We start from the raw sequence: 57,545 nt of genomic DNA, 5'->3' as shown, positions 1-57,545 counted from the left end.
AGCGGATGACCATGCCGGCCGCTTCACGGCCTTGGGTCGCGCGGTACGGTCCTGGGCACTGCGGGAGCCGGCAAGCTATGCGCTCTTGTTCGGCAGCCCGGTCCCCGGCTACAACGCGCCCGCCGAGCGGACCACGGTCCCCGGTACCCGGGTGATCGTCGCCCTGATTGGCATCCTGGAGTCTGCTTTCCGGGCCGGGCGGCTGGCCGTGGCGGATGCGGTGCGGGCAGAGGTCCCCGCCGCGCTCCAGGCTGACCTGGAAGCCATCCGGGCACAGTTCGGCCTTACCGTCCCCGAGGACCTCGTGGCCCGGGGAGTCCTGGTGTGGAGCGCATTGTTTGGCGCCGTAAGCTTCGAGGCCTTCAACCAGTACGGGCCGGACACCTTCAGCGTCCCGGCGGAACTTTTCGACCACCACCTTGCCGTCCTGGCCGGCGTGGCGGGGCTGCAGCTGCGCGCGCCCCGCGATGACGGGTAGGCCTGGCCCTGTTGGCGGCCAGGGGGCCTCGGTAGACTGCCAGTGCGCCCGCACGGACGCGGAGCCTCGAAGGAGAGATGCACCATGACTGAGAACCCTGAAGTTGCAGCCGAGGAACCACGCAAGGGCAGCAGCGCCCCGGGCCTGGAAGGGGAAGGCGGTCAGTACGTGGACGGGGACTACGGCGCCGCGGGCACCCTCAACGAGCCGGAACGCGAAGCCGACGGCGAATACGAGGAAGGCAACTACGGCGACGCCGGAACCACGGGAGGCGCGCGCACGGAGGAAGCAATCCGCGACGGCCTGACCGACGGCCAGGTCCAGTCGACCGCGGACGAGCGGGGCCCGTTGCACGGCCGCCCGGACTCCGACCGGTAAGGACTCCTCCCAAGCCGTTTCCGCGCGGCCCGCGTCGCCCATTTATCGGAACGGCAGGGCTAGCGGCCCGCGGATTCCGGAGCCGCTGCGTGGATGCCTTCCGTGTTGCCCGCGTGGATCCCGGCGTCCGGTGCCGCCACCGTGGCGTCCCCCGCCGGTTCGGCGTCCTTGCTGCGGGCGCGGCTGATCGCAGCCACCGCGGCCAGCACCGTCACCACGCCGCCATACGCGTAGGTGGTGACCGGGAGGGACAGTACGGGAGCCAGCAGGCCGGCCAGCACTGCCGGAACGCCGAATGCCGTATACGCCACCACGAAGAGCGAGGCGAAGGTGCCTGCGCGTTCGTGGTCCTCCACCAAGGGGCTGATGGACCGGATCACGCCCATGAAAGCCGTGCCAAAACCTGCTCCGGCCACCACAACGGCCGCCAGGAACAGGCCGAACGAGCCCAGGCCGATACCCAGCAGGGACAGCGCAGTTCCCAGGGCCAAGGCCGTGGTGCCGAAAATGGTGATGGTGCGGGCTCCGAACCGGTGCAGGACTGCAGCTGTGGCGGCTCCGGTGCCCGCCAGGATGGTGATCACCATTCCTTGCCACAGGTGCTCGCGGATGCCGAAGGTGGTGTGGACGATCGCGGCGCCGAGCGACAGGTACAGCCCGCCCGTGGCCCAACCGGCAAAGACGGCCGGGGCGCCGGTGATGAATCCGCGGCGGGCGGCGGCCGGCAGGGTCAGGCGCGGCTTGAGCGAGGCCACCACCCCGGGGGTCCGGGGCGAGGTTTCGGGGGCGGCCCACACCAGCGCGGCGAACACCACGTACAGGCCGGTCAGCGAAACGAACACCAGGGTGCGCGGCTCAGCCAGCAGGTCCAGCAGCAGTCCGGATGCCAGGGCGCCCAGTGCCAGGCCGCCCAGCGGCGCCACGGTGTTCCAGGCTGCGCTCGAGCCCGGGTCGTCCTCCGCTTCCAGGTCCGCGATCGCGGCCGAGAGCGTGGTCAGCAGGATGCCGCTGGCGATGCCCTGCAGCACGCGGGCCACCAGGAGCATGGCCAGTGAATCGGCCACCAGGAAGGCCGTGACGCTGGAGGCGAGCAGGATGAAGGCTGCGCTGATCACCGGCCTGCGGCCCAGGTGGTCCGAAATGGAGCCGAAAACCAGCAGGGCCGCCAGCAGCGCCACGGCGTACACGGCGAAGATCCCGGTGGTTGCCACGGGCAGCAGGTGCAGCTGCTCCTGCAGTGTGGGGTAGAAAGGCGACGGAGCGCTGGCCCCGGCCATCATCGCTGCCGTGGCAGCCGCGATCAGGGCAAAGCCCAGCCGCCGGCGTGCCTCTTGGGGCCGGACTGCGGGGGAGTGCGTCAAAACGTGCCGCCTTCTGCGTAGGGTGGGGTTGGTTCGAAAATAATCGAAACCTCAGCCTACTGGCAGTGCGCCAATGGTTCAACTAAAGTCGAACTGTGGCTACACCGGCGAACCTCCCCCATCCCGAACGCGCGGACCTATATTTGCCAAGTGTGCTCTTTGCCCTGAGCGACCCTGACCGGCTGGAGATCGCGCGCCAGCTGCGCGCCGGCCCCCTTGACATGGCCGAGTGTGCCCTGAGCAACCCGGACATGCCCAAGTCCACCAAGTCCCACCTAATGAAGGTGCTGCGCGAGGCCGGCGTGATCCGGAACGAGGCCAACGGCCGCGGCCGCCGCCTGACCCTCCGCGCGGAGGACCTCGAGGTGCGTTTCCCCGGGCTGCTCGCGGCCGTGCTGGACGCGCCCGCCCCGGACTGAAGCCTCCGCGCCGAGCGCGACGGGCCGCCGTCGTGCACCCTTGTTTGTACGCCGTGAGCAAAGTTGAGCGTAGTTCGCTCAAGTTGTGTTGACATCTGGTGGTGCCTGAGTAAAGTTGAGCCCAGAACGCTCAATCATTGGGCGCCACCCAGTTTCCAAGGAAAGAAGGAAGCAACACATGTCACGTGCAGTAGGTATCGACCTCGGAACCACCAACTCCGTCGTCTCCGTTCTCGAAGGTGGCGAGCCCACCGTTATTGCCAACGCCGAGGGTGGCCGCACCACGCCGTCGGTCGTTGCATTCTCCAAGTCCGGCGAAGTCCTGGTCGGCGAGATCGCCAAGCGCCAGGCCGTCAACAACATCGACCGCACCATCGCCTCCGTCAAGCGCCACATGGGCACCGACTGGACCGTCGCGATCGACGACAAGAAGTACACCCCGCAGGAAATCTCCGCGCGTATCCTCATGAAGCTGAAGAACGACGCCGAGTCCTACTTGGGTGAAAAGGTCACCGACGCCGTCATCACCGTCCCGGCCTACTTCAACGACGCCGAACGCCAGGCCACCAAGGAAGCCGGCGAGATCGCAGGCCTGAACGTCCTGCGCATCGTTAACGAGCCCACCGCCGCAGCCCTCGCCTACGGACTGGACAAGGGCAAGGAAGACGAACTCATCCTCGTCTTCGACCTCGGCGGCGGCACCTTCGACGTCTCGCTGCTGGAAGTCGGCAAGGACGAAGACAACTTCTCCACCATCCAGGTCCGCGCCACCGCCGGTGACAACCGCCTGGGCGGCGACGACTGGGACCAGCGCGTTGTCGACTACCTGCTGAACCAGCTCAAGGTCAAGGGCATCGACCTGTCCAAGGACAAGATCGCCCTCCAGCGCCTCCGCGAGGCAGCCGAACAGGCCAAGAAGGAGCTCTCCTCCTCCTCCAGCACCAACGTCTCCCTCCAGTACCTCTCCGTCACCCCCGACGGCCCGGTCCACCTGGACGAGCAGCTGACCCGCGCCAAGTTCCAGGACCTCACCAAGGACCTGCTGGAGCGCACCAAGAAGCCGTTCCACGACGTCATCAAGGAAGCCGGCATCAAGCTTTCGGACATCAACCACATCGTGCTGGTCGGTGGCTCCACCCGTATGCCCGCCGTCTCTGAACTGGTCAAGGAACTGGCCGGCGGCAAGGAGCCCAACAAGGGCGTCAACCCGGATGAGGTCGTCGCCGTCGGCGCAGCCCTGCAGGCCGGTGTGCTGAAGGGTGAGCGCAAGGACGTCCTCCTGATCGACGTCACCCCGCTGTCCCTCGGCATCGAGACCAAGGGTGGCGTCATGACGCACCTGATTGAGCGCAACACCGCCATCCCCACCAAGCGGTCCGAGACCTTCACCACAGCGGACGACAACCAGCCGTCCGTGGCCATCCAGGTCTTCCAGGGCGAACGCGAGTTCACCCGCGACAACAAGCCGCTGGGCACGTTCGAACTGACCGGCATCGCGCCGGCTCCGCGCGGCGTCCCCCAGGTTGAGGTCACCTTCGACATCGACGCCAACGGCATCGTCCACGTCTCCGCGAAGGACAAGGGCACCGGCAAGGAACAGTCCATGACCATCACCGGTGGTTCCAGCCTCTCCAAGGAAGACATTGACCGCATGGTCAAGGACGCCGAGGAGCACGCAGCCGAGGACAAGGCCCGCCGCGAGGCAACCGACACCCGCAACACGGCCGAGCAGCTCGCCTACTCCGTGGACAAGCTGATCGCCGACAACGCGGACAAGCTGCCCGAAGAAGTCAAGACCGAGGTCCAGGGCGACGTCGACAGCCTCAAGAAGGCCCTCGAAGGCACCGACGACGCCGCCGTGAAGGCCGCGTTCGAGAAGCTGCAGGCCTCGCAGACCAAGCTGGGCGAAGCCATCTACTCGCAGGCCGGTTCGCCGGACGGTGCCGGCGCTGCCGGTGCCGAGGGTGCCGCCGGTGCCTCTGCGGGCAGCAAGGCCGATGAGGACATCGTCGACGCCGAGATCATCGACGAAGACGAAGCGAAGAAGTAGCCATGCCGCACCACGGTAACGAGGAAGAGCACAACTCATCCGCGAACCATGACGCCAAGCAGGGCAACGGCGAACCGGTCATCCGGGACAACCGCAAGGTTGACCCGGTGACCGGCCAGGCCCGGCACCCCGAAGGCGGCCACACCCCAGGCGCCGGCCACCAGCAGGGCGCTGCCGATTCCGACGGCGACGCACTGGCCCAGGCAGAGGAAATCCTCAACGGGGTGGACGTGCCCGCAGAGGAATCCGTGGCCCAGGGGGCTCCGGCAGCGGCCGGCAACGCCGAGGCCGCCGAACTGCGCAACGACCTGCTCCGCCTCCAGGCTGAGTACGTCAACTACCGCAAGCGGGTGGAACGGGACCGCGCCGTGGCCGGAGAGATGGCCGTCATCGGCGTCCTGAACTCCCTGCTCCCGGTCCTGGACGACGTCGACGCCGCACGGCAGCACGGCGACCTCACCGACGGGCCCTTCGCAGCGATCGCCACCAAGCTGGAGAACGCGCTGAAGACCTACGGCCTGGTCCGGATCAACGAGACCGGCGTGGAGTTCGATCCCACGATCCACGAAGCCCTGATCCAGCAGCCCGGCGAAGACATCGAGGTTGACACCGTCAGCCAGGTCCTCCGCTCCGGCTACAAATCAGGAGACCGCGTGCTCCGCGCCGCCCAGGTCATCGTCGCCGTCCCTGCGTAGCATTACCCCAACGACCCCAACGCCTCCGCGGATGAGGGGGCCCCGCCCCTACGCTGGGTGGCTACGATCTACGATCGTTAGCCACCCAGCTCCGGCAGGCCCGATGCCACTCCCGGGCCCCCTCATCCGCTCCGGCTTAGCGGTAATCTCGCCATACGCTTTTGTACTTTGAAAGGAAACGCCATTGGCTAGCCAGGATTGGGTGGACAAGGACTTTTACAAGATCCTTGGTGTTGCCAAGGACGCTTCCGAAGCCGACATCAAGAAGGCCTACCGGAAGCTCGCGCGGCAGCACCACCCTGATACCAATGCCGGGAACGCTGCTTCCGAGAAGAAGTTCAAGGACATCTCCGAGGCCTACTCGGTGCTCTCAGACCCTGACGAGCGCCAGCAGTATGACGCCATCCGCGCGATGGGCAGTGGAGCCCGCTTTGCCCCAGGCGGCGCCGGCGCCCCCAACGCCGGGTTCGAGGACATGTTCGGTGGCCTCTTCACGGGCAACACCGGGCGCCACTCGGGCGGGTTCAACCCGTCCGCAGGCGGCATCCCGCCCGAGTTCGCAGACCTGTTCGGCGGCTTCGGTGGTTCCCCCGGCTTCCAGCGCACGCCGCAGAAGGGAGCCGACCGCACCGCGTCCACCAGCATCTCGTTCGCCGGTTCCATCCGCGGCACCACCATCGGCCTGCGCGAGCCCAGCGGCGAGGTGATCGACGTCCGTGTACCCGCCGGCATCAAGGACGGCCAGAAAGTCCGCGTCCGCGGCAAGGGCCAGCCGGGTGCTGCCGGCAACGGTGACCTGGTGGTATCCGTCGCGGTCCAGCCGCATGCGTTCTACACGCGAGACGGCGACAACCTCCGCATCCATGTGCCCGTCACCTTCCCCGAGGCTGCCCTGGGCGCGGACATCGAAGTTCCCACCATCGACGGTGACACGGTCAAGGTGCGGGTTCCGGCAGGAACGCCGTCGGGCCGCACGTTGCGGGTCAAGGGCAAAGGCGTGAAGACGTCCAAGGCGACCGGTGACCTGTTGGTGACCATCGACGTCGCCGTTCCCAAGAATCTCAACAAGGACGCCGAAGCTGCGGTCAAGGCGTTCGCCGAGGCGACGTCGTCGGCGGACGTCCGTGAGGGCCTGGCAGCCAAGGCCCGGCTCTAGGAGCGGAGGTGAGCCGTGGACATCAGTGCTGACCAGCCGATCTTCGTGATCTCCGTGGCGGCCGAGCTTGCAGACATGCACCCGCAGACGTTGCGGCAATACGACAGGCTCGGCATCGTCAAGCCAAGCCGTGCCCCCGGGAAGTCCCGGCGCTACTCGCAGCGCGACGTGAACATGCTGCGGGAGGTGCAGCGGCTGTCCCAGGAAGGCGTCTCGCTGGAGGGAATCAAGCGCATCCTGGAACTTGAAAACCAGGTGGCCGCCCTCCAAAGCCGGATCGCCGAACTCACCGAGGAGCTGGGGCGCCGGCCGCGGGCTGTGGACTCGCGCATCTTCGCTGCCGGTGCCGCAGGCGACGTCGTGAGCCTTTCCCGCGGGCAGCGGCCCCGGCCACGGTCGCAGGCTGTCATGCTGTGGCGGCCCCGCGCCATCGGCAAGTAAGTACAGCGGTTGGGCCCTGGCGAAAACTAGAGTACCCACTACTCGTGACCCCAAAGCCCCCCGAACCTTGAATGGAACCATCGCCGGATCAGCGGCGGTGGTTCCGCAAGTTCTGGGGGTTTTCCGTGTTTGGTGTATTCAGCAAAGGCGTCAACCGCAAGGCCCGGCCATGAGCCCGGGCATGGAGTCCGTCGCGGCATTCAGCGGCTCACTGCCGGGCCAGATGCTCCTGGCCCTGGGGCAGACCATTGTGGTGGTCTGCGTCTGCTTCGATATGGTCCGCGAACTGTCCGTCCCGAGGTCGCACCGCCGCTACGTGGCCAGTACCGTGTTCCGGACCCTGGCCATTCCGTCCATCGTCGCCAATGCCTTGACTGTCTTCGTCGCCCTGGTGATGTCGTCCTGGGTGGACGTGGTGACGGGCATGTTCGTCCTGGTGGCCATCGTTTTCCGGTTCCACCACAACCAGGACGAGGACAACTGGTGGAAGGGCAAGGGCAAGAAGCTGGCCCGCTGGGCCCGCCGGCAGTTCGCCGGCCGGACGTCCACCGCCCCGGCCCTGGGGTAGCGCCGCCAAAGCCCCGGGAGCCCGGCATCGGCACCCTGCGTGCCGGGCTCCCGCTTCAAGGTCAGCCGTTGATGACCTGCGGCACCCCGAGTGCTTTGAGCCCTTCCACGCCGAACTCGACGCCATAGCCGGACTGCTTGGCCCCGCCGAAGGGGATGCGGGGATCCACGGCGCCGTGCCGGTTGATCCACACGGTACCGGCCTGGATCCGGCCAGCCACCTCGCGCGCGGCTTCCAGGTCCGGGGACCAGACCGAGGCGCCCAGTCCGACATCGAGGGCGTTGGCCTTCTCTACCGCTTCGTCAATGCTGCTGTAGCGGATGATCGGAAGGGCCGGCCCGAACTGTTCCTCTGCCACCAGCGGATTGTCATTGTCGATGTCCGCCACCAGGGTGGTGGGGTAGAAGTAGCCGGGCCGGCCGGTGTCCGGGTCCCCGCCCAGCAGGATGCGTGCTCCGGAAACCTTCGCCGCCTCCACGAGGTTGGCGACGACGTCGTACTGGGCCTTGTTCTGCAGCGGGCCCAGCACGTTGTTTTCCTCCAGTCCGTTGCCCATCGGCATGGCCTTGGCGACGGCGGTGAGTTCTTCGCAGACGGCGTCGTAGATGTCGCTGTGAACGTAGAGGCGTTTGAGGGCGGCGCAGGTCTGGCCGGTGTTGATGAAGGCACCCCAAAAGATGTCCTGGGCAATGGCCTTGGGGTCGGCGTCGGGGAGGACGATGCCGGCGTCGTTGCCGCCCAGTTCCAGGGTGAGCCGCTTGACGGTGTCCGCGGAGGACTTGATGATGGCGCGGCCGGTGGCGGTGGAGCCGGTGAACATGACCTTGCCGATCGCCGGGTGGCCGGCCAGTCGGGCGCCGACATCCCGGCCGCCGGAGACCACGGTCAGGAGGCCTTCCGGGAGTTCCTCGTTGATGACTTTAGCCAGCGCCAGGACGGAAAGCGGCGTGTACTCGGAGGGCTTTACCACGACGGCGTTGCCCATGCGCAGGGCTGGGGCCAGCTGCCAGACGGTGATCATCATGGGCCAGTTCCAGGGCCCGATCGCGCCCACCACCCCGATGGGCCGGTAATGCAGCTCGGCGCGGGTTTCGCCGTCGTCCACGATGGTTTCGGGCTCCAGCGGCAGGCCGGCCGTGGCACGCAGCCAGGCCACGCAGGCGCCCACCTCGAACCGGGCGTTGGGGCCGTTCAGTGGTTTGCCCTGCTCGCGGGAGAGCAGCCGGGCGAGTTCCTCGGCGGAACGCTCGACGGCGTCTGCTGCCTTCAGGAGCGCAGCGGACCGGGCCCCATGGCCCAGCGCAGCCCAGGCCGGCTGCGCGGCGACGGCCGCGGCCACGGCGCCTTCAAGGTCGTCGAGGCTGTGGATGGGGGCTTCGCCGACCGGCTGGCCCGTGGCCGGATCGAGGATGGTCCGGCCGGCGCCGGCAGCGGCGGCAATGGACGCGAGGAGCGCATCGTAGGTTTCCAAGGGGTACTCCACTTCGAGTAGTCAAGGGCGCCAGCCGGGCGGCATAGCGGGTTGCTCCCAGTCTTGCCGCGCCCGCTCCACGGCTCTTGTGTTGTGGCGCAAGACCGTTGACGCAGAGGGAACAGCGCAATATTCCCCCTTATTGTGAACTAGTCAGATTAAGCCCTAGAATCGGGACCAGGCCGGCGAAGCCCTCAAGGACCGCCGGGTGACTCCTCCCCGGATCCAGGCATACGACCCCGTCAAACCCCAGCAGCGGACAGCACCGCCCCTGCTGCGCCACAGGCGCACAGGTGCTGGGATTCTTGGCGCCGTCGATGCCCCAGACGAGCAGGAGAACATCATGACCTTGAAGTCCGGGCTCACCGAAGCGCCCGCAACAACACCTACCGGCACTGCCCGAGGAGGCAGCTACGTCACGCTGCCACCCGGCTCAGAGGTACCGCCGCAGTCCGAGGGCAGCTACGTCACGTTGCCGGCCGGCCCCGACGTGCCGCGGCAGCCCAAGGGCGGCTACGTGTCCCTGCCCGGAGCTGTTCCCGGACATGGCGTCAGGCCCCAGGGCACATACGTGACCCTGACCGCGGCGCCAGCGGGGGAGGCTGGGGTCAGCAGTACCGACGCCGGCTGATACCACCGCGTCAGTAGCTGGCGGGGGTGGTGCCGCCGGACGTGATGTACGTTGCAGCGAGGGCTTCGGAGCCGCGGGCCAGGAGCGCGACGTCGGCGCCGACCAGGATGAAGTCCGCACCGTTTGCGAGGTAGTGCTGTGCGGTGTCGGGGTTGAAGGCGTTGACGCCGGCGGGTTTGCCGGCTGCCTTGGCGGCTTTGAGGCAGTGTTCGACGGCGGCACGCACCTGGGGGTGTTCCTGCTGCCCCAGCAGGCCCATGGAGGCGGCGAGGTCGGAGGGGCCGACGAAAACAGCATCCACGCCGTCGACTTTGAGGATGTCTTCCACGGCCTCGACGGCGGCGGTGGATTCGATCTGGACGGTGACGCTGATGGTCTCGTTGGCCCGGGCGAGGTAGTCCGGCACCCGGTTCCACCGTGCGGCGCGGGCCAGGGCCGACCCCACTCCGCGGACGCCTTGGGGCGGATACCGGGTGGCAGCCACGGCAGCCTCCGCTTCCGCTACCGAATTGACCATGGGGATCAGGAGGTTCTGCACGCCGAGGTCCAGGTACTGCTTGATCAGCACGGTGTCGTTCACGGGCGGCCTCACCATGGTGTGCACCGGGTAGCCGTGGATGGCCTGGAGCTGGGCGAGGATGGACTCGAGCCCGTTGGGGCTGTGCTCGGCGTCCACCAGGAGCCAGTCCAGGCCGGCCCCGGCGCAGAGTTCGGCCACCAGCGGACTGCCGGAGCACACCCACATTCCGGCCAGTGGGCGCTTGGCATCAGCCAACGCGGAGCGGAAGGTGTCTTCTACTCGAAACGGCATGTCACACTCCCCAGGGGTCCGTAGTCGGCGTGGACGGTGTCGCCCTTGTACACCCAGAGCGGGCGGGTGAACGAGCCAGCCAGGATGATGTCGCCTGCTTTGAGCGAGTCCCCGTGCGCGGCGATCTTGTTGGCCAGCCAGTGGACCCCGTTGGCGGGGTGGTCCAGGACGCCGGCGGCCACGCCGGTTTCCTCCACAGTCTGGTTCTTATAAAGGATGGCGGAGACCCAGCGGAGGTCCACGGCGTCCGGCTTCACCGGGTTCCCGCCGATCACCATGGCTCCCATGGCGGCGTTGTCCGCGATGGTGTCCACGATGGTGCGGCCCTCCATCTCGATCCGGGAATCCAGGATTTCGAGGGCCGGCACCACGTAGTCGGTGGCCTTCAGGACATCGAAGATGGTCACGCCCGGGCCCTTCAGCCCGTCCTTCAACACGAACGCGAGCTCCACTTCCACCCGCGGGTGGGTGTACCGGTCCCATTCGACCGAGCAGCCGGTGTCGAGCACCATGTCATCGAAGATGGCGCCGTAGTCGGGTTCGGTGATGCCCGTGGCGGCCTGCATGGCCTTGGACGTCAGGCCAATCTTCCGGCCCACCAGGGTCCTGCCGGCCTCCTCATTCCGGCGCCGCCACAACTGCTGCACCGCGTAGGAATCCTCCACGGTCATCTCCGGGTACCGGGCGGTCAGGCGGGGGACCGGGGTGCGGGTCCGGCCGGCCTCCACCAGCTCGTCCGCGATGGCTTCGATCGTCTTCGGCTCCAGCATTGCTAGACCTGCGCTCCGAGCTTGAAACCGGTCCGGTCGCCTTCGGGGGAGCCGTCCTTGCGGGTGTAGGAGAAGCCGTCCGCGCCCACGGTGACGGCCATTTCGGACTTTTCCTCCCGGATGATGACCGGCTGCGGGTTTCCGTCAAGGTCCAGGACCAGGGAGGCCTCGGTGTACCAGGACGGGACCACGGGGTTGCCCCACCAGTCGCGGCGCTGGTTGTCGTGGACGTCCCAGGTGATGGTGGGGTTGTCGGGGTCGCCGGTGTAGTAGTCCTGGGTGTAGATCTCGATGCGGTGGCCGTCCGGGTCCAGGATGTAGAGGTAGAACGCGTTGGACACGCCGTGCCGGCCGGGGCCGCGTTCGATCCGGTCGCTGATGCGCAGCGCGCCCATCTTGTCGCAGATCTGGATGATGTTGTGCTTCTCGTGCGTGGCGAACGCGACGTGGTGCATGCGCGGGCCGTTGCCGCCGGTCAGGGCGGTGTCGTGCACGGTCTGCTTGCGGTGCATCCAGGCAGCATAGGTGACGCCGTCGGCATCCTTGATGTCCTCGGAGACGCGGAAGCCGAGGTCCTCCAGGTATGCCCGGCCGCGGGGGACGTCCGGGGTGACCTGGTTGAAGTGGTCCAGGCGGACCAGCTCGTTGGCGGAGTAGAGGTCGTAGCGCTGGGTGAGCCGTTCCACGTGCTCCACGTCGTAGAAGAACTCGTACGGGAAGCCCAGCGGGTCTTCCACGCGGACGGAGTCGCCCACGCCCTTGGTGAAGCCGTCCTTGCGGCGTTCCACCCGGCAGCCGAGCTTCCCGGTAGTAGGCCTCGGCGGCGTCCACCTCGGCGGGGGACTTCACCCGGTACGCGAACGCGGCGACGGCGGCGACGGGGCCTTGGCGGAGCACCAGGTTGTGGTGGATGAACTCCTCCAGGGAGCGCAGGTAGATGGTGTTTTCGTCTTCCTCGGTAACGTGCAGGCCCAGGACGTCCACGTAGAACTCGCGGGACCTGGCGAGGTCGGTGACCACGATTTCCATGTAGGCGCAGCGGACGATGTCCGGGGCCGGGACGGTGGGGGTGGGGACGAAGTTGGTCATGGGAGTCTCTCTTCTTTGAAAGGGGGCTGGCTAGGCGCCGAATTTGGGGGTGTGGACGGTGCCGAGGGTGATGTGCACGGCCTGCTGGTCGGTGTAGAAGTCGATGGAGCGGTAGCCGCCCTCGTGGCCCAGGCCGGAGGCCTTGACGCCGCCGAACGGAGTGCGCAGGTCGCGGACGTTGTGGCTGTTCAGCCACACCATGCCGGCCTCGACGTTCTGGGAGAAGTTGTGGGCGCGGGTCAGGTTCTGGGTCCAGATGTAGGCGGCGAGCCCGTACTTGGTGTTGTTCGCCAGGGCGAGGGCTTCGTCGTCGGTCTCGAACGGGGTGATGGCCACGACGGGTCCGAAGATTTCCTCCTGGAAGATCCGGGCGTCGGGGGCGACGTCGGCAAACACCGTGGGTGCGATGTAGTTGCCTTCGGGCAGGTGGTCGGGGCGGCCGCCGCCGGCCAGGAGCCGGCCCTCGGTTTTGCCGATCTCCACGTAGGAGGCCACCTTCTCGTAGTGCTCCGGGTGGACCAGGGCGCCCACCTGGGTCTTGGGGTCGTGCGGATCGCCCACCACGATGTTCTTGGCCCGGGCGGCATACTTCTCGCAGAATTCGTCGTAGATGGCGCGCTCCACCAGGATGCGGGACCCGGCCGTGCAACGCTCGCCGTTAAGGGAGAAGACCCCGAACAGGGCGGAGTCGATCGCGGCGTCCAGGTCGGCGTCGGCGAAGACGACGCAGGGGGACTTGCCGCCGAGTTCCATGGAAAGCCCCTTGAGGTTTGCGGCGGCGTTCCGGAAGATGGTCTGCCCGGTGGTGGTTTCGCCGGTGAAGGAGATCAGCGGGACGTCCGGGTGCTTGACCAGGGCGTCGCCGGCTTCTTCGCCCAGGCCGTTGACCAGGTTGAACACGCCGTCCGGCAGGCCGGAGTCCTTGAAGATGGTGGCCCACAGGGATGCCGAGAGCGGGGTGAACTCGGCCGGTTTGAGGACCACGGTGTTGCCGGTGGCCAGGGCCGGGGCCAGCTTCCACGATTCGAGCATGAAGGGCGTGTTCCAGGGGGTGATGAGGCCGGCCACGCCGATCGGCTTGCGGTTCACGTAGTTGATCTGCGAGCCCGGAACCTTCATGGCGTCGTCGAACTGGGCCACGATCAGGTCCGCGAAGAACCGGAAGTTCTCCGCGGCACGGAGGGCCTGGCCCTTGGCCTGGGTGATGGGCAGGCCGGTGTCGAACGTTTCCAGTTCGGCGAGCCGGGCTTCCTGGGCCTCGACGGCGTCGGCGATCCGGTTCAGGATGCGGGCGCGTTCGCGCGGCTTCATCTTCGGCCACGGGCCGTTCTTGAATGCTTCGCGGGCGGCGGCGACGGCGAGGTCGATGTCCTCTTTCTGGCCGGCGGCGGCGGTGGCGTAATTCCGGTTGGACACCGGGTCCAGGACATCGAAGGTCGCCCCGCCCACGGAGTCCACGAACTTCCCGTTGATGAAATGCTGGATGTGGGTGGGCAGGTCCTCAGGGACGTAGTGCGTGCTGGTTTCTACCGAGGTCGTCATCGTTGAAGTCCTATCTGGGTGTCAGGGGTTGTTGGCCTGGGCGAGGTAGGCGTCCAGGGTGGCGGAGCGGTGGAGCCGGGCCGCCTTTTCGATCTGTTCTGCGTCGGCGCCTGTTTCGATGAGCTTCAGCAGGTTCTCGTGTTCCTCGACGGAATCGCGGGCGCGGCCGGGGACAAAGCGGAAGGTGGAGGAGCGCAGCGAGGCGAGCCGGTTCCAGCCGCGGTGCACCAGGTCCAGGATGTGCGGGTTGGGGCAGTGCTCGAACAGGACGCTGTGGAAGTCCTGGTTGAGCCGGGTGAACCGCACGGGGTCGAAGTGGTCCAGGCACTCGCGCATTTCCTGGTTCACGGCGCGGGCCCGGGCAATGGCCGCCGGGTCGATCAGCGGGGCGGACATGGCAGTGGCGGCGCCTTCGACGATGCTCAAGGTCTGCATGGTGTAGAGGTATTCGGTGGGGTCGATCCCAGCCACGGTGGCGCCGACGTTGCGTTCGAACGTCACCAGGCCTTCGGCTTCGAGCCGGCGGATGGCTTCGCGGACCGGGACCACGCTGACGCCGAGGTCCTTGGCAATGGAACCCAGGACCAGGCGGTAGCCCGGGGTGTAGGCGCCTTCCACGATGCGGGCCTTGACTGCCTGGTAGGCCTGCTCGGACTTGCTGCCGGGAGTGGCCGCGGGGAGATCGGTGGCCGTGTCAGTCATTGGGTTGCCCTTCCCACGCCCTGTACCTGGTCTGCCATTCAGCATTCATCGGGTAGAGCCCGTCAACGCTGTTGCCCTGCTTGACCATTTCGAAGATGAACGTTTCTTCCTTTTCCTGCTGGATGCAGTCCGCCACGAGTTCTTCGGCGATCGCGGGCGGGATCACCAGAATGCCGTCGGCATCGGCCACGATGATGTCGCCCGGCTGCACGGTGGCGCCGCCGCAGGCGATGGTGATGTCCGTATCCCAGGGAACGTGCCGGCGGCCCAGCACGGCCGGATGCGGGTTGGCGAACCAGGTGGGCATCTCCAGGCCGGCGACCGCGGTGTAGTCGCGGACGCCGCCGTCGGTGATGATCGCCGCGGCGCCGCGGACCTGGGCGCGCAGGGCCAGGATGTCACCCACCGTGCCGGTGCCTTTTTCGCCGCGGGCTTCCATCACCAGGATCTCGCCCTCGTTCACGGAGTCGATGGCGCGCTTTTGGGCGTTGAAGCCGCCACCGTGGGTCTTGAAGAGGTCCTCGCGGTTGGGAACATAGCGCAGGGTCCGGGCCAGGCCCACCACGCGCCGGTCCGGCCGTGTGCCCTGCAGGCCGTCGATGCTGACATTGTCAAGGCCGCGCTTGCGCAGCTGCGAGGAGAGGGTGGCGGTGGCAACGGATTCGAGCTTTGCCTTCAGCTCCGGGGTGAGGGCGCTGGCAGGAGCAGGGAGCCCTGCAGCTTCACGGGACCCGTAGGCCTCCTCCCGCTGCAGGTCGTCCACCTTGGGCTGGGCACCAAAGTCCGCGAACGCCGTCGTGCCTTCCTCTACCGTGGTGACCAGCCGCCCGGTGCTCAGGCTGCCGTCGATCGTCTCCACCTCAACCTCCAGGACGTCGCCGGGCTGCGCCACTGAGGCCCCTGCCGGGGTGCCGGTAAGGATGAGGTCCCCCTCTTCGAGGGTGAGCAGCTGGGACAGGTCCGCCACCAGCCGGGCGAAGGGGAAAAGCAGGTCCGCGGTGGTGTCATCCTGGACCAGTTCACCGTTGTGCCACGTGCGGATGCGAAGTTTGGAAGGGTCGACGGCGTCTGCCGGGATCAGTGCCGGGCCCACGGGGGTGAACCCGTCGCCGCCCTTGGACCGGAGGTTGGAGCCCTTGTCTGCATAGCGGAGGTCGTACACGCCGAGGTCGTTGCTGGCCGTGACGGCGGCAACGTGGCTCCAGGCGTCCTCGATCGCAACCCGCCGGGCCGCCTTGCCGATGACGAGCGCAATTTCGCCTTCGTAGCCGAGCAGTTCGCAACCGGCCGGGCGTTCCACGGGGCTTCCGCTCAGCGCCAGCGAGCTGGAAGGCTTCAGGAAGTAGGACGGCTGGGCCGGTGTCCGGCCCCGCTGGGCAGCGCGGCTGGGGTAGTTGATATGCACCGCGACCACCTTGCGGGCTGCTGCCAGGGTGTCGCCGTTGACCTGCTCCAAAGCCTTCTCCTCATCAGGTACGAAATCGTATACGATCACTATCACGCATGCCGCCGCGTCCGTCAACCCCCGGAATTCCGATGGCACCCCGGCGTCCCCGGCGGTACTTGTCGCCCCCGTCACATCCGGCGTACAGTGGAAACCAAGCTCCTGATTTTCTATTATCGAATCTCCTGTTCTGATATAGAACACATGCGGAGATCATCATCCACAACGAAGTGAGGCATCCCGTGCAGTTCCACCACCACGGATACGTATCCGGCGACCCCCGCGTCCAGCCGGCGGCCGGCGTCGGCCTGAACCGCCCCGAGGAGCTCCCCGATGAAGTGGACGTTCTCATCGTGGGTACCGGCCCGGCGGGAATGCTCGCCGCCGCGCAGCTGTCCATGTTCCCCAACGTGAGCACCCGCATCATCGAACGCCGCCCCGGCAGGCTCGCCATCGGGCAGGCGGACGGAATCCAGGCCCGCAGCGTGGAAACCTTCCAGGCGTTCGGGTTCGCGGAGCGCATCATTGCCGAGGCGTACCGGATCACCGAGATGGCCTTCTGGAAGCCGGACCCCGCCAACCATGCCAACATCATCCGCACCGCCCGGGCCGTGGATGACGAAATGGGCATCAGTGAGTTCCCGCACCTGATCGTGAACCAGGCGCGTGTGCTGGACTACTTCGCCGAATACATGGCCAACGCGCCCACCCGGATGAAGCCCGATTACGGCTACGACTTCCAGGGACTCGAGGTCACCGGCGAAGGTGACTACCCCGTCACCGTGAGGCTGGTCCACACCTCCGGGCCCAATGAGGGCCAGGAACGGGTAGTCCGCGCCAAGTACGTCGTGGGTGCCGACGGCGCCCGCAGCAAGGTCCGCCAGGCGATCGGCTGCACGCTCGCTGGCGACCAGGCCAACCACGCCTGGGGCGTCATGGACACCCTCGCCGTCACCGACTTCCCCGATATCCGGACCAAATGCGCCATCCAGGGCGCCGAGGGCAGCATCCTGCTCATTCCGCGCGAAGGCGGCCACCTCTTCCGCATGTACGTGGACCTGGGAGAGGTGGACCCGAACAGCCACCACTCCGTCCGGAACACCACCATCGAGGAGATCATCGCCAAGGCAAACGCCATCCTGCACCCGTACACGCTGGACGTGCGGAACGTTGCGTGGCACAGCGTGTACGAGGTGGGGCACCGCCTCACGGACCGGTTCGACGACGTCCTGCCGGCCGACCGCGGCATGCGAACCCCGCGCGTATTCATCACCGGCGACGCCTGCCACACCCACAGCGCCAAGGCCGGCCAGGGCATGAACGTCTCCATGCAGGACGGCTTCAACATCGCCTGGAAGCTGGGGCACGTCCTGGAGGGCCGCAGCCCGGAAAGCCTGCTGTCCACCTACTCGGCGGAGCGCCAGGTGGTGGCCAAGAACCTCATCGACTTCGATAAGGAATGGTCCACCATGATGGCCAAGAAGCCGGAGGAGTTCGAGCACCCCTCCGACCTCGAGGACTTCTACGTCCAGACCGCCGAGTTCCCGGCCGGGTTCATGACCCAGTACGCGCCGTCGCTGATTGTTGGCGGTACCGACCACCAGGACTTGGCCACAGGGTTCCCCGTGGGCAAGCGCTTCAAGTCGGCACCGGTGGTCCGCGTGGGGGACACGAACCCCATCCACCTGGGCCACCACGCCACAGCGGACGGACGGTGGCGCATCTACGTTTTCGCCGATCCCGCGCTGCCCGGCACCGGCTCCGCCACGGACACGCTCGCCGAGTGGTTCGCGAACTCGCCCGAGTCCCCGCTGGCCGCCACGCCCGCCGGCGCCGACCTGGATGCGTGGTTCGACCTGAAGGTCGTCTACCAGCAGCCGCACACCGCCGTCGACATCAATGCCGTGCCCGCCGTGTTCAAGCCGCTGGTGGGCCCCTTCAAGCTGACCGACTACGAGAAGGTGTACGCTACGGATCCCAAGGCGGACATCTTCGAGGCCCGCGGCATCGACCGTGCCGGCGCCGTAGTGGTGGTCCGTCCCGACCAGTACGTGGCGAACGTCCTGCCGCTCACCGCAACGGCCGAGCTGGGTGCGTTCTTCGGACCCTTGCTAAACCGCCCGGCGCCCGTGCAGGAACCGCGTCAGGCCGTGGCGGCCGCCGCCCGGTAGTCCGCGGCCGGGTACACGCCGAGGATCCGAACCTCGGTGGTGAAGAAGTCCAGTTCCTCGAGGGCCAGCTTCAGCGGCAGGTCCTCGGGGTGGCCTTCGACGTCGGCCATGAACATGGTGGCCGCGAATTCGTTGCCCACCATGTAGCTTTCCAGGCGGGTCATGTTCACGCCGTTGGTGGCGAACCCGCCGAGCGCCTTGTACAGCGCGGACGGGACGTTGCGGACGCGGAACACGAAGCTGGTCACCGCCGGTCCGGGAAGCTCGTCCTTGGCCGGAAGCGCCGTTTCCCGGGCCAGGACAACGAAGCGGGTGGTGTTGGAGGGGTCGTCCTCCACGCGCGAGGCCAGGACTTCAAGGCCGTAGATCTGCGCCGCCAGCGGGGGAGCCAGGGAGAGCTTGCGGGGATCGTTCCACTCGGCCACTTCGCGGGCGGACCCGGCCGTGTCGCCGGCGATGACGGGCTTGAGGCCGTGCTCGCGGATCAGCTTCCGGCACTGGCCCAGGGCATGGATGTGGCTGTGGACTTCCGTAGCCGCTTCGATAGTGCTGCCCGGGATGCCCAGCAGGTCGAAGTGGATGGGCAGGAAGTATTCGCCCACGATCTGCAGGCTGGACTGCGGCAGCAGGATGTGGATGTCCGCCACCCGGCCAGCGATGGAGTTCTCGATGGGGATCATGGCCAGGTCGGTGTCGCCGGTGGTCACCAGTTCGAACGCGTCCTCGAAGCTGGCGCACGGCACGCTTTCGAAATCGGGAAACATCTGCTGACACGCGATATTGGAGTTGGCGCCGGGCTCACCCTGGTACGCAATCTTGGAGGCCATGATCCGTATGGTTTCACGCCCCGGCGCCAGCTCCCAATTACTGCGGCGTAACGCGCAACCAAAGGTATTGCCGGGGGAGGAGCGTGACGCCGTCGTGCAGGTGCAGGGCGGCTTCGGAGAGGAGGTCGACGGCGGCAGGGGAGAACCCGCCGAAGGTTTCCCCGGGCAGCGCCTGGGGTGAGTCGCTGAAGTTGGCGAGCGCCAGGATGGTGGCCTGGCCCTCGCCGTCACCGGGCCGCTGGTATGCCAGCACGGAGCGGTTGTTCGTGGCGAAATCCACCAGCGTGGTCCCAGCCAGTTCGGGAGTGCGGGCGCGGACCTCGATCATCCGCCTGAGGCCTGCGTAGATTGCCCCTTCCGGTGTGGCGGGGTCAAGGCGGCGGGCGTATTGCTCCGCCGGGAAGTGCGGGCGGTGCACCCAGCGGCTGTCTTCGCCGTGGCCCGGTTCGGAGGCGTAGGCGTAGTCGTTGAGCTGCCCCACCTCGTCGCCCAGGTACAGCAGCGGCACGCCGCCGGTGCTGAACGGCACCGAGTGGGCCAGGAGGATCCGTTCCACCGCCTCGGCCGGGTCAACCTCCATCCCGCACAGGGACGCCGTCGTGCCGGAAATCCTGCAGTCCCCGGTCTTGGGGTTGTCCTGGAACGGGACGCCGCGGGCGAAGCTGCCGGGGAACCGGTTGACGTAGAAGGAGTTCAGGAAGCGGCGGTGGTCGAAGCCGTTGATGCCCAGCTCGGCGGCGTCCTCGTCGGCGAAGGTCCAGCCGATGTCGTCATGGCTGCGGACATAGTTCACCCAGGCGGTGCCGTCCGGGATGTTGTGCCTGCGTTCCAGGGCCTGGGCCAGGAGCGAGGCGTCCCGGGTGGCCAGGGACTCCCAGATCAGGGCCATTTGCAGCGGGTTGTAGGACAGCTGGCACTCTGCGGGGTCGATGTACAGCGCCACCTCGTCCGGGTGCACGATCGCCTCGGACTTGAACAGCAGCGACGGCGCTGCCAGCCGGCACACCGCGTTGAAGGCCCGCAGCAGCGTGTGCGCCTGGGCAGGTTCTCGCATGGGGTGCCCAGCTGCTTCCAGATGAAAGCCACGGCGTCCATGCGCAGGATGTCCACGCCCTGGTTGGCCAGGAACAGCATCTCGCCCGCCATGGCCCGGAATACCTCGGGATTGGAGTAGTTCAGGTCCCACTGGTACGTGTGGAACGTGGCCCAGACCCAGCGGCCGTCATCCATCCGGATAAAGGACCCCGGGTGGTTCTCGGGGAAGATCTCGCGCACATTCGCCTCGAAGGCGTCAGGCATGGTCCGGTCGGGGAAGATCCAGTAGTAGTCGCTGAACTCCGGATCCCCCGCCGCGGCTTTGCGCGCCCACTCGTGCTCGTCCGAGGTGTGGTTGAAGATGAAGTCCACCACCAGGCTGATCCCGTTGGCCTTCAGTTCTGCCGCGAGGCCGCGCAGCTGCTCCATGGTGCCCAGCTTCGGGTTGACCTGGCGGTAGCTCGACACCGCGTAGCCGCCATCCGAGTGCGGTTCGGGTGCCAGGAACAAGGGCATGAGGTGCAGGTAGGTGAGGCCCAACTCCTTGAAATACGGAATACGGGCGCGGACCCCTTCCAGGCTTTCCGCATAGCGGTCCACGTAGCACACTCCGCCCAGCATGCGGTTGGACTGGAACCAGTCCGGCTCTTGTTCGCGGCCGGCGTCCAGGGCCTTCAGTTCCGGGGAGCGCTCCTGCCAGGACCGGGCACTCTGGACCACCAGGGCGGCCAGCTGGTCCAGCCAGTCCCGGCGCGCACCGTAGAGGGAGCGGAACAGGCTGCGGAGGGTGGGGAAGTGTTCATCGAGCCGCCGGTCGAAGTCCGGGTCCGGGCGCAGTCCAAGCTCCCGTTCCCGTGCCACCGCGGACAGCACCTGCCGGCGCGCTTCTTCGTCCTCGTTGACGTGTTCCTGCATGTGACCGGCCCCTTCCGCAACTCCGCCGGACGTCCCGGCCGCGCACCTGTACGGAAGTATTCCACGTCACACGGGACCGGGCACGGACTGTCTTGGTGCGCCGCTTCCGTAGTACGGGGCCGGTGCCCCGATCCCGTCCTCCTTCAGGCCTACCGCTTGCAGGACGGGGTGGCGGCACCAAGCCTCGAGCGCGGGTGGGTCTTCATCGGCACAGGCGGTCGTAATCCGGAACGTGTGGCTCTCGCCGGGCAGCAACGACACACACTGATCCGACACACTTGCAGCAGGGTCAAGCCGGTCTGCTTGAAGGACGAGGTCACGGACGACGGTAAGGGCCGTGACCGTCACGTCTATGCCGTCCGGAACCCGAATTGACCGGGCGGTGACCCGGGCCGGCGTCGTGATCCGGTCCTTGTCTTCGCCGAAGAAATACAGCAGTCGCCCCGAACCGCTGATGTCCGGGCCCCGGATCGCCAGCACCGCCGTGGAGGGCAGGCCTGTTTCCTGCATCTCCAGCGGCACCGGAACCTCAACCGTCTCCCGCGGTGGGACACGTAAATCGAATTGACCCGACGCCTCGACGGGCAGGGCCCGGCCGTCGGCCGCCGCCGGCGGGCAAGCAGAGAGCAGCTCCAGGCCGACGGTCCCTTCCCACGCCCGCGCAGAATCGTTGACCAGTACCAGGGCAAGCGAGCCACCCCGGGGCTGGACCGTCGCAAGACGCGGCCGGTAGGCCTCCCGGATCGCAAACCACAGCGGTTTTGGCCGTCCGTCGCCATCGACGGCGGCCCAGGAGACCACCGGCCAGCAGTCGTTGAGCTGCCAGACGATGGAGCCGGCACACCGGGGCCATCCGGCGCGGAAGTGCTCGATGCCGAATTTGATGGCGCGGGCCTGGTTGACCTGGGTGAGGAAGTGCCATTCCTGGAAATCGCTCGGCATGGGCAGATGCGCTGACAGCCCACGCTGGAGCTTGGCCCCGCCGTCCTCGGCCTTTTGATGCTGTTGGAAGGCGGGGGCGTCGAGGTCCAGCTCGGCCGGTTCCAGAGCCCGGGTCAGGGTGGACCAGTTGGGCGGACCCTGATAGCCGAATTCGGAGACGAACCGCGGGTTCCAGTCGGCGTAGTGCGCGTAGTCGTCCTCGTTCCAGACGTCCCAGATGTGCACATTTCCGTGCCGCGGGTCGTTGGGGTGCCGCTCCGGATCGCCGGAATATGGGCTGCCGGCCCAGTAGGGCCGCGCTGGGTCCAGCTCGGCGACAACAGCAGGCAAAAGGTCCGTGTAATAACGCCGGCCCCATCCCCGGCCGTCCAGTTCCTGTTTCCAATTCCAGTCCCAGAAGCCCCAGAAGCACTCATTGTTCCCGTTCCAGAGCACCAGGCTTGGGTGGTGCATGAGGCGTACCACGTTGTCCTGCGCCTCCCTGGCCACCTCGTCGTAGAGCGGGCCTTCCTCGGGATATCCGGCGCAGGCGAAGAGGAAGTCCTGCCACACGAGGAGCCCCAGGCTGTCGCAGAGCTCATAGAAGGCATCCGACTCGTAGACGCCGCCACCCCAGACCCTGAGCAGGTTCATGTTCGCGGCCGTTGCCTGGGTGAGGCGTTGGCGCAGCCGGTCCTCGGTGATGCGGGAGGGGAAGCAGTCGTCGGGGATCCAGTTGGCACCCTTGACGAAGATGTCGATGCCGTTGATGGCGAAGACAAAGCTGCTTCCGGCCTCGTCCGGTTCGGTTTTCAGCTCGAACTGGCGGAATCCGATCTTCTTGGACCACGCGTCCAGGCGGCGTCCGTCAGCCTGCAACGTCACCGTGAGTTGGAACAGCGGCTGCTCGCCCATGTCATGCGGCCACCACAAGTCCACGTCGGAGAGTTCGACGACGGCGCGGGCCGTCGTCGACCCGGGGTGCAGGAGAACCGATGCGGACCGCCCGCCGCACTCAATCGTGAGCGTTAGTTCGCGGGCCGCCGCCCCGGCGGCCCGCGCAACCTCGACGTCGACCTCGATGCGGGCTTCGCCTCGGGCCGGCAGGCCGCCGTCGGGCTCTTGCGCTGCCGTGGTTGTGATGGACGGGCGAACCGTGTTGAGGCGTGCCGTACCGTACCGCCTGATGCTCACCGGCCGCCAAGGCCCGGCGGTGACCAGGTTCGGTCCCCAGTCCCAGCCGAAGTTGCAGGCTGATTTGCGCACGTACTGGAACGGCTCCGGGTTCCCGTTCGGCTGTACCCCGGACGCCGCCCGGATGCCCTCCGCGTAGTCGCGCACGTTCAAGAAGGTGATGGTGAGATCATTGGCGCCGGCCCGGATCCGGTCCGTCACGTCGACGACGTAGCTGCGGTGCTGGTTGAAAGTCCGAGCCACTTCCTGTCCATTCACCCGCACGACGGCGACCGTGTCCAGTCCGTCGAACACGAGCTCGGTCCGCCGGGAATCGGCAGGGTCATGCGTGAAGGTGGTGGCGTACTCCCATTCGCTGCGTCCCACCCAGTGCTGGAGCTCCTCGTTCTGGCCCACGTAGGGGTCGGCTATCCGCCCGTGCTCCAGCAGAACCGTGTGCACGACCGAGGGGACGGTTGCCGGCAGCTTCCACTTCTTGGCTCCGGCCGGGGCGCCGGGTGCCGGGGACGCCGGCCGAACCGTCCATCCGCTGGTGAGCTCGGTGGATTCGATCATGGGGGTGGCCTATTCAGTCGACGTCCGGTAAAAGTACATCTCCCGGGACCCGGACGGGGCGTCCCAGCCTTGGGCGAACATCCATGTTCCGGCGTACTGGGTGAGGCCGCCCCAGGCCAACGATCCACCCCGGTGCACCTCTTTTTGGGTGAATGGCGCGTCCAGGTCGTACAACGCCTGCGCGGCGGAAAATTGACCGTCGACATCGCCGTAGAAGAAGTCCAGGACCAGCCTGGGTCCGGCGCCGTCGTCCTCCACCACGATTGCGCACGCCACTTCGTGCAGTGATCCGCCAAGCGGGCCCAGGTCGAGGTATTCCTGCGGCTCGAAGGCCCAGTTCACCAGGTCGTCGGAGCGTCCGACGTGGGTCTTGCCCCCGCACCCCTCGGACAGGTACATCAGGTAGGACCCGTCAATCTTCACGGCTTCGCCGCGGGCGTTCCGGGGGATCACGGCGCCCTTGGCCCAGTACCGGGATACCTCGTGCGGTACGGCCAGGCCAAGCTTCTCCCAGTGGAGCAGATCGTCGGATACCGCCACGTTGATATCGCACCCGACCTCCCCGAGCGGGTAGGCCGCGGGGTCCTGGCCGTCGATCTGATCGGTGCTGTCGATGGTCCAGATCCCGTTGTAGAACATGTAGTATCGGCCGTTGGCCTGGTACACCTTCGGGTCCTCGCAGCCGAGGATTTCGTTGTCCTGGGTGGGGTAGATGACGGGGTTGGACGGGTTGTCCTGCCACCCGGCCTCCGGATCGTAGACCGCCACGCCGATGCGGCTGGAGACCGACTCCTTGCGGGGGGAGGCCCGGTAGAACAGGTAGAGCTTGCCGTCCCGCTCGATGACGGAGGGGTTGAAGATGGAGTCCGCGGTCCAGCCGATGCCGGTGGGGTCCTCCCAATCGTTGACCTGCCGGAAGGTCAGGGCATCGTCTTTGCGGAACGGACCCACGGCCCAGGCGGGATGTTCAGGGTAGGCGGCGGAAAACTGGTCGGTGGAGATGGTGTCCGTCAGGGGGTTGCTGAAGGTGAGCGCCCCCTGGTAGCTGTCGGCCAGAGCCTGCGTGGTGATTTTCTGCATTGCTTTCTTCCTGTATTTCAGTGCTGGACTAGTTGCGGACCAGGGTCACCCAGGTGAAGCCGCCCGGAGCGACAGTCACACGGCCGGAGTGGTCCTGGCCGTTGTAGTTGGGGTCCCGGGGAACGGGCCGGCCCTCGGCGTCAAACGCCTGCTGGCTTAAGTGGAAGCCTTGGGGCAGGTCCACTTTTCGTTCCACGGTGTTCGGTGCCGCGCTGACGTACAGCGTCGACGCACCTCCTTGGCCGGATACGGACACCGAGGAAATTTGGGGCTGGAGCAGGACACCGTCGATCGCAACGTCGCCGTCGGTCTTCCCCGAGATGCTGCCGGCGCCCGCAGGAAGAACCCGGTCCAGGGAGAACGGAAAGAGGATGCCGGGCGCCGCGGTAATGCCCTGTGCGCCGGCGCCGCCGTTCGGTGTGCTGCCGAGCGGTGCGCGCCCGGAGGTCCAGGATGTGGTGCCGGCAGCTTCGGGCCGTTGGTTGACGATGGGGTAAACGTTCCTGTCCTGGTCCGCTGCCGGGACGGGAATCGTGAGGGTTCCTCCGGCTTTGAGGGCTACGTAAGCCCCGCCGGACCAGTTCGCCTCCCCTGTCCACGCGGACGCAGGTTTGACGACGCCGCCGTTGGTGAACGATCCCGCCTCGGCTTCGGCCACCGTGAGCCCGTCGGTGCCCACGGTGTGGCTGATACCAAGGGCCTTGGCCTTGAGCGCAGGATCGGCGTCCAGGGCAAGCATCGAGAGCAGGGTGTGAATGGTGGATTCGGCCCCGGAATTGGGGTTGATGCGGCCGTCGGTTTCGATGCCGTCGATGGCGGTTCCGGTCGCGGGGTTGTAGGCGGGTTTGCCGCTGCGGTTTGCACCGAAGTACCAACCGGCTGCCACCGCTGCAACGTCGAGCAGCCCCGGGGCGTCCGCGGCTTCCGCCGTCGCCACGAGCCCCTCGATCCGGGAATCCACTCCGTAGGCGATCTGCGCTTCGCCGGGCACCGGGCTCCATGCATTGCTGGGTCCGCCTGCCGCGAGCAGCTGGGGGTGAACTGGGCGGAGTCCTTCACCGCCGCGTCCAGGAGATCCGGCCGCTGCAGTTGGGCCGACGCCGTGGCGACGGCGGCCGGGGCCATGCCGCCCCAGGCGTGCCACAGGGTCCTGGACTGGCTCCAAGGAAGGATCGCGCCATAGGGCCACTGCCGGGCAGCTCCCGAGGACATGGCGGCGATGCCCTCGGTGAGCTCCCGCAGCGCCGCGGTGGCGGCCCCGTCGGCGGGTGCGGCCTTGGCGTATGCCGCAAGTCCCAGTACGGCCTCGGCCGAAGCGTCTGCTCCGCCGGTGATGAGCCAGGCCGGGACCTTGGCGCCTTCGGCGACGTCGTACTGTCCGTATTTGGCCAGGGACTGCCGGTTCAGGGACGCGACGGCGAGGTCCAGCCGGGACTGCAGGAACGCGGCAAACTGCGGGTCTGCGGATTTGAAGGCGGCGTACCCTTCGCCGAGCGCCCACACTGTCCGCGCCAGCCAGTATGACTCGGCCGAATCACTGGGGTCCGGGAGTTCCACCGGTTTGGCGCTCGGGGTGAGCGAGCCGTCCGGCTGCTGCCAGAGCACCACGTTGCCCGCGTTCGGGCCGCTTGACGTCTGCAGGAACGTCAGCTCGCGCAGCACATCAAAGGCCCGGTCCTTGCTCGAGGTGTCTCCGGTCTGCTGCCAATGCCGTAGATAGACCACCGCCGTCCGCGCGATGTCGTCTGCGTTGAAGGCGCCCTGGCTCCAGTACCCGCTCCCCGGGTCCAGCGTCCCGCCCCCGACGCGGCTGTAACTTCCGTCCGCGTTCTTGTTGGCGTAGGTCCACGGCGCCTTGGCGGCGGGCCGCTCACCGATCTGGTAGGTGGTGTGGCCCTCCACCGGATTCAGCGGAACGGTGTCCAGCAGGAAGTCCAGATGGGCCAGATTGGTCAGCGGCGCCGGGGAGGCCGCGGCCGGGGCCGGCGCGGGGGCTGGCTCAGTGGCAGAGGCAACCCCTGCCCCGGCCAGGAGCACGGACAGGGCCGCGACGACGGCCACGGGAGCGGTTTTGAGGCGGGCGTTAACAGCGTGACGGGTCATGTCTAACTCCTGTAGCCGGGGTGGACGGGATTGCCTGGGGGCGCGGTGGTGGTTAGACCCGGTCCAGCCTGGCGACGCCGATCTTCGAGTCAGCCATGCCGTAGAAGACGAACAACTGGTCGCCAATTTTCTCGATGGCGGTGGGAAACACAACGTTGGGCACGATGCCTGACGTTTCTTCCTGGGTTTCCGGAGCCAGGAGCGGCTTGTCGCTGCGGGCGATGACTTTGGAGGGGTCATCGGCGTCGAGGATCATGGCAGCGGCGGTGTAGTTGACGTTTTGCTGGTGGTCGAAGGCCGACTTTTCCATTTTCCCGGAGACGCCGTGGTGGATCAGCAGCCAGCCTTCATCGACGCGGATGGGCGCCGGACCGCCGCCGATTTTGAGTTCCTCAAACGGGAACTCGCTGTACGCTACGGGCCGGTGCTTGGCCATGTGCACGAGGTTTCGGATGTCCTTTTCGACGTCCTCCACGGGAACGTAGGAGATCCAGATGCCGGGTCGGTTGTCCGTGATGCCGGCCGGAAGGTGTTCCCCTTCCCCTTGCCGGATCCAGCCCAGGTCCCACATGGGGCGGTGCAGCATCGCATAGGAAAGGACGCCGTCCGGATCCTTGATCGGTTCCGGGAAGAAGACGGCATCCTTGTTCGCGAAAAGGTTCAGGTCCATGGAGAGATCGGCTTGGTACTCGAAGTGGCACGGCCCCAGGCGTGTCCAGTCGCGCAGGTCCCCGGAGCAGGCGAAGGCCAGGCGCGGGCCCAGCGGGCCATAGGCTACGTAGGTCATGAGGTGCTTGCCCAGCGAGGGTACCCACGTGGTCCGGGGATCCTCCGTGCCGGCGTTGTTCGTGCCGCGTTCCCAGCCTTCGTCGGGAGCCAGGACCACGCCTTCGCGTTCCACGCCGGTGGGTACGCCGTCCTCGATGATGATCCGGGCAATTCCGACCCGGGAGACGTTGCCCTTCGCGACGAGCCGCGGCAACAGGTAGAGCTCACCGTCGGGTCCCCGGCCGGAAGCCGGGTTGAGCACGCCCTCGGCTTCGAATGCGTTGCCCGCCTCGGGGGTCATGATGACGCCGGCACGGGTGAGGGTGAACGGAACGGAGGGCAGTGTGGGGGAAGAGGAAGTCATAGGTGATTAGCCCTTTACGCTTGATCCGATATTGGTGGAAATGAATTGGCGTTGGAAGAAAATGAAGAGCGCCACGGCGGGTGCCGCGAGGACGCACGCGCCGGCGAGAATGGCGCCGAACGGGTTTGCAGCCGTGGAGGCGATATTGGAGATGTAGTTCGCGAGTGAGACCGCCAGCGGCTGCAACGCCTGGTCTTTGGTGACCAGGAACGGCCAGAGGAACTCGTTCCAGGGGCCAATGAAGGTCAGCAGGACCGCGGTGACGATCGCGGGCCGGACCAGGGGGATGGCGATCTGCCAGAGGATCCGCAGTTCGCTGGCCCCGTCGATCCGCGCCGCCTCGAACAAGGTGGAAGGCAGCTGCATGAAGTACTGCCGGAAGACGAAGACAGCCGTCGAGTTGATGGCGAACGGCAGGATCATCCCCAGGTAGTTGTCGCCCAGGCCGTAGTCGCGGACGATCATCACGTACAGCGGGATCAGCAGGAGCTGGAACGGAACCATCTGCACCAGCAGCATCATTCCGAAGACGACGCCGCGGCCGCGGAACTGCATCTGTGCCAGTGCGTAACCCACCAGCAGGCCAAAGATGACGGTGAAGAGGATGACCCCGCCGGTGAAGATGCCTGAGTTGGCCAGCCCCTGCAACAGGTTGATGGAGCCGTTGATGTTGGTGTAATTTTCCCCGGTCAGGTTGCCCGGATTGGGGAATGCGCCGCCCACCGAGGTGTCCGGGTTGGTCTGCAGCGAGCCGATGAACATGTAGTAGAAGGGGAACAGGAAGACGAACGCGCCGACGGCGAGGAGCAGGAAGCTGCCCATGCCAAGGTGCCGCCGCGTTTCCACGGCCCCCGCGCCGGTCTTCCTGACCCGCACGGGCCGCACCCCGCCGTCGTCCGGGGTCTTCAGTGGCTTTGCCAGGGACATCTCAGTCCTCCTTTCCGCCGACGAGGCGCTTCTGGATCAGGGCAATCAGCAGGACGCCGATCACCAGCACGACGCCCAGGGCGGCGGCGACGTCCGGGCTTCCCTGCAGGATCCCCTTCTGGTACATCAGGAACACCGGGGACGCGGAGGCCCCGTCCGGTCCGCCGCCGCCGGTCAGCAGGTAGGGCTCGGTGAAGAGGTTCGCGCCCGTGATGGTGGCGAGCAGGGTGACCAGCACGGAGGCCGAGCGGACACCCGGCACGGTGATGTTCCAGAACTGGACCCACTTGTTCCCGCCGTCCACCGAGGCTGATTCGTACAGCTCATCGGGGATGTTTTGCAGCGCCGCAAGGTAGAGCAGGATGAAGAATCCCAGCTGCTTCCATGTCACATACAGGGCCACCGTTGGCATGGCCAGCCAGTTGTTGACCAGCCACGACGGGTTGGGTGCCAGTGGCCCCAAGAGGGAGTTGACCAGGCCGCCTTGCTGGAACAGGAACAGCCAAACGCCGACGACGGCGACGCTGGCGGTCACGTACGGGACGTAGTAGCTGACCCGGAAGAAGGTCCGCAATTTCTGCACCCGGTTCAGTGCGTTCGCGAGAACCAGGGACAAGCCCACGGTGAGCGGGACGTTGATGACCAGGAAGATGCCGATATTGACGAACGAGCGCTGGACCGCAGGGTCCGAAAGGACGGTGATGTAGTTGTCCAGCCCGACGAACGGCCGGTCCACTTGCACGCCGGGGGCGGTGAAGAAGTACTGGTGGAAGGAGATCCAGACGGCGTAGCCCAGGGGGAAGGCCAGGACGCCGAGGACGTACACCACGTAGGGTGCGCTGAACAGCAGGCCCAGCGGCTGGCGGCCCAGGAAGTTCTTGCGCTTCCCGGCACCGCCCGCCGGCCGGACCGCCGTCGTGTCCCGCTGCGCAGCCGGGCTGCCTTTGATGGAGCGGAGTGACATGGGACAGTCCGTTACTTGGTGGCAGCCAGTTGGTTGATCTTGTCCGAGGCGGACTTGAACGCGTCATCGATGCTCTGGTTGCCGAAGATGACCGACTTGTTCCACGCGTCGCGGAAGGTCTGCCAGATCTGCACGGAGTTGGTGACGTTGGGGACCTCCACCGTGCGGCCGGCCTGGTCGGCGAAGTTCTTGTAGAGCGGGTTCTTGGTGAAGAAGTCTGCGTAGGCGGTCGTCAGGTCCTTCCGCATCGGCATTTGGCCGGTCTCCGAGAGGAGCTTGCCGTCCTCGTCCTTGCTGGTGGCGAACTTCAGTACCTCCCAGGCAGTGCCCTGGTTCTTGCAGGCCGAATAGATCGAGACGTTCTTCGCGTCGGAGAAGGTGTACGACTTGTCCTGCTGCTGGGCACCCGGAATCGGCACCGCTCCCCAGTTCACCTTGTCCTTGTAGGAGGCGATGGCCCACGGACCGGCCAGTGCCATGGCGGACTTGCCCTCGGCGAAGGAGTCTCCCTGGTAGGTCTCCTTGGAGGCCAGGTCTTCCTTATAAAGGCTCTGGAACATGCCGGCCACTTGCTTGCCCTGGTCGCTGTCGAACGTGGACTTGCCGTCCTTGATCAGCTGCGAGCCCTGCGTGTTGGCCGCGTAGAACGGGTAGAAGTCGAACCAGGACTGGAAGTAGTCGCTGGCCGGGGACGGCCAGATGGCTTTCTGTGCGGCGCCGGATTTCACGAGCGTACGGGAGGCGTCCAGCAACTCCTGTTGCGTGCCCAGCTTCGGGTTCTCCGGGTCCAGGCCCGCCTTCTTGAACAGGTCCTTGTTGTAGAAGAGCACCACGGGGTTGGACTTCCACGGCAACTGGTAGGTCTTGCCGTCAGAAGACTTGTACTGGTCGGCCAGGTCGCCCGTGCGGTCCTTGATGTACTGGGCGCCGTCCGGGAAGGAGTCCAGCGGCACCAGGCCGCCTTGCTTCTGGAACTGCGGTACCGCTACAGGGGCCGTGTTGAACACCAGGCAGGGAGCGTTTCCGGCCGTGATGGCCGCCCCAATGGTTTCCTCTGAGCTCTTGCCGGCCGGGATTTCCTGGGCATCCACCTGCTGGTCCGGATGCGCCGCGTTCCACGCAGCCACCATTTCCTTGCCCCACTTCACCTCGAACTCGTTGTTGGAGTACCAGATCTTGATGGGGCCTTTGGCCGTCGTGGCCGACGACGCGTCCGAGCTTCCGCCGGCCTGGCTGCCGCAGCCGGCCAGGCCGGCGCCCATGATGGTGAGGGCGGCCACGGACAGTAGGCGCGTGGCAGTATTGATGCGCTTCATTGCGACTCCTTGGGGAGGGATTAATGGGGTTCGGGGTAGTGGGATGTTGTGGTGTCAGGAACTGCGGAGCGGTTCCGTGGGGGTGGCAGGGACCGGCCCGGTGGAAGCCCTGACGATCAGCCGTGGCGAAGGAAGCGTGATGTCCTCCACGCCGCGCGGGGCGGCAAGCTGATTCAGCATGAGCTGGGCGGAAGCCCGGCCCCACAGCATTGGATCTGTTGCAAGCGTGGTCAGCGGCGGATTCAGGTACTTCGTGAATTCCGCATTGTCGTAGCCGGTGATGGAAAGATCGCCCGGGACGCTGAGGCCCATGGACTGCGCATAGGATTGCCCGGCTGTGGCCATGAGGTCATTGGCGTACACGATGGCCGTGGGCCGGTCGGGCCTCCGCAGCAGGTCAGCGGTGGCCGCGACGCCGCCTGCAGCGGTGAAGTCCGCAGCGGCAAAGAGGTCCGGCCGGAGGCCGGCGCCCCTCAGGGCATCCTCCCAAGCTTGGCGGCGGCTCCGGCCGTGGATATATTCCTGGGCCCCGCCCACATGGGCTATGCGGCTGTGGCCAAGTTCCATCAAGTGCTCGACGGCGGCCACGATCCCTTCCGACTCTTCGACAGATACCGCCGGGAACGGCGATGCCGCGTCCGGCCGGTTCAGCGTGACGGCGGGAAGTTTGAGTTCGAGCATCAGCGCGATCCGGGAGTCGTCGTGGCGGACGTCCGTAAGGATGAAGCCGTCAACCCTGCCGTTATCGACCAGTTTCCGGTAGCAGCGTTCCTCCGCGCCGGGTGCCGTGGCGACACTGAGGACGAGCGCATACTCGTGCTCGGCCAGGGCCGTTTCGATGCCCGCTATGAAGGCCGGAAAGGGGTCCGTTCCCAGCAGCAACGGATCCCTGGCGACAACGAGGCCCAGCGCGTACGCCTTCGACGACGACAAGCCTTTGGCCCGGAGGTTTGGCGTCCACCCAAGTTCCTTTGCCACCCTGAGGATCCGGTCACGGGTCTCCTGGCTGACTCCCGGCTGGCCGTTCAAGGCATACGAGACGGCTCCCTTGCTGACGCCGGCGGCCTGCGCAACGTCGTTGATGGTTACTGTCATGTTTGCCTCAAAATGCCTGGTGATATGAATCACTGAACCGGTTTTGTTGTATTCACTAAACCGGTTCAGCTCCTATCTGTCAAGGGGCGGGGCGGAGAAAGCTCGCGGGCGGCGCTGCAATGAGGGTTTTGTTTGGTGGCGCCGAGGAAAGGTGGCCCGTCGCTGGTGCGGGATGGGGCCTGCGAAGCGGGTGGGCTACAGCACGTTGCGGATGGCCTGCTCGAAGCTGGTGACGTGCTCCAAGGCGAGCTTGCCCGCCCGGTCGGAATCGCCGTCGGCCACTGCCTCAAGGAGTTCCACGTGCTCGGCGATGTGCTCCGCCACGGACGGGACCTTTTCCAGCACCATGCACCAAATGCGGGTGGCCAGGTTGTCGTAGCGGATCAGGACGTCTTCGAGGTGGGTGTTGGCGGCCGCGCGGTAGATCAGGCGGTGCACCTTGATGTCATAGCGCATGAGGTCATAGGGGTCCTCGGCGCCGCCCATGGTGGCGATGGCGGCGGCGGTGTCGCGGATTTCCTTGCGCAGTGCGGGGGAGGCCAGCTTGGCGGCGCGGCGCGCGGCCAGTGGCTCCAAGGACTCGCGGAGCTCTCGAGACGTCGGCAAGTTCGGTGATGTCGACGACGGTGGCGAACGTTCCGCGGCGGGGGTACGAGACCACCAGGTGGTCGCCTTCCAGGCGCTTGAGCGCTTCGCGCACCGGCGTGCGGCCGATCCCGAGTTCGGCGGCGAGCTTGCCGTCGTTGATAGCCTCCCCGGGCCGGATGTCGAGCATGATGAGCCGGTCCCGAAGGTGCCGGTAGGCCTGCTCCGCAAGCGAGAGGTCGCCTTCGCCGGCCAGCTGGTTCTCTGTCATTACGCTCATTGCGAGCTTCTCCCAAGGTAGCTATTGACTGCCGCGTGATCTACAACATACTATTACGTCAGTTCTAATATATCAGTTACAGATCAGTTATGGATCAGTAACTCCGAAGGGCTTTGAAGGAGAACAATGCAGGACGTACTGAACGCCTCGCTCGCCACGGTGGACGCCGACGTCGCCGCCGCCGTTGCGAAGGAACTGCACCGCCAGCAGTCCACCTTGGAAATGATTGCGTCGGAGAACTTTGCTCCGGCCTCAGTGATGGAAGCCCAGGGCTCGGTCCTGACCAACAAGTACGCCGAGGGCTACCCGGGCAAGCGCTACTACGGCGGCTGCGAGCACGTGGACGTCATCGAACAGCTCGCCATCGACCGCGTCAAAGCCCTGTTCGGCGCCGAATTCGCCAACGTCCAGCCGCACTCCGGCGCGCAGGCCAACGCCGCCGCCATGTTCGCCCTGCTCAACCCCGGCGACACCATCCTGGGCCTGTCCCTGGCCCACGGAGGCCACCTCACCCACGGCATGAAGATCAACTTCTCCGGCAAGCTGTACAACGTGGTGCCCTACCACGTTCGCGAATCGGACCTCCGCATTGATATGGCAGAGGTGGAAGCACTGGCGCTGGAACACCAGCCCAAGCTGATCGTGGCCGGCTGGTCCGCCTACTCCCGCCAGCTGGACTTCGCCGAGTTCCGCCGCATCGCAGACCTCGTGGGCGCGTACCTGATGGTGGACATGGCCCACTTCGCCGGGCTGGTGGCCGCGGGCCTGCACCCCAACCCCGTCCCCTACGCCGACCTGGTCACCACCACCACCCACAAGACCCTAGGCGGACCCCGCGGCGGCGTCATTCTGGCCAAGGAGGAATACGCCAAGAAGATCAACAGCGCCGTGTTCCCCGGCCAGCAGGGCGGACCCCTGGAGCACGTCGTCGCCGCCAAGGCCGTGGCCTTCAAACTCGCCGCCGCCCCCGAATTCAAGGAACGCCAGGAACGCGTCCTGCAGGGCGCCAAGCTGCTGGCTGAACGGCTCCTCCAGCCCGACGTCCAGGCCGCAGGCATCTCCGTGGTCAACGGCGGCACCGACGTCCACCTGGTCCTGGTGGACCTCCGCCACTCCGAACTGGACGGCCAGCAGGGTGAGGACGCCCTCCACACGATCGGCATCACCGTCAACCGCAACGCCGTCCCGTTCGATCCCCGCCCGCCGATGGTGTCCTCCGGCCTCCGGATCGGCACCCCGGCCCTGGCCGCCCGCGGCTTCGGCGCCGCCGAGTTCACCGAGGTGGCCGACATCATCGCCTCCGCACTCATCGCCTCCGCAGGCACGGGCACCCTCCCCGGGGACACCGCCGTCGAACTCCGCGAACGGGTGACGGCCCTTGCCAACGCCTTCCCCCTCTACCCGCACCTCACCGCCGATGCCGGCCTGGCCGACGCTGAAGCAGACCTGATTGGAGCCGCCCAGTGAGCACCCAGCACCTTCCGGAACACCCGGACTTCCTCTGGCGGAACCCCGAACCCAAGTCCTCCTACGACGCCGTGATCGTTGGCGGCGGCGGGCACGGCCTGGCCACCGCCTACTTCCTGGCCAAGAACCACGGGATGACCAACATCGCCGTCCTGGAAAAGGGCTGGCTGGCCGGCGGCAACATGGCACGGAACACCACCATCATCCGCTCCAACTACCTCTGGGACGAGAGTGCCGCCATCTACGAGCACGCCCTCAAGCTGTGGGAAATCCTGCCCGAGGAGCTCGAATACGACTTCCTCTTCAGCCAGCGCGGCGTGATGAACCTGGCCCACACCCTGGGCGACGTGCGCGAAAGCATCCGCCGGGTGGGCGCCAACAAGCTCAACGGCGTGGACGCCGAATGGCTGGACCCGCAGCAGGTCAAGGAACTCTGCCCCATCCTCAACATCCGGGACAACATCCGCTACCCCGTCATGGGCGCCACGTACCAGCCGCGGGCCGGCATCGCCAAGCACGACCACGTTGCCTGGGCCTTCGCCCGCAAGTGCGACGAAATGGGCGTGGACATCATCCAGAACTGCGAAGTCACCGGCTTCCTCAAGGACGGCGACCGGGTGGTGGGCGTCAAGACCAACCGCGGCACCATCAACACTGAAAAGGTGGGCCTCTGCGCCGCCGGCCACAGCTCGGTCCTGGCGGAGATGGCCGGTTTCCAGCTGCCCATCCAGTCCCACCCGCTGCAGGCACTGGTCTCGGAACTGCACGAACCGGTGCACCCCACGGTGGTCATGTCCAACCACGTCCACGTCTACGTCTCCCAGGCCCACAAGGGCGAACTGGTCATGGGCGCCGGCGTCGACTCCTACAACGGCTACGGCCAGCGCGGCTCCTTCCACGTGATCGAGCAGCAGATGGCGGCCGCCGTGGAGCTCTTCCCGATCTTTGCCCGGGCCCATGTGCTCCGGACCTGGGGCGGCATCGTGGACACCACCCTGGACGCTTCCCCGATCGTGGGCCTGACCCCGGTGGAGAACATGTTCGTGAACTGCGGCTGGGGGACCGGCGGGTTCAAGGGAACCCCCGCCGCCGGCATGACCTTCGCGCACACCATCGCCACCGGCACCCCGCACCGGCTGAACAAGCCGTTCTCGCTGGAACGCTTCGAAACCGGCGCGCTCATCGACGAACACGGCGCCGCCGCCGTGGCCCACTAGCCGCCGCCACCAGAAAAGGACTTACGCACATGCTGCTGATCCCATGCCCCAACTGCGGCCCGCGGGACGAAACCGAATTCCACTACGGGGGACAGGCCCACGTACCCTACCCGGAGAACCCGAACGAGCTGACCGACACCGAGTGGTCCCGCTACCTCTTCTACCGGGAGAACCCGAAAGGCATCTTCGCCGAACGCTGGGTCCACAGCACGGGCTGCCGCCAGTGGTTCAACATGCTCCGCGACACCGTCAGCTATGACATCCAGGCGGTCTACCCGATGGGTACCCGCCGGCCGGACCGTGCCGCTGATCCGGCCGTCGAGGCAGGCACCGCCAGCACAGCCGCCGACAGCACCACCACCGGTACCGCGGCACCCAGCCTCTCAGCCACCAGCACCACCCGCACCGCCCCGGAAGGAGCCACCAAGTGACCTCGCAGAACGCCCGCCTGGCAACCGGCGGCCGCATCGACCGCACCATCTCCTGGCGCTTCACCGTGGACGGCGAGGAATTCACCGGGCACCCCGGCGACACGCTCGCCTCCGCCCTGCTCGCCAACGGCCGCGTCGCCGCCGGCAATTCGCTCTATGAGGACCGGCCCCGCGGCATCATGTCCGCCGGAGTGGAAGAGGCCAACGCCCTGGTCCGCATCGAGGCCCGCTTCCCCGGCCACGTGGCCGAATCCATGCTGCCAGCCACCACCGTTTCCTTGGTGGACGGGCTCCAGGCCACCCTGCTCAACGGCCTGGGCAAGCTGGACCCGGAAGATGACCGCGCCGAATACGACAAGAAGTACGTCCACGCCGACATCCTGGTCATCGGTGGCGGCCCCGCCGGACTTGCCGCAGCCCGCGAGGCCGTCCGCAGCGGCGCCCGCGTCATGCTCCTGGATGACCAGCCCGAACTTGGCGGCTCCCTGCTCTCCGGCTCCACCGCGCCCGGCCTGGCCGAGACCATCGAAGGCAAGCCCGCCCTGGAGTGGGTGGCCGACGTTGAAGCCGAGCTGGTGTCCGGCGTCGAATCCACCGTCCTGAACCGCACTACCGCGTTCGGCGCCTACGACGCCAACTACGTCATCGCCGTCCAGAACCGCACCGACCACCTCTCCAGCCCAGCCGCCCCCGGCGTGTCCCGGCAGCGGATTTGGCACATCCGTGCCAACCAGGTGGTCCTGGCCCCCGGCGCCCACGAACGGCCCCTGGTGTTCGAGAACAACGACCGCCCGGGAATCATGCTGGCATCGGCCGTGCGCACCTACCTCAACCGGTACGGCGTGGCCGCCGGAAAGCGTGTGGTCATCAGCACCACGAACGACAGTGCCTACACCGCCGCAGCTGATCTTGCCGCCGCAGGGGTCAAGGTTGCCGCAGTCGTGGACGCCCGCCCCGCGCTGACCGCCGCCGCAACCGCCGCCGTCGAATCCGGAATCCGGGTCCTGATCGGCAGCGCCGTGGCCAACACCTCCGCCGACGCCACCGGCCGGCTGGACGGCGTCACCGTTCGCAGCATCAACGACGACGGCGAGCTCACCTCCGGCATCGAGCAGCTCGCCTGCGACCTGCTGGCCGTGTCCGGCGGCTGGAGCCCGCTGGTCCACCTGCACTCCCAGCGCCAGGGCAAGCTGCGCTGGGACGACGAGCTCGCAGCCTTCGTCCCCAGCACTGAAGTGCCCAACCAGCAGACCATCGGCTCCGGCCGCGGCTCCTTCGCCACCGCCGACTGCCTCGCCGAGGGCGTCTCCGCCGGCGCGCGGGCCGCCATCGCCGCGGGCTTCGAATCCGCCGTCGAACCGTCCACGTTCGGTGAGCCCAAGGCCGCCGCGCCCACCCGCCAGCTCTGGCTGGTGCCGGGCGAGAACGGCACCCCCGACGACTGGCACCACCACTTCGTGGACTTCCAGCGCGACCAGTCCGTGGCTGATGTGCTGCGCTCCACCGGGGCCGGCATGCGTTCCGTCGAGCACATCAAGCGGTACACCTCCATCAGCACCGCCAACGACCAGGGCAAGACCTCCGGCGTCAACGCCATCGGCGTGATCGCCGCGGCCCTCCGCACGGCCGGCGAAGCCTCCCGCGGCATCGGCGACATCGGCACCACCACCTACCGCGCACCCTTCACCCCGGTGGCCTTCGCGGCACTGGCCGGACGCCAGCGCGGCGAACTCTTCGACCCCGCCCGCATCACCTCCATCCACCCCTGGCATGTGGCCAAAGGTGCGCTCTTCGAGGACGTCGGGCAGTGGAAGCGCCCCTGGTACTACCCGCAGGACGGGGAGGACATGGACGCAGCCGTGCTGCGCGAATGTGCCGCCGTCCGCGAGTCCGTGGGCTTCATGGACGCCACCACGCTGGGCAAGATCGAGATCCGCGGCAAGGACGCGGGGGAGTTCCTGAACCGGGTCTACACCAACGCGTTCAAGAAGCTCGTCCCGGGCTCGGCCCGCTACGGCGTGATGTGCACGCCGGACGGGATGATCTTCGACGACGGCGTGACCCTCCGCGTGGACGACGACACCTACTTCATGACCACCACCACCGGCGGTGCCGCGAAGGTCCTGGACTGGCTGGAAGAATGGCTTCAGACCGAATGGCCGGAACTGGACGTCAAGTGCACCTCGGTGACGGAACAGTGGAGCACCATCGCCGTCGTCGGCCCCAAGTCCCGTGAAGTCATCGCCAAGGTCGCACCGGAACTGGCTGCCAACGGCGGCCTGGACGCCGAGGCGTTCCCGTTCATGACCTTCCGCGAAACCACCCTGGCCTCCGGCGTCCGCGCCCGGATCTGCCGGATCTCGTTCTCCGGCGAACTGGCCTACGAGATCAACATTCCGGCCTGGTACGGGCTGAACACCTGGGAAGCCGTGGCCGCCGCCGGAGCCGAGTTCAACATCACCCCCTACGGCACCGAAACCATGCACGTGCTCCGCGCCGAAAAGGGCTACCCGATCGTGGGGCAGGACACCGACGGCACCGTCACTCCGCAGGACGCCGGCATGGAGTGGATCGTTTCCAAGGCCAAGGACTTCATTGGCAAGCGGTCGTACTCCCGCGCCGATTCCAGCCGCGAGGACCGCAAGCACCTGGTCAGCGTCCTTCCCGTCGACGGAACGCTCCGGCTGCCCGAAGGCACCCAGTTGGTGGAAAAGGGACGCTCCACCAACCCGGCCTACGGGCCGGTTCCGATGGAAGGCTTCGTCACCTCCAGCTACCACAGCGCAGCGCTGGGCAGGTCCTTCGGCCTGGCCCTGATCAAGAACGGCCGCAACCGCATCGGCGAAATCCTGGTGGCCGCCGCCGGCGACCAGCTGGTGGACGTGGTTGTTGCGGAAACAGTGCTTTTTGACCCAGAAGGGACCCGTAAAGATGGCTGAAACAGCAGCATCCCCCACCCAGAGCTCCGCAGAGCAGAACCTCTCGGCACGCGTCAGCCCGGCCCGCCAGCTGGCGGAAGCCTTCACCGCAGGCTCCCTGGCCGGCACCGTCGAGCTTCTCCGCTTCCCCTTCCTGACCATGGTGGGGCTGCGGGCAGACGCCGGCTCGGAAACGGCGCAGCGGCTGGCCGCCGCCACCGGCGGACTGCCCGCAGGCTCCGGCGCTGTGGCAACCACCGGGGACATTTCGGTCCTGTGGCTGGGGCCCTCCGAGTTCCTGGTGGTGGCACCCACCGAGGCGCACGAATCCCTTGGCGGGGACCTGATCCCGGCCCTCCGCGAAGCGCTGGGCAACGACGCAGGCCAGGTGGTGGACCTGTCCGCCAACCGCACCACCTTCGAGCTGGTTGGCCCCCGGTCCCGCGCCGTCCTCGAAAAAGGCTGCTCGCTGGACCTGCACCCTCGGGTGTTCAAGGCCGGCACCGCCCTCTCGACCGAAATCGCGAACATCCCCACGATCCTCTGGAAGACGGGGAAGACTCCTTCCGGATCTTCCCCCGGGCATCGTTCGCCGAGTTCCTGGGCCGGTGGCTCCTGGACGCCATGCGGGAGTACGCCTCACCCGAGGTGCCCTGATGGCGCTCAGCGTCCTTGACCTGTTCTCTGTTGGCATCGGGCCCTCGTCGTCACACACGGTGGGCCCGATGCGGGCGGCCAAGCTCTTCGCCGATGGCCTGAAGGGCGACGGCCAGTTGGCCTCCACCGTGCGGGTCCAGTCGGAGCTCTTCGGTTCCCTGGGCGCCACGGGGCGCGGCCACGGCTCCGACAAAGCGGTGGTCCTGGGACTTCAGGGCCTGGAACCCGAAACAGTCAATACGTTCACCGCCGACGACCAGGTGGCCGCAGCGGCCCTGAACGCCGAACTGCAGGTCGCCGGCAGCCACCGCGTGGACTTCAACTGGGAAGAGGACGTGGTGCTGCACCGCCGCAAGTCCCTTCCCGCGCACCCCAACGGTATGACCTTCCGCGCCCTCGACCACACCGGCGCCGTGCTCAGCGAACGCAGCTACTACTCCATTGGCGGCGGGTTCGTGGTGGACGGCGACGCTGAAGGCGCCGACAAGGTGGTGGCGGACGACACCGTCCTGCCCTACCCGTTCTCCACGGCGGACGAGCTCCTGCAGATCTGCAGCCGCGAAGGCATATCCATTTCCGACGTCATGCTGGCCAACGAACTCACGTGGCACAGCGAAGCGGAACTCCGGGAGAAGCTGCTCGGACTCTGGGCCGTGATGCGCGAATGCGTGGAGAACGGCTGCAACGCCGAGGGCATCCTGCCCGGCGGCCTCAAGGTACCGCGGCGCGCACCCGCGCTGTTCCGCACCCTGACGGCGTCCGCTGCGGCATCGGCCGAGGCCTCCGCCCAGGCGGCGGCAGCAACGCCGTCGCCCGTGCAGGCCCCGGCGGACCCGCTGCTGGCGATGGAATGGGTGAACCTCTTCGCGCTCGCCGTGAACGAGGAAAACGCCGCCGGCGGGCGCATCGTCACCGCTCCCACCAACGGCGCGGCCGGGATCGTGCCGGCCGTCCTGCACTACTACGTGAAATTTGTTCTGGGAGCAGACGACGACGGCGTGGTCCGCTTCCTCCTGGCGGCGGCCGCCGTCGGAATCCTGTTCAAGACGAACGCCTCCATCTCCGGCGCCGAAGTGGGCTGCCAGGGTGAGGTGGGCTCCGCCTGCTCCATGGCCGCGGCCGGACTCTGCGAAGTGCTCGGCGGAACGCCCGCGCAGGTGGAAAACGCCGCGGAGGTGGGGATCGAGCACAACCTGGGCCTCACCTGCGATCCCGTGGGCGGCCTGGTGCAGATCCCCTGCATCGAGCGGAACGCGATCGCCAGCGTGAAGGCGATCAACGCGGCCCGGCTGGCCCTGCACGGGGACGGCAGCCACAAGGTTTCGCTGGACAAGGCCATCAAGACCATGCGCGACACCGGGGCCGACATGAAAACCAAGTACAAGGAAACCTCCCGAGGAGGACTCGCCGTGAATGTGATCGAGTGCTGAGCCATGACTGTTACTGAGACCCGGATGCCTGCCCCGAAGGCGCCCACCACCGTGGAACACGTCCTGACCCTCGACTGCGCCGAGGGGCCCGGCATCGTGCACGCCGTCTCCGGCTTCCTGCTGGAACACGGCTGCGACATCATCGACAACAAACAATTTGGTGAGCGCTCCGAAGGACACTTCTTCATGCGGGTGCACTTCGTTTCCGAGGGCGACGATTCCACCGTGGAAGTCCTGCGGGACTCCTTTGCCCCGGTCGCGGACAGATTCGGCATGCGGTGGCAGCTGGAACGCCAGGGCTCCAAGCGCAAGGTGCTGATCATGGTGTCCAAGTTCGGGCACTGCCTCAACGACCTGCTGTTCCGTGCCCGGATCGGCGAACTTCCCGTTGACGTGGTGGCCGTGGTGTCCAACCACACCGACCACCAGGCCCTGGTGGAGTGGCACGGCATCCCGTTCCACCACATCCCGGTCACGGCCGCCACGAAGCCCGAAGCCGAGGCGAAGCTGATGGAGCTGGTGGACGGGCTGGAGGTGGAACTGGTGGTGCTGGCCCGCTACATGCAGGTGCTCAGCGACGACCTGACCCGGAAGCTCGACGGCCGGGCCATCAACATCCACCACTCGTTCCTGCCCAGCTTCAAGGGCGCCAAGCCGTACCACCAGGCCTACGCGCGTGGCGTCAAGACCGTGGGCGCCACAGCCCACTACGTCAACGCTGAACTGGACGAAGGGCCCATCATCGCCCAGCAGGTGGTGGAGGTGGACCACACCTACGGGCCAGAGGACCTGGTGGCCGCCGGCCGTGACACCGAATGCAAGGCACTGTCCAACGCGGTGAAATGGCACTGCGAGGGCAGGGTCCTGCTGCAGGGCAACCGCACCGTGGTGCTGCGGTAGGCCCAGATAACTGAATTACGACGGCGCGGCCGGCTTCCCTTCCAGGGAGGCCGGCCGCGCTTTGTTGTGCCCGGCTGACTCTCCCCATGTTTAAGCGCGCCCGACGGCGTGTCCCCGCCACACGCCGTCGGCTGTGGGTGGGGCGGGCGGAAAGGTGGGGAATTTCAGCGCGGACGCAGCGGCGGGAGGATGCCCGGAACGGCGCTGCGCGGACCGACAACAACTGATCGCTGGTGGACAAAGCGGAACTCCCTGCCGCTGCCAAGCTGGATCCCACAGCAATTTTCCCGAGCTCATGACCGTTAAGAAGGATCCAATGAGTATTTCGAATTCCGAGACCCGGACCGCTGACGCTCCGGCCAAGGAGCATTCCACCGCCCTCCGCGCCGGCAGCATCGGCGTGCTCGGCATCCTGTTCTTCGTCCTGTCCGCCCAGGCGCCCCTGACGGGGATCGTTGGCGCAGCGCCGCTGGCGGCGGCCCTGGGCAACGGCGCCGGCGCCCCCGGCGCGTACCTGATCGTGGGCATAGTCATCGTGGTTTTCGCCGTCGGTTTCGTCGCCATGAGCCGGAAGATCCAGGCCAACGGCGCTTTCTACGCCTACGTCACGGCAGCTTTTGGCAGGCGGACCGGAGCCGGGGCGGCGTGGCTGGCCCTGCTGGCCTACAGCACCGTGCAGGCCGCCATGTACGGGCTGTACGGCGCGGCCTTCTCCGGGCTCCTGGCCTCTGCCGGGCTGGAGGTGCCGTGGTGGCTGCTGGCCCTGGCCACCATGGCGGGCGTCCAGGTGCTTGGCTCCCTGAACATCGAACTCGGGGCGCGCGTCCTGGCCGTGCTGGTGGGCCTGGAGGTGGCCATCCTGCTGATGTTCGGTTTCACCGTGCTGTTCCACGGCGGCGGCCCGGAAGGCATCGGCGTTGCGGCATCCTTTTCCCCCGAAGCCATTGGTGCAGGTGCCCCCGGCGTTGCCATCATGTTCGCGGTGGCGTCCATGTTCGGCTTCGAGTCCACCGCCATCTACTCCGCCGAGGCCAAGGACCCCCACCGCACCGTCGCCCGGGCCACCTACCTCTCGGTAGGGGTGATCTCGGTATTCTTCGCCTTCATCTCCTGGATGCTGGTGAGCTACTACGGGCCCTCCCGGGTGATGGACGCCGCCGGCGCCGCCCTCGAGTCCGGGGATGCCACGTCCTTCGTGCTGGGTCCGCTGGTGGAACTGTTCGGACCCTGGGCGGGCGTCGTGGCCGGCATCCTGCTGGTCACCTCGCTGCTCGCCGGAATCATCGCCTTCCACAACGGCATCAACCGCTACCTGCACTCCCTGGCCCTGCGCGGTTCCATGCCCGCCGTCCTTGCCCGGACCAACCGGCACCGGGCCCCTGCGGTGGCCGCCTGGGTCCAGTCCGCCACCGCCGTCGTGCTGGTGGTGCCGTTCGCCATCCTGGCGATGGATCCTGTGCTGACCCTGTTCTCCTGGTTCAGCGGCCTTGCTGTGGCAGCGCTCCTGGTGTTGTACATGCTCTGCTCCGCCGCCGTCGTCGCGTTCTTCCGCCGGGAACACGGGGGCGCGGGGCTGTGGCAGACCCGGATAGCCCCGGTCCTGGCGGCGGTCCTGCTGGCATGGGTCCTCTACCTGGTGGTCAGCAATTTCACCGCCCTCATTGGGGGCAATGCCGAGACGGCTACGGCCCTGCTCGCAGCGGTCCCGGTGGTCTTCCTGGCCGGGGTGCTGGTGGAATGGGTCATCGAGCGGCGCCACCACTCAGCTTCCCTGGGCCACGTGCTTACCTAGCGACGGCGGGATCTCCGGTACCGGCCCGGCGTGGAACCTTTGGTCCGCGCCGGGCCAGTGCGCGTGCCGTGACGAACAGGATGGCCCCGACCAGCGCGCCACCCCACGCCGCGGCCGGAGAAGCGGGCCAGAACCCTGCCAGGCCAAGGAGTGCCGGAATTGTGGCCGACGCCGGAGCAGCCAGCACCAGGGCCCAGCCTGTGAACCGTTCAAGCCGCACGGCGCCCAGGGCCAGGCAGGCGAACAGCAGGGCCCACAGCACGGACCAGCACACCCACAGCACCGCGAGCAGGGGGTCTGTGCCCAGCCAGGCGGTGGCCAGCAGCGCGCCGCAGAACGCCACCAGCCCGCAAAACCAGCCCAGGCCGCGTGACCCGAGCCCCAGCAGCACATCCAGTCCCGAGTACAGATAGGTGGATCCGAACAGGAACATGCCGGCGGCCGTGAGGAGCGGCGCCGGAGCGTCACCGGCAGCACTGACATAGACGACGGCGAGCACCAGTTGGGTGCCGCCCACCAGCAGGTTGAGGGCCGCGGCGTCGCGGCGGGGAACGTGCCCGAGGGTCGCCAGTCCGTTGGCCAGCAGTGCGGCACCGGAGAGCAGGAGGCAAATAAAAGGCATCAGCGGCCCTCTTCCCGCAAAACTATCGCAAGGTGAAACTTCTTTGTCACCTGACGGACGTTAGCGGACGCGGGGTGATGGTGCCCAACGAGCCCTGGTCGTAATCGGTGGGGACGGCCGGGTGCGGCCTAGGCGCCTTTGCGCCACTCGCTGGGTGAGACGCCGAAGGCGTCGCGGAAAGTACGGCTGAAGTGGGCAGCGTCCAGGAAACCCCAGCGGGCCGCAATCGCGCCGACGGGCTGCCCGGCGTGCAGCGGGTCGCGGAGTTCGCGGCGGGCGCCCTCAAGCCGTTGGGTCCGGATCCAGCTGGCCACCGTGGTCCCGGACTCGTGAAAGACGTTGTGCAGGTGCCTGGTGGAGATGAAGTGTGCGGCCGCGATGCTCGCCGGGGACAACAGCGGGTCCGAGAGGTGCGCCTCGATGTATTCGCGGACCGAGACGGCCAGCATCGCCTGCGGCTTCATCCGGTCCGGCTTAATATCCATTTCGGCGTGCAGCATGGTGGACACCAGGTCCAGGGCATTCGTTGCCAGCCGGGACCCGCTGGGGCCGTTCAGGACGTCCAGGTCTTCCGACAACTGGCGGATGAACTGACCCACGAGTCCGCTCAGGCCGCCGCTGCCCATCCGCACTGCCGCCAGCTGTCCCACATAGTCGGCGGGCAGGGACACGGCGTCGCAGGGGAACATCAGCACCATGATCCGGGTCGTGTCCTCGAAGGCGAGGGTGTACGGCCGGTTGGTGTCGTAGATGGCCAGGTCCCCGGGCTGGAGCACGGCTTCGCGGTTGTCCTGGATCAGCAGCCCGGTGCCCTCCAGTTGCAGGTTGAGCTTGAAATAGCGTTCGTGGGCCTGTGCGATCAGGGCGGGGGTGCGGTGCACTTCGTGGGAAGTGGCAGTTACTTCAACAATGGACATCCGGTCCAGCACCCGGGAGCGCATCCGGCCCTGGAAACCGTCCACGTCCGCCGTTTGGGCGGTGAGGGGCACGAAGGATTCCGCCACCAGGTGCCGCCAGTGGTCGAAGGATGCCGCAACGCTCGCGGTAACGTGCTGGCGTTCGGGCCGGGTCACTTTTTCGGCTGTAGCTGTTGCTGGCATGGATGTTCCTTGCGACAGATGGCCACCTAGATATTCCCCGTACTGTGTCCTGCGACACAGTACGTTCAGGTTAACGCGGGCCGGATCTTTTTTCAACGGTTGGCGAAAAAGAAGAGTGCGGCTGCCTGTCAGACGTTTCCAAGCTTCCCGTGGCATGATCCGCGCATGAACGCCGTCGCCGCTTCCCAGGACCGCCACCGCAACTTCAATTCCCGCGCGCACCATTCCCGGCTGCGGATGGTGGTGATGCTCGCGGTTGGTGTGGTGGTGGCGCTTGCCGTGGGAGCGCTGGGGCACTGGACCTATGCGCCTGCCCTTGGCTGGGCGGCCGCCTCTGCCACGTACCTGATCTGGGTCTGGAGCGTCATCCGGCACCTGGGGCCCGGAGCAACCGCCGCCCACGCCCGCCGGGAGGATCCGGGCCGGGTCTTTTCGGACACCATGGTCCTCAGCGCCACCGTGGCCAGCTTTGCCGGGGTGGCGCTGATCCTGCTGGATGCCTCCAATTCGCAGGGCATGAGCAAGGATGCCACCGTGGCCATGGCCTTGGGCAGCATTGCCCTGTCCTGGTTCCTGGTCCACACGCTGTTCACGCTCCGCTACGCGGCCATCTACTACCGCGACGGGACCGGCGTCGATTTCAATGAGGAAACCCAGCCCCGCTATGCGGACTTCGCGTACCTGGCGTTCACTGTTGGCATGACCTTCCAGGTGTCGGATACAGACCTGAAGACCAACGCCATCCGCTCCACGGTCCTGCGGCAGGCCCTGTTGTCCTACCTGCTGGGTGCCATCGTCCTGGCAACCACCATCAACCTGGTGTCGGGCCTCATCCACTAAGCCCCGGCGCTAGCGCGGACTGGCTCTTTTAACGCCAATGGGTGCAGCTCCTGCTGGAGCTGCACCCATGTTGTGAGGCGTCAATTAGTGCTTGAAGGCATCCTTGACCTTCTCGCCGGCCTGCTTTACGTCGGCTTTGGCCTGGTCGCCCTGGCCTTCAGCCTTCAGGCCTTCGTCGCCCGTAGCGTTGCCGGCAGCTTCCTTGCCCTTGCCGCCGAGCTTCTCTGCAGCGTTGCCGATCTTGTCATCCAAACCCATGGGAATGCTCCTAACAATTCGTGCTTGCTCCGGCCTGAACCAGAACCTGACCAGACAATAGTAAGCATACTTTCGAGTTTGAGACTCATTTGGCGCCTGGAATTTTGCCCAGCAGGCCGAGGAAGCCTTCCAGCTGGGCGGCGTGGCCGAATTCCAGCTGACCTTCCGGCGCAAGGGCGGCCTCGATCTGGGCTCCCAGCAGCATGTTCAACAGCTGGCCGGCGAGGACGGAGTCGGCGACGCCGGCAGTTACGTCGCCGCTGTTCCTCGCCTCTTCGAGGTAGCGGCGGATGGTGGCCAGCCATTCGGCCATGGATTCGCGGTGGATGTCAGCCTTCCGTGGATCGCTGACAGCCTTCTGCCAGAACGGGATGACAACGCGGGCTTCATTGATGCGCTCCTCATCGAGGGGGAGGACCTCCAGGCAAAAGGCCCGCAGCGCCTCCAGTCCGGCCTTGCCTGCCGTCACCCGGGCGATGCGTTGGTTGGTCCGGTTGAACACATGGCTGAAGGCGAACTCCAGCAGCGTGTCCTTCGTGGGGAAGTAGGGCTTCAGGGCGCCGTTGGCGAAGCCGGCCTCCATGGCAATCTCGCGCATGGTGGCACTTTCAAGCCCCTGCCGGGCGATGATCCGCCAGGTGGCATCCACGAGCTCCAGGCGGCGCTCGTCATGGTCAACAATCTTCGGCACGGCGGCGACTCCCCGGAAATTTCCTTGCCCAACCTCTTGTGAGCCATGTTACGGACGTTTATTCTCTACAACTATAGAAAATAAACCCAATGGCCGGCGACGGCCCGGACGAAGGTTTCCTCCATGACGCTTGCACCCACCCACACTGCACCAGACTCCGCGTCTGCTTACCGGCTGACTTCCGGCGACGAAATCTCCCAGGTTAAAGCAATCCTGCAGTCGGAAGGCCACCTGGGCCCGCAGCACAGGATCGCCTACCTGGGCCAGCTGGATCCTTCGCGCGGCACCGATCCAGCGCCGGCGGACCGGCGCTTCCGCGTCTTCATCCACGATGTCTCAGGCGCTGCGCCGCGCGACGTGGTGGTCTCCACCACCCGGCAGGAGGTGCTCTCCGCCGTCGAACTGGACACCGCGGTGACCGGTGAGCTTCCGGTCCTCGAAGAGGAATTCGAGGTGGTGGAGGCGCTCCTGGCCACGGACGAGCGGTGGCTCACGGCGCTCGCGGACCGCGGGCTGGACGTGCAAAAGGTCCGCGTGGCCCCGCTCTCGGCCGGCGTCTTCGAGTACGCCGAAGAGAAAGGCCGCCGGATCCTGCGGGGGCTGGCCTTCGTGCAGGACTTCCCGGAGGACAGCGCCTGGGCGCACCCCGTGGACGGGCTGGTGGCCTATGTGGACGTGGTCAGCAAGGAAGTCACCCAGGTCATCGACCTCGGCGCCATGCCCATCCCCGCCGAGCACGGCAACTACACCGACCCCGAACTGACCGGACCCATCCGCGACACCCAAAAGCCCATCAACATCACCCAGCCCGAGGGCCCCAGCTTCACTGTCACCGGCGGCAACCACGTGGAATGGGAAAAGTGGAGCGTGGACGTCGGCTTCGATGTCCGCGAAGGCGTGGTCCTGCACAACCTCGCCTTCCGGGACGGGGACCGCAACCGGCCCATCATCAACCGGGCGTCCATTGCCGAGATGGTGGTTCCTTACGGCGACCCGTCGCCGGTCCGGTCATGGCAGAACTACTTCGACACAGGCGAATACCTGGTGGGCCAGTACGCCAACTCCCTGGAACTCGGCTGCGACTGCCTGGGCGAGATCACCTACCTCAGCCCCGTCATCTCCGACGCCTTCGGCAACCCGCGCGAAATCCGCAACGGCATCTGCATGCACGAGGAAGACTGGAGCATCCTGGCCAAGCACTCGGACCTCTGGAGCGGCATCACCTACACCCGCCGCAACCGCCGCCTGGTGATCTCCTTCTTCACCACCATCGGCAACTACGACTACGGCTTCTACTGGTACCTCTACCTGGACGGAACCATCGAGTTCGAGGCCAAGGCCACCGGCGTCGTTTTCACGTCCGCGTTCCCGGCGGGCGGCTCGGACAACATCTCCCAGCTGGCACCGGGCTTGGGTGCCCCGTTCCACCAGCACCTCTTCAGCGCCCGGCTGGACATGGCGATCGACGGCTTCACGAACCGGGTGGAGGAGGAAGACGTGGTCCGGCAGGCCATGGGGCCGGGCAACGAGCGCGGCAACGCCTTCTCCCGCAAGCGCACCGTGCTGGCGCGGGAAACCAATGCCGTCCGCGAGGCCGACGCCCGCGCCGGCCGCACCTGGATCATCTCCAATCCCGAATCCCGCAACCGGCTGGGCGAGCCTGTGGGCTACAAGCTCCACCCGCAGAACCAGCCCACGCTCCTGGCCGATCCGGACTCCTCGATCGCCCGCCGCGCAGCCTTCGCCACCAAGGATCTCTGGGTCACCCGCTACGCGGACGGGGAACGCTACCCGACGGGCGACTTCGTCAACCAGCACGCCGGCGGCGCGGGCCTGCCGGCCTACGTGGCGCAGGACCGCGACATCGACGGCCAGGACATCGTGGTCTGGCATACCTTCGGCCTCACCCACTTCCCGCGGGTGGAGGACTGGCCCATCATGCCCGTGGACACTGTGGGCTTCAAGCTCCGGCCGGAAGGTTTCTTTGACCGGAGTCCCGTCCTGGACGTCCCCGCCAATCCCAACCGGCAAGCCGCGTCCTGCCACGGCGAGGGCGGCAGCGGTGGCTGCCACTAGCGCCGCCCCTGCCCCGGCGCCGGCAGCAGCAGGGCCAGGGCGCGCAACAGGCAGGGCAGCAGCAGGAAGGACGACGACGGCGGCCCGGGCCCGTGCCGGCGGTCCGATGGTCCATCCCAGGCTCGCGGCCGTGGTCACCGCCGTTTCCTGCGCTATGCACGTCTGGCTGGCCGCCACAGGCACCCATGGTGCCTGGCTTAGCGCCCTCATGCTGGCCCTTGCCGCGGTCTGCGTGCCCTGTGCCGTCCATATCTGGCGGCACCGCGGTGTGGCCGCACTCCACCGGGTCACCGCTGCCGCCGTGGCCATGGCCGCCGTTCACGCGGGCCTCCTGTTGGGAGCCGGCGGTTCCGGCCACGCGCACGGCGCAGTGCCGTCGTCGTCCGCTGGTGCTGAGCCAGGCGGCAGCGCCCAGCTGCTGCTGGTCATCGGCCTGGAACTGGCCACCGCCCTGGTGGCCGCCACGCTGGTGGCAAGGCTGCGCCAGCGGTAGGCGGCGCTAAAAAGCCAGGCCGCGTGCCGCGAAAAGTGGCGGCGCGCGGCCTGGCGTCGGGTCGCTTGTCAGGCGGGCTTGGCGTACTCGGCCGCGCTCATGACTTCATAGCCAACGAACGTCTCGTCGTTTTCCACCCAGGCGTCGTGGCCGGCCGGAATGGAGTAGGCGTCCCCGGCATGGATGGTGGTGCGGGTGCCGTCGTCCAGCTGGACGGTCAGGGTCCCGGCGGTGCAGAAGCCAAGGTGGTTGTTTTGGCAACTGTCCGTGTGGACCACGGTTTTGACCGTTTCGGACCAGCGCCAGCCGGGCTCGAAGGTGAGCCGGCCCAGGGTGGCGCCGCCAATGTTGACCACGTCCACCTGGGTCTTGGGCGGGCGGCGCTTTTCGTCGGCGTCGTTGAAGGACTTGGTTTCAAGGTCCTTGACCGTTATTGCAGGCATTTCTGGCTCCTCGAATGGGAGTGGTTATGAAATTCGCCCACGGGCGCTGAGCCGCTCAGGGAATGACAGTCCGGCGGGGCAGGAAGTGCCCGTCCGGAACCCGCCGGACCTTGCATCGCAACGATTTCAATCTGCTCTCCGGCGCAGGCGATGTCAATGCCGGGCGGCCCCTTCGAACCACTCCCGGGCCGGGTTGGTCACAGCGGGGGCCGAGCGGTCCAGCCCTGGCTGCGCCGCCCACCTCACGCCGTTGGCGAGCACCCGCTGGACCTGCGGATGGTGGTACACGGGGTACTCCTGGTCGCCGGGGCTGAAGTAGAAGATCCTGCCCTTGCCCCGGGTGAACGTGACGCCGGAACGGAACACTTCACCGCCGGCGAAGGAACTGATGAAGATCAGGTCGTCGGGGTCCGGGATGTCGAACAGTTCGCCGTACATTTCCTGCTCGGGGATGACGATGGGGCTCTCCACGCCTTCCGCGATGGGATGCGACGGCTTCACCGTCCACACCAGTTCGCGCTGGCCGTCGTTCCGCCAGGCCAGGGAGCAGCTGGTGCCCAGCAGCCTGGTGAAGATCTTCGCGAAATGCCCCGAATGGAGCACGATCAGTCCCATCCCACCGAGCACGTGCCGGTGGACGCGTTCGACGACGGCGTCGCTCACCTCGTGGTGGGCGATGTGGCCCCACCAGAGCAGGACGTCCGTTTCCGCGAGCACCTCCTCGTCCAGGCCGTTTTCGTCGTTGCTGGCGAGCACCGCCGTCGTTATGTCCGCGTCCGGGTAGTAGGGCCGGAGCCCCGCGGCGATGGCGCCGTGGATACCATCGGGGTAGATATCGCCGATATGGGCGGGCTCGTTGTTGGCCTCGTGGACGCCCTCATTCCAGACCCGGATCCTCAGTTTTCCGTTCATTAGAGCCTGACCTCCCTCTGCTCGAGTGCCGACTGGTAGCATGCGTCGATGATCTGTGCCCGGTAGAGTGCCAGGGAGCCGTCATGCCCAGCCCAGGCCGCTTCGCCGTCGCGGACTGCGGCCACGAAGTCTTCCACCACGGCATCGTGGGCACGGCCGGGCAGCACCGGCGGCACGTAGTCGGCGGACTCGCCGTCCTTGTCCGTGAAGACCCGGAGCTGGCCCACCGGCGGGAACGGAGCCCCGTGCACCTTCAGTTCGGCGCCGCCGTCCGTGCCGTAGACCGTGAAGTCGAGGAGATCGTCCGTTTCCCGGTAGGTTGCCCATCCCGCCTCGATCAGCAGCGTTCCGCCGCCCTCAAGCCGGAGGAACGCAGAGGCGAAGTCCTCCACTTCGAAGGCGTGGCTCGTGGCCTGGGCCGAATACCTGCTGCCGCCGCCGCGTCCCTGCGGGCCGAGCTCCCGAGTGGGTGGCGGCGGAGACGGCCACCACCTTCGGTTCCCCGAGCAGGTGCAGGGCGTAATCCAGTGCGTGGACGCCGATGTCCGCCAGCGGTCCGCCGCCTGCGAGCTCGGGGTTGGTGAACCAGCTGCCCAGGGTGGGGATGCCGGAGCGGCGGAGCCAGGAGGCCTTGGCATAGTAGGGGCGGCCCAGGCCGCCGGCGTCGATGACGTCCTTGAGGGCCTTGATGTCGCCGCGGCGGCGGTGGTTGAAGGCCACATCCAGGACCCGTCCGGCTTTGCGGGCAGCATCCACCATGGCCTGGCCCTCCACGGCGTTGCGGGCGATCGGTTTTTCGCTCAGCACATGGATTCCCCGCTCCAGGGCCGCGATGGCAATGGGAGCGTGCAGGAAAGTTGGAACGGCCACGCTGACGGCGTCCAGGCCGCCGTGGTCCAGCATGTCCTGCCAGTCGGCGAAACCGTTGGGAATGGCGTATTCGGCCTGGAGGTCCGCCCGGAGTTCCTGCTCCATTCCTGCCAGCGACACAATGCGGACGCCCTCCAGCTCGCTGTAGGCCTTGAGGTGCTGCTGGCCGGCCCAGCCGATGCCGACGACGCCGACGCGGAGCTCCCTGGCCGGGGCCTCTGCTGGTTCCGGGGGCTGCGGGCCGGGGGGTTGCTGGTTGTTCAAGGGTGCTTCCTTTTCGGTGCCGGGCTGGTGCTGGACTGGGTTTGTGGAATCGATTCCAAAATGATCAGCAATGAATGCTGAGGAGTGTTTGGAATCGATTCCAAAATCTTGTCAGGTTCGGCGCGGGGACGTCAACCCCCGGTCAGTTCTTCGTGGATTCCCTGATGACCAGCTCGTGCGGGAGGAACATCCGGCCGCGGCGGTGCACCCCCGGCTCCGTCATCCGTTCCAGGAGCGCCCCAAACGCCACGCGGCCCATCTCATAGGCGGGCTGCCGGATGGTGGTCAGTTCCGGAACGCACATCTCCGCCTGGATGGAATCGTCGAAGCCGGCAACGGCCAGGTCCTCGGGAACCCGGAGCCCGGCGTCGGTGATTTCGCGGACGCAACCGGCCGCCACAGTGTCGCTGCCACAGAATACGGCATCGGGAAGGTGGTCCGCGGCGAGGAGTTCGCGGGTCAGCTGACGGCCGGCGTGGAAGTCGAAGTCCCCGGCGGCAAAGAGGCTCTGTGCCGCCTCCAGGCCTGCCTCGGACAGGGCTTCGCGGAACCCCTGTTCGCGCAGCCGCCCGGACCGGGCCGCCCGGTTGCCGATCATGGCAAGCCGCCGGGCGCCGGTTCCTATGAGGTGCCGGGTGATGTCGCGGGCGGCCTGCCGGTCGTCGATCGAGACGCCGAAGGCTGCTTCCGACTCCGCTATTTCACACAACTGGACTACGCTCAGCGAGGTTGCAAGGGCTTCCACATCGTCGTCGGGCATGGTGGGCGAAAACATGACCAGACCGTCCACGGACCCGTTCCGGAGCATGTCCACCAATTGCTGTTCGCGATCCGGGCTTCCGGCGGTTGGGGCAATGAGGCTCACGTAGCCGGACTGTGCCGCGGCGTCGCCCACCCCGCGGAAGGCTTCGCTGATGACCGGGGACTCAAGGTTCTTGGCGAGGGCCAGGATGCGCATGGTCCGGTCGCGGCGCAGGTCGCGCGCGGAGGCGAGGGGCCGGTAGTTGAGCTCACGGATCGCCCCGGCCACCTTCTCCCGGCTGGAGGCGCTCACCGCGGGACTTCCGTTGAGGACGCGGGAGACCGTGCCCACGGAGACTCCCGCCGTTTTGGCGACGTCCTGCACGGTCGCTCGAGCCATACCAATGTGTCCTTCCGGGGCCGGGCCCTGCCGTGTTGGAGTGTTTTTTCAGCTTAGCCGCCACCTGGCCGCCGGAAGCGTGCGCCCGGCGTCACGCGGAGCACGCTTTCGTCCCGCCGCGGCGCCGTGTCCCGCACAAACCCGGCATTCCGCCGTCGGACGTTCCCGTAAAGCGTGCTCCGCGTGACGCCGCCCCTCCTCCCCGGCCTCGAAACATGCAATTAACACGCCGGCCGGACGCGCGAAACATCCCCTTGGCTAATCTGGTGCAACAAGGTTTACTCTTAGCTAACACCGACCCGGACAGGAATGTTTCGATGACCAGTGTCGCAACCCCTGCTGTAACCCCCGCGCCCGCAGCTGCTCCCGCAGCCCGTGCGGATGCCGCCGGGATTTCCCTCAAGGACATCGCCCGCGCCCACGATGTCCGTTTCCTGCTGGCCACGTTCGTGGACATGACCGGCAAGCCCTGCGCCAAGCTGGTCCCCGTGGAAGCTGCCGACCAACTCGAGGGCGGGGCCATGGGGTTCGCCGGCTACGCCGCGGGCCTCATCGGCCAGAATCCCCAGGACGCCGACCTAATCGCGATTCCGGATCTCGCCTCCTTCACGCCGGTGCCCTTCATCAAGGAAGGCCTGGCCATCGTCCACTGCGATCCCCACGTTGACGGCAAGCCGTGGCCCTACGCGCCGCGGGTCATCCTCAAAAACGCCCTTGCCCGCCTGGCGGGCCACGGGATGCAGGCCAAGGTGGGGGCCGAGGTGGAGTACTTCCTGGTGAACAAGAACGACGACGGGACGCTGAGCACCGCCGACACCCGCGACGATTCGCCCCGCCCCTGCTACGACGCCCGCGGCGTGACCCGCATGTACGAGCACCTGGCCTCCATCAGCACGGCGATGAACAGCCTGGGCTGGGGCAACTACGCCAACGACCACGAGGACGCCGCCGGCCAGTTCGAGCAGAACTTCAACTATGCGGACGCCCTCACCACCGCAGACCGCGTCATCTCGCTCCGCTACATCCTGAACATCCTGGCCGAACAGCGCGGCATGACCGCCACCTTCATGCCCAAACCGTTCACGGAACGCACCGGCACCGGGCTGCACTTCCACCTCTCGCTGTGGTCCGGTGCGGAGGCGCTGTTCCCGGCCGCAGGGGGAGCGGACGACGACGGCCGCGGCCTTGGGCTGTCAGGCCTCGCCTATTCGTTCATCGGCGGGATCCTGGACCACGCCCCGGCCTTGCAGGCCTTCCTCGCCCCCACCGTGAATTCCTACAAGCGCACCGGCGCCACGACGAGTTCCTCGGGCGCCACCTGGTCGCCCCGGAAGGCGTCCTTCGGCGGGAACGACCGCACCCACATGATCCGGGTGCCGGACAACAACCGGATCGAGTTGCGCTCCGGCGACGGCTCGGCAAACCCCTACCTGGCCATCGCAGCAGCCATTGCGGCCGGCCTGGACGGGGTGGAGAGCTCCGCCGACCCCGGCATGCCGTCAGGCCCCGGCGAGTCCAAACCGGACGCCCACTTCCTGCCGGCCACCCTGCTGCACGCCGTCGAAGCACTCCGCCGGGACCCGGTGGTCCTGGCCAGCCTCAGCGGCGATCCGGAGATTGGCCTGTATTACGCCAACGCCAAGGAAGAGGAGTTCCTGAGCTGGCACAACCAGGTCAGCGACTGGGAAATCCGCACCTACCTCACCTCCATCTGATCCCTACTTAGCAAAGGATTTTCCATGTGCGGAATCGCCGCGCTGCAGCTGCGCAATCCCTCGCTGCACCCCCAAATGGGCGCCCTGCTGTCCTCGATGCTGTGCCAGATCGTGGACCGCGGCCCTGACTCCGCCGGCCTCGCCGTCTACAACACCCCCGGCCTGGTGTCGCCGGGCAGGTCCACCTTGAGCCTGCTGGGCCGGGACCAGGGCATGGCGACGGCGGCCATCACCGGCGGCGTCGCGGCGCTCCTGCCGTCGGATGCGGCACCAGCCGTGCAGGTGGTGGGCGACACCACGCTGGTGAGCGCCGCCGTCGGGACCGACCTGCTGGTGAAGGCCGTCAGCGAAACCGTGCCCGGTGCCACCATCATTGGCCGGGGTGAGCATGTGGCCGTGATGAAGAGCGTGGGCCACCCGATGGAGATCGCCGCCGGGCACGGACTGGACGCCATGGCCGGCAGCCAGGGCCTGTCCCACACCCGGATGGCCACCGAATCCGCCGTCACTGCCGGCGGCTCGCACCCCTTCTCCGTGGCCGACGACCTCTGCCTGGTGCACAACGGCTCGTTCTCCAACCACGCCACGGTCCGGCGGAACCTGAGGCGTGAGGGCGTGGTGTTCGACTCCGAGAATGACACCGAGGTGGGTGCCCGCTACGTGGCTTCCCGGCTGAAGCAGGGCGACACCCTCGAAGAAGCGCTGGTGAACCTGGGCAAGGTCCTGGACGGCTTCTACACGCTGGTGGTCACCACCGCGGACAGCATGGCCGTGGTCCGCGACCCCATCGCCTGCAAGCCGGCCATTATCGCCGAAACGGACGACTACGTGGCCATGGCCTCCGAATACCGCGCCCTGGCCGGACTGCCTGGCATCGGCGACGCCCGCATTTTTGAACCGGAACCCGGAAAGGTCTACACATGGTCACTCTGACAGCCCCCGAAGCCTTGGCACCCGCCGCAACGCCCGCGGTGCTCGACCTCGCAGAGGTCCCGGTCCGCGAACTGAACCAGGCCCTGCACAACGCCGTGGACGGGCAGTCCTGGACCGTCACCAATCCTGGCGGCAAGCACAGCCTCGCCGTCGGCATCGACGCGGACATCGCCGTGACCATCGACGGCCATGCCGGGTATTACGCCGCGGGGATGCACCAAAAGGGGAGCGTGGCCATCAACGGCAATGCCGGCGTGGGACTTGCGGAGAACATCATGTCCGGCCGCGTCCACGTGAAGGGCGATGCGTCCCAGTCGGCGGGCGCCACCGGCCACGGCGGCCTGGTGGTCATCGACGGCAACGCCGGTGCGCGCTGCGGGATCTCCATGAAGGGCGTGGACATCGTGGTGGGCGGCAACATCGGCCACATGTCGGCGTTCATGGCGCAGGCCGGCCGGCTGGTGGTCTGCGGCGACGCCGGTGATGCCCTGGGCGACTCCATCTACGAGGCCCGGATCTACGTCAAAGGCTCCGTCGCCTCCCTGGGCGCCGACTGCGTCGAAAAACCGCTCCGCGAAGAGCACCTGGCCGAACTTGCGGAACTGCTCGCCGCCGCCGGCCGCACCGACAACCCCGCCGATTTCAAGCGCTACGGCTCCGCCAGGAACCTCTACCACTTCCACGTCGACAACTCGACCGCCTACTAGGAGGCTCCCGTGACCATCACTTCCCTCCCCGCACCCGCACAGGCTCCTGCAGCGCCCGCCCAAAACGCCGAACTTGGCCTGCGCGAGTCCGCCACCTTCGACCGCGCCACCATCGCGGACATCCAGCGGGCTGCCGCCACCGGCGTCTACGACATCCGCGGCTGGGGCGCCAAGCGCAAGGTCCCGCACTTCGACGACCTTCTCTTCCTCGGCGCCTCGATGTCGCGCTACCCACTCGAGGGGTACCGCGAAAAGTGCGATACCGACGTCGTCCTCGGGGACCGGCACGCGACCCGCCCGCTGCACCTGCAGACCCCGGTGACCATCGCCGGCATGAGCTTCGGCGCCCTGTCCGCCAACGCCAAGGAAGCGCTGGGGCGCGGCGCCAGCGAGGTGGGCACCTCCACCACCACGGGCGACGGCGGGATGACGCCGGAGGAGCGCGGCCAGTCCAAGCACCTGGTGTACCAGTACCTGCCGTCCCGCTACGGCATGAACCCGGACGACCTCCGCAAGGCCGACGCGATCGAGATCGTGCTCGGCCAGGGCGCCAAGCCCGGGG

47 protein-coding genes and 5 pseudogenes (2 of these 52 cut by a window edge) are annotated in these 57,545 nt (G+C 67.0%); 25 read left to right on the top strand and 27 right to left on the bottom strand.

Features of this window, described 5'->3' with window-relative positions; translation table 11 throughout:
* Both ACX5I6_RS03110 and ACX5I6_RS03105 read left to right on the top strand, forming a co-directional pair.
* Window positions 1–478: the 3' portion of a TetR/AcrR family transcriptional regulator gene (locus ACX5I6_RS03110; protein ID WP_461839435.1), read on the top strand. Its footprint begins 290 nt before the window's first position; 478 of the gene's 768 nt are visible here — the last part of the coding sequence; its start codon lies off the left edge, out of view; it ends in the stop codon at window positions 476–478.
* Between the two features lie 84 nt (window positions 479–562).
* Window positions 563–856, top strand: a complete 294-nt coding sequence (locus tag ACX5I6_RS03105) for a hypothetical protein (RefSeq protein WP_461839434.1) — start codon at window positions 563–565, stop codon at window positions 854–856.
* Between the two features lie 59 nt (window positions 857–915).
* On the opposite strand, the gene ACX5I6_RS03100 is transcribed toward ACX5I6_RS03105, so the two are convergent.
* On the bottom strand, window positions 916–2,217 hold the full coding sequence (locus ACX5I6_RS03100) for an MFS transporter (protein ID WP_461839433.1): 1,302 nt from the start codon (window positions 2,215–2,217) through the stop codon (window positions 916–918).
* Window positions 2,218–2,312: 95 nt separating this feature from the next.
* Here ACX5I6_RS03100 and ACX5I6_RS03095 point away from each other — a divergent pair, with 95 nt between their 5' ends.
* From ACX5I6_RS03095 to ACX5I6_RS03070, 6 genes are all read left to right on the top strand, one after another.
* The gene (locus tag ACX5I6_RS03095) at window positions 2,313–2,636 is read left to right on the top strand and encodes a transcriptional regulator (protein ID WP_461839432.1); all 324 of its coding nucleotides are present in this window, start codon (window positions 2,313–2,315) and stop codon (window positions 2,634–2,636) included.
* A 178-nt stretch (window positions 2,637–2,814) separates the two neighbouring features.
* On the top strand, window positions 2,815–4,686 hold the full coding sequence (dnaK, locus tag ACX5I6_RS03090; protein ID WP_018760754.1) for a molecular chaperone DnaK: 1,872 nt from the start codon (window positions 2,815–2,817) through the stop codon (window positions 4,684–4,686).
* Window positions 4,687–4,688: 2 nt separating this feature from the next.
* The gene (locus ACX5I6_RS03085) at window positions 4,689–5,381 is read left to right on the top strand and encodes a nucleotide exchange factor GrpE (RefSeq protein WP_461839431.1); all 693 of its coding nucleotides are present in this window, start codon (window positions 4,689–4,691) and stop codon (window positions 5,379–5,381) included.
* Between the two features lie 184 nt (window positions 5,382–5,565).
* Complete coding sequence (locus tag ACX5I6_RS03080; RefSeq protein ID WP_461839430.1) at window positions 5,566–6,537, top strand: DnaJ C-terminal domain-containing protein; 972 nt, start codon at window positions 5,566–5,568, stop codon at window positions 6,535–6,537.
* A gap of 15 nt (window positions 6,538–6,552) precedes the next feature.
* Window positions 6,553–6,978: a heat shock protein transcriptional repressor HspR gene (locus ACX5I6_RS03075; protein WP_018760757.1), complete on the top strand. Its 426-nt coding sequence runs from the start codon at window positions 6,553–6,555 to the stop codon at window positions 6,976–6,978.
* A 181-nt stretch (window positions 6,979–7,159) separates the two neighbouring features.
* On the top strand, window positions 7,160–7,546 hold the full coding sequence (locus ACX5I6_RS03070; RefSeq protein WP_285248032.1) for a hypothetical protein: 387 nt from the start codon (window positions 7,160–7,162) through the stop codon (window positions 7,544–7,546).
* Window positions 7,547–7,607: 61 nt separating this feature from the next.
* Here ACX5I6_RS03070 and ACX5I6_RS03065 read toward each other — a convergent pair whose 3' ends face one another.
* A complete protein-coding gene (locus ACX5I6_RS03065) occupies window positions 7,608–9,017 on the bottom strand; it encodes an aldehyde dehydrogenase family protein (RefSeq protein ID WP_285248031.1) in 1,410 nt (469 codons plus the stop codon).
* Between the two features lie 208 nt (window positions 9,018–9,225).
* Between ACX5I6_RS03065 and ACX5I6_RS03060 the strand changes: the two genes are divergently transcribed.
* A complete protein-coding gene (locus ACX5I6_RS03060; RefSeq protein WP_285247938.1) occupies window positions 9,226–9,648 on the top strand; it encodes a hypothetical protein in 423 nt (140 codons plus the stop codon).
* A gap of 10 nt (window positions 9,649–9,658) precedes the next feature.
* On the opposite strand, the gene ACX5I6_RS03055 is transcribed toward ACX5I6_RS03060, so the two are convergent.
* The 6 genes and pseudogenes from ACX5I6_RS03055 to ACX5I6_RS03030 form a co-directional block, all read right to left on the bottom strand.
* The gene (locus ACX5I6_RS03055) at window positions 9,659–10,459 is read right to left on the bottom strand and encodes an HpcH/HpaI aldolase family protein (RefSeq protein ID WP_285247937.1); all 801 of its coding nucleotides are present in this window, start codon (window positions 10,457–10,459) and stop codon (window positions 9,659–9,661) included.
* Window positions 10,444–11,229, bottom strand: a complete 786-nt coding sequence (hpaH, locus tag ACX5I6_RS03050; protein ID WP_461839429.1) for a 2-oxo-hept-4-ene-1,7-dioate hydratase — start codon at window positions 11,227–11,229, stop codon at window positions 10,444–10,446. The genes ACX5I6_RS03055 and hpaH overlap by 16 nt, the downstream gene beginning before the upstream one ends.
* A 2-nt stretch (window positions 11,230–11,231) precedes the next feature.
* Window positions 11,232–12,318 (bottom strand): annotated as a pseudogene (gene hpaD, locus ACX5I6_RS03045) (3,4-dihydroxyphenylacetate 2,3-dioxygenase).
* A gap of 30 nt (window positions 12,319–12,348) precedes the next feature.
* Window positions 12,349–13,860 carry a 5-carboxymethyl-2-hydroxymuconate semialdehyde dehydrogenase gene (gene hpaE / locus ACX5I6_RS03040; RefSeq protein WP_461839428.1) on the bottom strand — a complete coding sequence of 504 codons (1,512 nt, stop codon included), beginning with the start codon at window positions 13,858–13,860 and terminating at the stop codon, window positions 12,349–12,351.
* A 21-nt stretch (window positions 13,861–13,881) separates the two neighbouring features.
* On the bottom strand, window positions 13,882–14,562 hold the full coding sequence (locus ACX5I6_RS03035; protein ID WP_285247933.1) for a GntR family transcriptional regulator: 681 nt from the start codon (window positions 14,560–14,562) through the stop codon (window positions 13,882–13,884).
* A complete protein-coding gene (locus tag ACX5I6_RS03030; protein WP_461841660.1) occupies window positions 14,555–16,018 on the bottom strand; it encodes a fumarylacetoacetate hydrolase family protein in 1,464 nt (487 codons plus the stop codon). Before ACX5I6_RS03030 ends, ACX5I6_RS03035 begins: the two co-directional genes overlap by 8 nt.
* A 230-nt stretch (window positions 16,019–16,248) precedes the next feature.
* On the opposite strand from ACX5I6_RS03030, the gene ACX5I6_RS03025 reads away from it, so the two are divergent.
* Window positions 16,249–18,177 (top strand): FAD-binding monooxygenase, encoded by a 1,929-nt coding sequence (locus tag ACX5I6_RS03025; RefSeq protein WP_461841659.1) that lies wholly within the window; start codon window positions 16,249–16,251, stop codon window positions 18,175–18,177.
* Here the strand turns inward: ACX5I6_RS03025 and ACX5I6_RS03020 are convergent.
* From ACX5I6_RS03020 to ACX5I6_RS02970, 11 genes and pseudogenes are all read right to left on the bottom strand, one after another.
* Window positions 18,150–19,004 carry a prephenate dehydratase gene (locus ACX5I6_RS03020; protein WP_461839427.1) on the bottom strand — a complete coding sequence of 285 codons (855 nt, stop codon included), beginning with the start codon at window positions 19,002–19,004 and terminating at the stop codon, window positions 18,150–18,152. The two genes, ACX5I6_RS03025 and ACX5I6_RS03020, sit on opposite strands and share 28 nt — an antisense overlap.
* A gap of 37 nt (window positions 19,005–19,041) precedes the next feature.
* Window positions 19,042–20,954: pseudogene (locus ACX5I6_RS03015) on the bottom strand (alpha-amylase family glycosyl hydrolase).
* Window positions 20,955–21,020: 66 nt separating this feature from the next.
* Entirely contained in the window at window positions 21,021–23,624 is a 2,604-nt protein-coding gene (locus ACX5I6_RS03010; protein WP_461839426.1) for a glycoside hydrolase family 2 protein, read from the bottom strand.
* A gap of 9 nt (window positions 23,625–23,633) precedes the next feature.
* The gene (locus ACX5I6_RS03005) at window positions 23,634–24,704 is read right to left on the bottom strand and encodes a glycoside hydrolase family 130 protein (RefSeq protein ID WP_461839425.1); all 1,071 of its coding nucleotides are present in this window, start codon (window positions 24,702–24,704) and stop codon (window positions 23,634–23,636) included.
* 28 nt (window positions 24,705–24,732) lie between these two features.
* Window positions 24,733–25,695 carry a hypothetical protein gene (locus ACX5I6_RS03000; RefSeq protein WP_461839424.1) on the bottom strand — a complete coding sequence of 321 codons (963 nt, stop codon included), beginning with the start codon at window positions 25,693–25,695 and terminating at the stop codon, window positions 24,733–24,735.
* A 1,164-nt stretch (window positions 25,696–26,859) separates the two neighbouring features.
* Window positions 26,860–27,939: a glycoside hydrolase family 130 protein gene (locus tag ACX5I6_RS02995; RefSeq protein ID WP_109045532.1), complete on the bottom strand. Its 1,080-nt coding sequence runs from the start codon at window positions 27,937–27,939 to the stop codon at window positions 26,860–26,862.
* Window positions 27,940–27,945: 6 nt separating this feature from the next.
* On the bottom strand, window positions 27,946–28,761 hold the full coding sequence (locus ACX5I6_RS02990) for a carbohydrate ABC transporter permease (RefSeq protein WP_109045749.1): 816 nt from the start codon (window positions 28,759–28,761) through the stop codon (window positions 27,946–27,948).
* Window positions 28,762–28,867: 106 nt separating this feature from the next.
* Window positions 28,868–29,830 (bottom strand): carbohydrate ABC transporter permease, encoded by a 963-nt coding sequence (locus ACX5I6_RS02985; RefSeq protein ID WP_285247926.1) that lies wholly within the window; start codon window positions 29,828–29,830, stop codon window positions 28,868–28,870.
* A gap of 11 nt (window positions 29,831–29,841) precedes the next feature.
* Entirely contained in the window at window positions 29,842–31,146 is a 1,305-nt protein-coding gene (locus ACX5I6_RS02980; protein WP_109045534.1) for an extracellular solute-binding protein, read from the bottom strand.
* 54 nt (window positions 31,147–31,200) lie between these two features.
* Entirely contained in the window at window positions 31,201–32,241 is a 1,041-nt protein-coding gene (locus tag ACX5I6_RS02975) for a LacI family DNA-binding transcriptional regulator (protein WP_461839423.1), read from the bottom strand.
* A gap of 195 nt (window positions 32,242–32,436) precedes the next feature.
* Window positions 32,437–33,097: pseudogene (locus ACX5I6_RS02970) on the bottom strand (GntR family transcriptional regulator).
* Window positions 33,098–33,232: 135 nt separating this feature from the next.
* Here ACX5I6_RS02970 and glyA point away from each other — a divergent pair.
* The 8 genes and pseudogenes from glyA to ACX5I6_RS02930 all read left to right on the top strand — a co-directional run bounded on the left by glyA (window position 33,233) and on the right by ACX5I6_RS02930 (window position 43,918).
* Window positions 33,233–34,573 carry a serine hydroxymethyltransferase gene (gene glyA, locus ACX5I6_RS02965; RefSeq protein ID WP_285247924.1) on the top strand — a complete coding sequence of 447 codons (1,341 nt, stop codon included), beginning with the start codon at window positions 33,233–33,235 and terminating at the stop codon, window positions 34,571–34,573.
* Window positions 34,570–35,790 (top strand): sarcosine oxidase subunit beta family protein, encoded by a 1,221-nt coding sequence (locus tag ACX5I6_RS02960; protein WP_018760771.1) that lies wholly within the window; start codon window positions 34,570–34,572, stop codon window positions 35,788–35,790. Before glyA ends, ACX5I6_RS02960 begins: the two co-directional genes overlap by 4 nt.
* Window positions 35,791–35,819: 29 nt before the next feature.
* Window positions 35,820–36,221 carry a sarcosine oxidase subunit delta gene (locus ACX5I6_RS02955; protein WP_285247923.1) on the top strand — a complete coding sequence of 134 codons (402 nt, stop codon included), beginning with the start codon at window positions 35,820–35,822 and terminating at the stop codon, window positions 36,219–36,221.
* A complete protein-coding gene (locus ACX5I6_RS02950; RefSeq protein WP_461839422.1) occupies window positions 36,218–39,160 on the top strand; it encodes a sarcosine oxidase subunit alpha family protein in 2,943 nt (980 codons plus the stop codon). The genes ACX5I6_RS02955 and ACX5I6_RS02950 overlap by 4 nt, the downstream gene beginning before the upstream one ends.
* Window positions 39,153–39,796, top strand: a pseudogene (locus ACX5I6_RS02945) (sarcosine oxidase subunit gamma). The gene ACX5I6_RS02950 and the pseudogene ACX5I6_RS02945 overlap by 8 nt, the downstream one beginning before the upstream one ends.
* On the top strand, window positions 39,796–41,226 hold the full coding sequence (locus ACX5I6_RS02940) for an L-serine ammonia-lyase (protein WP_461839421.1): 1,431 nt from the start codon (window positions 39,796–39,798) through the stop codon (window positions 41,224–41,226). Before ACX5I6_RS02945 ends, ACX5I6_RS02940 begins: the two are co-directional and overlap by 1 nt.
* 3 nt (window positions 41,227–41,229) lie before the next feature.
* Window positions 41,230–42,126 carry a formyltetrahydrofolate deformylase gene (gene purU, locus ACX5I6_RS02935; protein ID WP_285247919.1) on the top strand — a complete coding sequence of 299 codons (897 nt, stop codon included), beginning with the start codon at window positions 41,230–41,232 and terminating at the stop codon, window positions 42,124–42,126.
* A 316-nt stretch (window positions 42,127–42,442) separates the two neighbouring features.
* Window positions 42,443–43,918: an APC family permease gene (locus tag ACX5I6_RS02930; RefSeq protein WP_461839420.1), complete on the top strand. Its 1,476-nt coding sequence runs from the start codon at window positions 42,443–42,445 to the stop codon at window positions 43,916–43,918.
* Here ACX5I6_RS02930 and ACX5I6_RS02925 read toward each other — a convergent pair.
* Window positions 43,911–44,540: an AmiS/UreI family transporter gene (locus tag ACX5I6_RS02925; protein ID WP_461839419.1), complete on the bottom strand. Its 630-nt coding sequence runs from the start codon at window positions 44,538–44,540 to the stop codon at window positions 43,911–43,913. The genes ACX5I6_RS02930 and ACX5I6_RS02925 overlap by 8 nt on opposite strands.
* Before the next feature lie 128 nt (window positions 44,541–44,668).
* On the bottom strand, window positions 44,669–45,640 hold the full coding sequence (locus ACX5I6_RS02920) for an AraC-like ligand-binding domain-containing protein (RefSeq protein WP_461839418.1): 972 nt from the start codon (window positions 45,638–45,640) through the stop codon (window positions 44,669–44,671).
* A gap of 165 nt (window positions 45,641–45,805) precedes the next feature.
* Here ACX5I6_RS02920 and ACX5I6_RS02915 point away from each other — a divergent pair, with 165 nt between their 5' ends.
* Entirely contained in the window at window positions 45,806–46,480 is a 675-nt protein-coding gene (locus ACX5I6_RS02915; protein ID WP_461839417.1) for a DUF1345 domain-containing protein, read from the top strand.
* 84 nt (window positions 46,481–46,564) lie between these two features.
* Here the strand turns inward: ACX5I6_RS02915 and ACX5I6_RS02910 are convergent, their stop codons facing one another.
* Window positions 46,565–46,738, bottom strand: a complete 174-nt coding sequence (locus ACX5I6_RS02910; RefSeq protein WP_285247914.1) for a CsbD family protein — start codon at window positions 46,736–46,738, stop codon at window positions 46,565–46,567.
* Window positions 46,739–46,823: 85 nt separating this feature from the next.
* Window positions 46,824–47,429 (bottom strand): TetR/AcrR family transcriptional regulator, encoded by a 606-nt coding sequence (locus ACX5I6_RS02905; RefSeq protein WP_461839416.1) that lies wholly within the window; start codon window positions 47,427–47,429, stop codon window positions 46,824–46,826.
* Window positions 47,430–47,552: 123 nt separating this feature from the next.
* Here ACX5I6_RS02905 and ACX5I6_RS02900 point away from each other — a divergent pair, with 123 nt between their 5' ends.
* Window positions 47,553–49,505: a primary-amine oxidase gene (locus tag ACX5I6_RS02900; RefSeq protein ID WP_461839415.1), complete on the top strand. Its 1,953-nt coding sequence runs from the start codon at window positions 47,553–47,555 to the stop codon at window positions 49,503–49,505.
* Window positions 49,492–49,998 (top strand): hypothetical protein, encoded by a 507-nt coding sequence (locus ACX5I6_RS02895; RefSeq protein ID WP_461839414.1) that lies wholly within the window; start codon window positions 49,492–49,494, stop codon window positions 49,996–49,998. The genes ACX5I6_RS02900 and ACX5I6_RS02895 overlap by 14 nt, the downstream gene beginning before the upstream one ends.
* A 68-nt stretch (window positions 49,999–50,066) precedes the next feature.
* Here ACX5I6_RS02895 and ACX5I6_RS02890 read toward each other — a convergent pair whose 3' ends face one another.
* From ACX5I6_RS02890 to ACX5I6_RS02875, 4 genes and pseudogenes are all read right to left on the bottom strand, one after another.
* Window positions 50,067–50,441 carry a cupin domain-containing protein gene (locus tag ACX5I6_RS02890; RefSeq protein WP_018760785.1) on the bottom strand — a complete coding sequence of 125 codons (375 nt, stop codon included), beginning with the start codon at window positions 50,439–50,441 and terminating at the stop codon, window positions 50,067–50,069.
* A 153-nt stretch (window positions 50,442–50,594) separates the two neighbouring features.
* Window positions 50,595–51,353 (bottom strand): ThuA domain-containing protein, encoded by a 759-nt coding sequence (locus tag ACX5I6_RS02885; protein WP_461839413.1) that lies wholly within the window; start codon window positions 51,351–51,353, stop codon window positions 50,595–50,597.
* A pseudogene (locus ACX5I6_RS02880) lies at window positions 51,353–52,487 on the bottom strand (Gfo/Idh/MocA family protein). Before ACX5I6_RS02880 ends, ACX5I6_RS02885 begins: the two are co-directional and overlap by 1 nt.
* 142 nt (window positions 52,488–52,629) lie before the next feature.
* A complete protein-coding gene (locus ACX5I6_RS02875) occupies window positions 52,630–53,628 on the bottom strand; it encodes a LacI family DNA-binding transcriptional regulator (RefSeq protein ID WP_461839412.1) in 999 nt (332 codons plus the stop codon).
* Window positions 53,629–53,945: 317 nt separating this feature from the next.
* Between ACX5I6_RS02875 and glnT the strand changes: the two genes are divergently transcribed.
* The 4 genes in view from glnT to ACX5I6_RS02855 are tightly spaced (at most 24 nt apart) and all read left to right on the top strand, a layout consistent with a single transcriptional unit that may run on beyond the window.
* Window positions 53,946–55,343 (top strand): type III glutamate--ammonia ligase, encoded by a 1,398-nt coding sequence (gene glnT, locus ACX5I6_RS02870; RefSeq protein ID WP_461839411.1) that lies wholly within the window; start codon window positions 53,946–53,948, stop codon window positions 55,341–55,343.
* Window positions 55,344–55,367: 24 nt separating this feature from the next.
* Window positions 55,368–56,276 (top strand): class II glutamine amidotransferase domain-containing protein, encoded by a 909-nt coding sequence (locus tag ACX5I6_RS02865; protein ID WP_461839410.1) that lies wholly within the window; start codon window positions 55,368–55,370, stop codon window positions 56,274–56,276.
* Window positions 56,264–56,983, top strand: a complete 720-nt coding sequence (locus ACX5I6_RS02860; protein ID WP_285247905.1) for a GltB/FmdC/FwdC-like GXGXG domain-containing protein — start codon at window positions 56,264–56,266, stop codon at window positions 56,981–56,983. Before ACX5I6_RS02865 ends, ACX5I6_RS02860 begins: the two co-directional genes overlap by 13 nt.
* A gap of 9 nt (window positions 56,984–56,992) precedes the next feature.
* Window positions 56,993–57,545, top strand: the beginning of a protein-coding gene (locus ACX5I6_RS02855; protein ID WP_461839409.1) for an FMN-binding glutamate synthase family protein. 821 nt of this gene lie beyond the right edge of the window; 553 of the gene's 1,374 nt are visible here — the first part of the coding sequence; its start codon is at window positions 56,993–56,995; the stop codon falls past the right edge of the window.

This window comes from Arthrobacter sp. MMS24-T111 (assembly GCF_054888995.1).
Note: the sequence above shows the minus strand (reverse complement) of the source record. Positions and strands in the feature narration are given on the sequence as shown.

Bases quoted from the DNA above. Each gene is read 5' to 3' on its own strand.
- purU (WP_285247919.1), top strand. From the start codon at position 41,230: ATGACTGTTACTGAGACCCGGATGCCTGCCCCGAAGGCGCCCACCACC.
- hpaE (WP_461839428.1), bottom strand. From the start codon at position 13,860: ATGACGACCTCGGTAGAAACCAGCACGCACTACGTCCCTGAGGACCTG.
- ACX5I6_RS02985 (WP_285247926.1), bottom strand. From the start codon at position 29,830: ATGTCACTCCGCTCCATCAAAGGCAGCCCGGCTGCGCAGCGGGACACG.
- ACX5I6_RS03105 (WP_461839434.1), top strand. From the start codon at position 563: ATGACTGAGAACCCTGAAGTTGCAGCCGAGGAACCACGCAAGGGCAGC.
- ACX5I6_RS02920 (WP_461839418.1), bottom strand. From the start codon at position 45,640: ATGCCAGCAACAGCTACAGCCGAAAAAGTGACCCGGCCCGAACGCCAG.
- ACX5I6_RS03070 (WP_285248032.1), top strand. From the start codon at position 7,160: ATGGAGTCCGTCGCGGCATTCAGCGGCTCACTGCCGGGCCAGATGCTC.
- ACX5I6_RS03055 (WP_285247937.1), bottom strand. From the start codon at position 10,459: ATGCCGTTTCGAGTAGAAGACACCTTCCGCTCCGCGTTGGCTGATGCC.
- ACX5I6_RS02910 (WP_285247914.1), bottom strand. From the start codon at position 46,738: ATGGGTTTGGATGACAAGATCGGCAACGCTGCAGAGAAGCTCGGCGGC.
- ACX5I6_RS02975 (WP_461839423.1), bottom strand. From the start codon at position 32,241: ATGACAGTAACCATCAACGACGTTGCGCAGGCCGCCGGCGTCAGCAAG.
- ACX5I6_RS02865 (WP_461839410.1), top strand. From the start codon at position 55,368: ATGTGCGGAATCGCCGCGCTGCAGCTGCGCAATCCCTCGCTGCACCCC.
- glyA (WP_285247924.1), top strand. From the start codon at position 33,233: ATGCAGGACGTACTGAACGCCTCGCTCGCCACGGTGGACGCCGACGTC.
- ACX5I6_RS02925 (WP_461839419.1), bottom strand. From the start codon at position 44,540: ATGCCTTTTATTTGCCTCCTGCTCTCCGGTGCCGCACTGCTGGCCAAC.
- ACX5I6_RS02955 (WP_285247923.1), top strand. From the start codon at position 35,820: ATGCTGCTGATCCCATGCCCCAACTGCGGCCCGCGGGACGAAACCGAA.
- ACX5I6_RS02995 (WP_109045532.1), bottom strand. From the start codon at position 27,939: ATGACTTCCTCTTCCCCCACACTGCCCTCCGTTCCGTTCACCCTCACC.
- ACX5I6_RS02990 (WP_109045749.1), bottom strand. From the start codon at position 28,761: ATGGGCAGCTTCCTGCTCCTCGCCGTCGGCGCGTTCGTCTTCCTGTTC.
- ACX5I6_RS03035 (WP_285247933.1), bottom strand. From the start codon at position 14,562: ATGACTGACACGGCCACCGATCTCCCCGCGGCCACTCCCGGCAGCAAG.
- hpaH (WP_461839429.1), bottom strand. From the start codon at position 11,229: ATGCTGGAGCCGAAGACGATCGAAGCCATCGCGGACGAGCTGGTGGAG.
- ACX5I6_RS03005 (WP_461839425.1), bottom strand. From the start codon at position 24,704: ATGCAGAAAATCACCACGCAGGCTCTGGCCGACAGCTACCAGGGGGCG.
- ACX5I6_RS02900 (WP_461839415.1), top strand. From the start codon at position 47,553: ATGACGCTTGCACCCACCCACACTGCACCAGACTCCGCGTCTGCTTAC.
- ACX5I6_RS02885 (WP_461839413.1), bottom strand. From the start codon at position 51,353: ATGAACGGAAAACTGAGGATCCGGGTCTGGAATGAGGGCGTCCACGAG.
- dnaK (WP_018760754.1), top strand. From the start codon at position 2,815: ATGTCACGTGCAGTAGGTATCGACCTCGGAACCACCAACTCCGTCGTC.
- ACX5I6_RS02890 (WP_018760785.1), bottom strand. From the start codon at position 50,441: ATGCCTGCAATAACGGTCAAGGACCTTGAAACCAAGTCCTTCAACGAC.
- ACX5I6_RS02940 (WP_461839421.1), top strand. From the start codon at position 39,796: ATGGCGCTCAGCGTCCTTGACCTGTTCTCTGTTGGCATCGGGCCCTCG.
- ACX5I6_RS02980 (WP_109045534.1), bottom strand. From the start codon at position 31,146: ATGAAGCGCATCAATACTGCCACGCGCCTACTGTCCGTGGCCGCCCTC.
- ACX5I6_RS02930 (WP_461839420.1), top strand. From the start codon at position 42,443: ATGAGTATTTCGAATTCCGAGACCCGGACCGCTGACGCTCCGGCCAAG.
- ACX5I6_RS02860 (WP_285247905.1), top strand. From the start codon at position 56,264: ATGGTCACTCTGACAGCCCCCGAAGCCTTGGCACCCGCCGCAACGCCC.
- ACX5I6_RS02915 (WP_461839417.1), top strand. From the start codon at position 45,806: ATGAACGCCGTCGCCGCTTCCCAGGACCGCCACCGCAACTTCAATTCC.
- ACX5I6_RS03010 (WP_461839426.1), bottom strand. From the start codon at position 23,624: ATGATCGAATCCACCGAGCTCACCAGCGGATGGACGGTTCGGCCGGCG.
- ACX5I6_RS03085 (WP_461839431.1), top strand. From the start codon at position 4,689: ATGCCGCACCACGGTAACGAGGAAGAGCACAACTCATCCGCGAACCAT.
- ACX5I6_RS03020 (WP_461839427.1), bottom strand. From the start codon at position 19,004: ATGGCCTCCAAGATTGCGTACCAGGGTGAGCCCGGCGCCAACTCCAAT.
- ACX5I6_RS02875 (WP_461839412.1), bottom strand. From the start codon at position 53,628: ATGGCTCGAGCGACCGTGCAGGACGTCGCCAAAACGGCGGGAGTCTCC.
- glnT (WP_461839411.1), top strand. From the start codon at position 53,946: ATGACCAGTGTCGCAACCCCTGCTGTAACCCCCGCGCCCGCAGCTGCT.